This window comes from Streptomyces sp. NPDC060002 (assembly GCF_042737245.1).
GTDB lineage: Bacteria > Actinomycetota > Actinomycetes > Streptomycetales > Streptomycetaceae > Streptomyces.
Genome location: NZ_JBHWUW010000023.1, coordinates 1 through 57671, shown reverse-complemented (window position 1 = coordinate 57671; position 57671 = coordinate 1). Strand labels below are relative to the sequence as shown.

Here is a 57671-nt window from a genome sequence, read left to right as displayed (position 1 = left end):
TCAACCTCACCTATGAGAACGGCCGTCTCACACGCGCGGCGACCCGTGGCGACGGCCGCACGGGCGAGGACATCACGCCCAACGTGCGCACCATCGCGGAGATCCCCGACCGCCTCACCGGCGACGGGGTCCCGACCCTGGTGGAGATCCGGGGCGAGGTCTACTTCCCGATGGAGAAGTTCGAGGAGCTGAACGCCCGGCTGGTCGAGGCGGGCGACAAGCCCTTCGCCAACCCGCGCAACGCGGCGGCCGGGTCACTGCGCCAGAAGGACCCGCGCGTCACCGCCTCCCGCCCGCTGCACATGGTCGTGCACGGCATCGGCGCGCTGGAGGGCTACGAGGGCCTCGCCCGCCTGTCCGAGGCCTACGACCTCCTCAAGACCTGGGGCCTGCCCACCTCCCCGCACAACAAGGTGGTCGGCGACCTCGACGGCGTACGGACGTTCATCGCGTACTACGGCGAGAACCGGCACTCGGTGGAGCACGAGATCGACGGCGTGGTCGTCAAGCTCGACGAGATCCGCCTCCAGGGGCGGCTCGGCTCCACGGCCCGTGCCCCCCGGTGGGCGATCGCCTACAAGTACGCGCCGGAGGAGGTCAACACCAAGCTCGTCAACATCCGCGTGGGTGTCGGCCGTACCGGCCGCGTGACGCCGTACGCCCAGGTCGAGCCGGTCACGGTGGCGGGCTCCGAGGTCGAGTTCGCCACCCTGCACAACCAGGAGGTGGTCAAGGCCAAGGGCGTGCTGATCGGCGACACCGTGGTGCTGCGCAAGGCCGGTGACGTGATCCCGGAGATCCTCGGCCCGGTCGCCGACCTGCGCGACGGCAGCGAGCGCGAGTTCGTGATGCCGGCCGAGTGCCCGGCGTGCGGTGCGGCGCTGCGGCCGATGAAGGAGGGGGACATCGACCTGCGCTGCCCCAACGCCCGTGCCTGCCCGGCCCAGTTGCGCGAGCGGGTGTTCTACCTGGCCGGTCGCAAGGCGCTGGACATCGAGCAGTTCGGTTACGTCGCCGCGGCCGCCCTCACCAATCCGCTGGAGCCGGCCGACCCCCCGCTGCGGGACGAGGGCGACCTCTTCGACCTCACCATCGACCGGCTGCTGCCCATCAAGGCGTACGTCCTCGACCAGGACAGCGGGCTGCCCAAGCGGGACCCGAAGACGGGTGAGGAGAAGATCGCCACGGTCTTCGCCAACCAGCAGGGCGAGCCGAAGAAGAACGCGCTCGCCATGCTGGAGAACATCGCCGCCGCCAAGGAGCGTCCGCTGGCGCGCATGCTCACCGGGCTGTCGATCCGTCACGTCGGACCGGTCGCGGCCGAGGCGCTGGCCCGCGAGTTCCGCTCGATCGAGCGGATCGAGCAGGCGTCGGAGGAGGAGCTGGCGGCCACCGACGGGGTGGGCGCCATCATCGCGGCCTCGCTCAAGGAGTGGTTCGCCGAGGACTGGCACCAGGAGATCCTGCGCAAGTGGAGGGCCGCCGGCGTCCGCATGGAGGAGGAGGGCTCCGGGGAGGACGAAGGACCGCGTCCTCTCGAAGGGCTGACGGTCGTCGTCACCGGCACCCTGGAGCACTTCACCCGGGACGGCGCCAAGGACGCCCTGCAGAACCAAGGGGCGAAGGTGACCGGTTCGGTTTCGAAGAAGACATCTTTCGTCGTTGTGGGTGACAATCCCGGATCCAAGTACGACAAGGCGATGCAACTGAAGGTGCCGGTTCTGAACGAGGACGGCTTCACCGTCCTGCTGGAACAGGGTCCCGAGGCGGCGGCCGAAGTGGCCCTTCCGGCCGAGGAGTAGCGACGAGCTGCGGTTGAAGGTCACCCGATCGGCGCATACCAGATGCATACGGGTGGCCGGGGCGCATTCGGGCAACCGTCGACGACCGCTGCCCGTGGAAGCCTTCTGCGGCCTACTGTTGAGGCGTGCGCCTGCCGTGCCCAGCCGCGGTCGGGGCATCCCCGTGCTCCTGGTGAGCGGGGGGAAGGGTCTCCAACGCGGCGCCGCCCGGGGTTGTCGGGCAACGGGTCGCGTGGCGTGGGCACCGCAGGCTGTGAGAGGGACGGGAATGGAACCGACCGAGAGCGCCGCCCCGGACGAACGGCTGCGCCGGCGCCGGGTCGCCGGCGTCTGGTGGGGGAACTGGTGGACGGCGCGCTCCGGGCGACCTCCGGGCGCGGAGGCCTATGTGCCGCACACCGCGCCGTACGCGACGCCGCATTCCGCTCCCGGCCTCCGCGTCGCCTCCGCCCCGCATCCGGGGCTGTCCGACCCCGAGGCCGACCGGCACCTGTCCTGGCCCGCGCTGCCCGCCTCGGTCACCTCCGCGGCCGCCTTCGCCCTCGGCGCCGGCTTCTACCGCGCCTTCACCGGCCACCACGCGCTCTTCCCGTCCGGCACGGCCGGCTGGGCCCTGGCCGTACTGGCCGGCGTCATCGTCGGCCACCTGGTCCTGCTCGGCCGCGCCCGCTGGTGGGGCGGCACCGGCTCCGGCGCCGCCCTCACCCTCGCCGTCCTGCTGCTGTACGGCTGGGTGGCATCCGGACTGGTCAGCCTCACCGTCGTCGTCCTGGTCGGCATAGCCCGGCGCCACCGCTGGCGGCAGGGCATCCTGCACGGCGCGGTGGACATCCTCGGCATCGGCGCGGGCGCGCTGCTGCTGGCCGCCTGCGGCCGGATACCGTCCGTGGAGCACCCCTGGACCCCCGACAGCTGGACGGTCTACACCGGCCCCCAGGTGGTCCTGGTGGCCGTCGCCTACCTCGCCGTCACCCGTGTCCTGCTCTGGTACCTGCACGCCCCGCGCTCCGGCGGACTGCCCACCGTCGCCCGCACGGCCCTGGTCAGACAGGGCCTGGTCGCGGTCGCCCTGCTGGGCATCGCGCCGCTGGTCTGCGTGGTGGCCGTGGCCAAGCCGATCCTGCTGCCGCTGTTCGCCATCCCGCTCATCGCCCTCGACTCCACCCTGTGGATGGCCCGCGCCCGCGCCGAGGAGCAACTGCGCGACCCGCTGACCGGGCTGCCCAACCGCCAGTGGCTGCTGGAGCGCATCTGGACCGCCCTGGACGACGCGGAGCGCATCGGCGCCCGGGCCGCCCTGATGCTGATCGACCTGGACCGATTCCGCTCGGTCAACGACACCCTCGGTCATCTCGCCGGTGACCGGCTGCTGCTCCAGATAGCCGAGCGGCTGAAGCTCGCCATGCCGCGCGGGGCGGAGGTCGCGCGGCTCGGCGGGGACGAGTTCGCCGTCTTACTGCCCGTCGCGGACTCCACGACCTCGGCGTCACGGGTCGCCCGCGGGCTGGTCTCCGACCTCAGCTCGCCGCTCGACCTCGACGGGCTCACCCTCGTCCTGGAGGCCAGCGCGGGCGTCGCGGTCTACCCCGACCACGCCCTCGACGCGGAGGGCATGCTGCGCCGGGCCGACGTGGCGATGTACCAGGCCAAGCGGGACCGTACGGGCGTGGAGGTGTACGAGTCCAAGCGCGACTCCAACACCCCCGACCGGCTCGGACTGCTGGGCGACCTGCGGCGGGCGCTCGACGCCCACGAGGTCGAACTGCACTACCAGCCGAAGGTCCGCTTCGACGGGCAGGTGGCGGGGCTGGAGGCGCTGGTCCGCTGGGTGCACCCGGAGCGCGGGAGGGTACCGCCGGACGAGTTCATAGCGATCGCCGAGTCGTCCGGGCTGATGCCCCATCTGACGGAGTACGTGCTGGAGACGGCGCTCGGCCAGGTCGCCAAGTGGCGGGCCCAGGGGCTGTACGTGCCGGTCGCGGTCAACGTCTCCCCCCGCGACGTGCACACGCCGGGCTTCGCGGGCTCCGTCGCGGCCCGGCTGGCCCGGCACGGAGTGCCCGCGGGAGCGCTCCAACTGGAGATAACGGAACACGTGCTGCTGGAGGACCCGCAGCGGGCCGCCGACACCCTCAACGCGCTGACCGGGCACGGCGTGAAGATGTCGCTGGACGACTTCGGAACGGGCTACTCCTCCCTGGTGCACCTGCGCCGGCTCCCCGTGAGCGAGCTGAAGATCGACCGCTCCTTCGTGGCCCGGCTGGCCGTCGACACCGAGGACGCGGAGATAGTGCGCTGCACGGTCGACCTCGCGCACTCGCTGGGGCTGCTGGTGGTCGCCGAGGGAGTCGAGGACGACGAGACCTGGGAGCGCCTGCGCGACCTGGGCTGCGACGCGGTGCAGGGCTGGCTGGTGGCCGCGGCGATGCCCCCGGAGGAGACGACGGCCTGGCTGCGGGCCCGCGGCTCACGCGGCTGGCAGCGCCCCGCGGCGGCCCTTCCGGCGGCGGCGTCGGACGAGTAGCCCGCCCGCCGGTGCAGCGCGTTTCACGGGTATGGGGCCCCGCCCCATAGGATTGGGCCCAAACCACACACTCACTCCACCCCAGAGGAACGCTGCATGCCTGGCATCACGCGCGAGGAGGTCGCCCACCTCGCCCGGCTGGCGCGTCTGGAGCTGAAGCCCGAAGAGCTCGAACACTTCGCGGGACAGCTGGACGACATCATCGGCGCGGTCGCCCGCGTCAGCGAGGTCGCCGACCAAGACGTACCGCCGACCTCGCACCCGCTCCCGCTGACGAACGTCATGCGGGCGGACGAGGTCCGTCCGTCGCTCACCCCCGAGCAGGCGCTCTCCGGCGCCCCGGCCCAGGAGCAGCAGCGTTTCAAGGTGCCGCAGATCCTGGGGGAGGACTAACCGCCATGACGGACAACGTCAACATCATCAAGCTCACGGCCGCCGAGACCGCCGTGAAGATCGCCTCCGGCGAGCTCACGGCCGTCCAGGTCACCGAGGCGCACCTGGCGCGCATCGAGGCCGTCGACGAGAAGGTCCACGCCTTCCTGCACGTCGACCGTGCGGGCGCGCTGGCCCAGGCCCGCGCCGTGGACGAGAAGCGGGAGCGGGGCGAGAAGCTCGGCCCGCTGGCCGGCGTCCCGCTCGCGCTCAAGGACATCTTCACCACCGAGGGCATCCCGACGACCGTCGGTTCGAAGATCCTCGAGGGCTGGATCCCGCCGTACGACGCGACGCTCACCAAGCGGCTGAAGGCCGCCGACGTCGTCATCCTCGGCAAGACCAACATGGACGAGTTCGCCATGGGGTCGAGCACCGAGAACAGCGCCTACGGGCCGACCGGCAACCCCTGGGACCTCACCAAGATCCCCGGCGGTTCCGGCGGCGGCTCCTCCGCCGCGCTCGCCTCCTTCCAGGCGCCCCTGGCCATCGGCACCGACACCGGCGGCTCCATCCGCCAGCCGGCCTCCGTCACCGGCACGGTCGGCGTGAAGCCGACGTACGGCGCGGTCTCGCGGTACGGCATGGTCGCCTTCTCGTCCTCCCTCGACCAGGGCGGCCCCTGCGCCCGTACGGTCCTGGACGCGGCGCTGCTGCACGAGGTCATCGCCGGGCACGACCCGCTGGACTCCACGTCCATCGACGCGCCCGTCCCGCCGGTCGTCGAGGCCGCCCGCAACGGCAGCGTCGAAGGCATGCGGGTCGGCGTCGTGAAGCAGTTCCGCGGCGAGGGCTACCAGGCCGGCGTCATCCAGCGGTTCGACGAGTCCGTCGCCCTGCTGAAGGAGCTGGGCGCCGAGATCGTCGAGCTGGACTGCCCGTCGTTCGACCTCGCGCTGTCGGCGTACTACCTGATCGCCCCCTCCGAGTGCTCCAGCAACCTGGCGCGCTTCGACGGCCTGCGCTACGGCCGGCGGACCGGCGACGACGGCAGCCACTCGGCCGAGGAGGTCACCTCCCTCACCCGTGAGGCGGGCTTCGGCCCGGAGGTCAAGCGCCGCATCATGCTCGGCACGTACGCCCTGAGCTCCGGCTACTACGACGCCTACTACGGCTCCGCCCAGAAGGTCCGCACGCTCATCACGCGGGACTTCGAGAAGGCCTTCGAGCAGGTCGACGTGATCGTGTCGCCCACGACGCCGACCACCGCCTTCGCGATCGGCGAGCGTGCCGACGACCCGATGGCGATGTACCTGGCCGACCTGTGCACCATCCCGACCAACCTCGCGGGCAACGCGGCCATGTCGCTGCCCTGCGGGCTCGCCCCGGAGGACAACCTCCCGGTCGGTCTGCAGATCATCGCCCCGGCGCTGAAGGACGACCGGCTGTACAAGGTCGGCGCCGCCGTCGAGGCCGCCTTCGTGGAAAGGTGGGGTCACCCGCTTCTCGAGGAGGCTCCGTCGCTGTGAGCGCACTGAACAAGGCCAAGGGCTTCAAGAAGTCCAAGTCCGGTACGTACCTGTCCATCGCCGGGACCGCGTTCGGCGCGTTCGGCGTCGCCAAGCGGCTGAAGAAGGCCCGCACCGAGAAGGACACCCTGGTCCTGATCGACGCCACCGTGTCCGCCGTCGCCATCGTCACCGGCCTCGCCATCCTCTACCGCGAGCTGAAGCGGCTGGGCGACGACGACGTCCTGCTGGGCTGAGAGGGAAGTTTCACCGTGACCACCACGACCGACCTTGTGTCGTACGAGGACGCGCTGGCGTCGTACGACCCCGTCATGGGCCTCGAGGTCCACGTCGAACTCGGCACCAAGACGAAGATGTTCTGCGGGTGTTCGACCGAGCTGGGCGCCGAGCCCAACTCGCAGACCTGTCCCACCTGCCTCGGCATGCCCGGCGCGCTTCCGGTCGTCAACGCGATCGGCATCGAGTCGGCGATCAAGATCGGTCTCGCGCTGAACTGCGAGATCGCCGAGTGGTGCCGCTTCGCCCGGAAGAACTACTTCTATCCGGACATGCCGAAGAACTTCCAGACCTCCCAGTACGACGAGCCGATCGCCTTCGACGGCTACCTCGACGTACAGCTGGAGGACGGCGAGACCTTCCGGGTGCAGATCGAGCGCGCCCACATGGAGGAGGACACCGGCAAGTCGCTGCACGTCGGTGGCGCCACCGGCCGTATCCACGGCGCGTCCCACTCCCTGCTCGACTACAACCGCGCCGGCATCCCGCTCATCGAGATCGTCACCAAGCCGATCGAGGGAGCCGGCGAGCGCGCCCCCGAGGTCGCGCGGGCGTACGTCCGTGAGCTGCGCGAGCTCATCAAGGCGCTCGGTGTCTCCGAGGCCCGCATGGAGCAGGGCCAGATGCGCTGCGACGTGAACCTGTCGCTGCGCCCGCACGGCCGCGAGAAGTTCGGCACCCGGTCCGAGACGAAGAACGTGAACTCGCTGCGGTCCGTGGAGCGCGCGGCCCGCTTCGAGATCCAGCGGCACGCCGCCGTGCTGAACGGCGGCGGCACGATCATCCAGGAGACCCGTCACTTCCACGAGGACACCGGGTCGACGACCTCGGGCCGCGTGAAGGAGGAGGCCGAGGACTACCGGTACTTCCCGGAGCCCGACCTGGTGCCGATCGCCCCGTCCCGCGCGTGGGTCGAGGAGATCCGGGGCGGTCTGCCGGAGCTGCCGCTGGTCCGCCGCAACCGGCTGGTCGCCGAGTGGGGCATCTCCGCCACCGACATGCAGTCGATCCTCAACGCCGGTGCGCTGGACCTGATCATCGCCTCCATCGAGGCCGGCTCCGACGCGGCCTCCGCCCGTAAGTGGTGGATGGGCGAACTGGCCCGCAGCGCCAACGAGTCGGGCGTCCCGCTGGACGAGCTGGCGATCACGCCGGAGCAGGTCGCCCGGGTCACCGAGCTGGTGAACAAGGGCGATCTGAACGACAAGCTGGCCCGTCAGGTCATCGAGGGCGTCCTCGCGGGCGAGGGCACCCCGGACCAAGTCGTCGACAAGCGCGGTCTGAAGGTCGTCTCCGACGAGGGCGCGCTCACCACCGCCGTCGAGGAGGCCATCGCCGGCAACCCGGGCATCGCCGACAAGATCCGCGGCGGCAAGGTGGCCGCGGCCGGCGCTCTGGTCGGCGCGGTGATGAAGGCCACGCGCGGACAGGCCGACGCGGCCCGCGTCAAGGAGCTGATCCTGGAGAAGCTGGGCGTCAGCGAGGGCTGAGCCCGCCGCTCTCCTCGCGCCCAGGGGGAATGCGCCGCACCGGCGCATTCCCCCTGGGCGTCTCTCTTCTCAGCTCGACGCGCTACGCTCGCCCGCCATGAGGGCACGAACCGACTCCGACACACAGGACGACATACACGACGGCCCGCAGGCCGGAACGAACGTCACCGCCGAAGCCGCCGACGCCGCCGAAGCCGCCGAAGCCGCCGACGCGGCCGACGCGGCCGACCCGGACGACGACACGGACGGCGACACGGACGAGGAACACGGCACCGAGGACGACGCCCGGCGGGCCCGCTGGACGGCGATCGGCACCGGAGCGCTGCTCACCCTCGCCGGACTCGCCGCATCCCTCATGCGCCTCACCGGCTCCGCCCCCGCCTTCGTCCCGGCGGCCTACGCCCTCGGCGCCGCGGTCTGCGCCCTCGCCGCCCTCCTGGGATCCCGCGGCCGTACCCGGCGCGCGCTGTGGCTGCTGATCGCCGGGGTGATGGTGATGGCGATCGGCGACCAGGCCGACTGACACGTGCCCGACGTGGCCTGACACAGCGGCCGTTATTGTCCTGTGATCCGCCTCCCACTCCTGTGAAAAGCCCCACGAACGCGACAAACGATCAACTTCGCCTGTAAGAGTGGCTCCACATCGCTCATACGTTCTTTGCGGGCTGTTCAGGTCAGGCGCGACGGTTCCCGGTCAAAGATCCACAATTCACCCTCCGGGAGCACGTCAAGTGGCAGTCCTCGCACACTGGTGTGTTCGCAACCGCCTCACGGCGGTACTGATCTGGCTGCTCGCTCTCGGCGGCACCGCGACCGCCGCGCTCGCCGTCGGCTCCGCGTACTCCGACGACTACGAGGTCCCCGGCACCGAGTCCGACCGCGCCACCCGGCTGCTCACGGAGGGCTTCCCGGACCTCGGCGGCGACAGCGACACCGTCGTCTGGCACGCCGCCTCGGGCTCCGTCCGCGCCGCCGACGTCGAACAGGCCGTGAACCGCGCGCTGGAGGAGATCGCCGAGCTGCCCGGCGTGGCCTTTGTCGCCGGCCCCTACGACGACCCGGGCACGGCGCGGATCAGCAAGGACGGGCACACGGCGTACGCCACCGTCACCTTCGAGGACCGCGCCGAGGACGTCGACGAGGACGAGGCGCGGGCCGTCGTCGACGCCGCCGAAGCCGCCGAGAGCGACGGCCTCCAGGTGGAGCTGGGCGGCTCCGCGATCGGCCTCACCGAGTCCTCCGGCGGACATCTCGCCGAGATCGTCGGCGTGGTCGTCGCCGCGGTCGTGCTGTTCCTCGCCTTCGGCTCGCTCGCCGCCTCGGCCCTGCCCATCGCCACCGCCCTGGTCGGCGTCGGCACCGCGTACGCGGGCATCGTGCTCCTCGGACACGCCATGTCCGTCGCCGACTTCGCGCCCATGCTCGGCCTGCTCATCGGGCTCGGCGTCGGCATCGACTACGCGCTGTTCATCGTGACCAGACACCGGCGCGGACTGAAGCGGGGGCTCACGGTCCCCGAGGCCGCAGCGAGTGCCGTCGCCACCACCGGACGCGCGGTCGTCTTCGCGGGCGCCACGGTGTGCATAGCCCTGCTCGGCATGCTGATCCTGCGGCTGAGCTTCCTGAGCGGCGTGGCGGTCGCCGCCTCCCTGACCGTGGTCCTCACGGTCGCCGCCTCCGTGACACTGCTGCCCGCCCTGCTGTCCTTCATCGGGATGCGCGCCCTCAGCCGCCGCGAACGCCGCAGGCTCGCCGAACACGGACCCCGGCCGGAGCTGCCGACCGGGCTCGCCGCCCGCTGGTCGGCGTTCGTGGAGCGCCACCCCAAGCTGCTCGGCGCGTTCGCGCTCGTCGTCATCACCGCCCTCGCCCTGCCCACCTTCTCCCTCCGCCTGGGCACCTCCGATCAGGGCAACGGCCCCGAATCGGCCACCACCCGGCAGGCCTACGACCTCCTCGCCGAGGGTTTCGGCGCCGGTGTGAACGGTCCGCTGACGCTGGTGACCCGCGTCGAGGGCGCCGCGGACCGGCTCGCCCTCGACAACCTCGACACCGTCCTGCGCGGCACCGAGGGCGTGGCCTCGGTGACACCGGTGACCTTCGGCTCCGGCGGCCGCACCGCGTACCTCACCGTCGTCCCCGGGTCCGCCCCGCAGTCGCAACGCACCAGCGAGCTCGTCGACCGGCTGCGCACCGAGGTGCTGCCCCGCGCCGAGACCGGCACCTCCCTCGACGTGCACGTCGGCGGGGTGACGGCCGGCTACGACGATTTCGCGGACGTCATCGTCGGCAAGCTCCCGCTGTTCGTCGGCGTCGTCATCGGCCTGGGCTGTCTGCTGCTCCTGCTCGCGTTCAGGTCCGTCGGCATACCGCTCAAGGCCGCCGTGATGAACGTGGCCGCCGTCGCCGCCGCGTTCGGGATCGTCGTGGCCGTGTTCCAGTGGGGCTGGGGCAGCGAGCTGCTGGGGCTCGGCCGCGCGGGGCCCGTCGAGCCCTTCCTTCCCGTGATCATGGTGTCGGTGCTGTTCGGCCTCTCCATGGACTACCAGGTCTTCCTGGTCAGCCGGATGTACGAGGAGTGGCTGGAGACCGGCGACAACCGGCGCGCCGTCCGCGTGGGCCTCGCCGAGACCAGCCGGGTGATCAACTCCGCCGCGGTCATCATGATCTCGGTCTTCCTCGCCTTCGTGCTCAGCGGCGACCGGGTGATCGCCATGTTCGGCATCGCCCTCGCCGCCGCCGTCGCCCTGGACGCCTTCGTGCTCCGGACGCTGCTGGTACCCGCCCTCATGCACCTGCTCGGCAGCGCCAACTGGTGGCTGCCCCGCCGGCTCGACCGGCACCTGCCGCGGATCAGCATCGAGCCGCCCGAGTGCCGTGCCGCCCATGAGAGGCTCACCGAGGCAGTGCAGGCACTGGAGAAGGAGCGGCGGCCGGATGTACGCGATATCGCTGGGTGACGACGGGGCCGAACTGCGCCCGCTGGAGCCCTGGCACGCCGAGGAGTTCCTGGCGCATCTCGAGCGGGGCAGGGAGTTCATCAACCAGTACGTCCCCTTCGGCTCGAAGGCCACCGACGTGACCACCGCGCGGGAGGCGCTCCAGAGGTACGCCGACATGCGCGCCGCCGACACCGGCTCGCTGCACGGCCTGTGGCTGGACGGCACGCTCGTGGGCGGCGTGCTCTTCCTGAACTTCGACGCCGAGGCCGCGAACTGCGAGGTCGGCTGCTGGCTGGAACCCGCCGGTACCGGACGCGGTCTGGTCACCCGGGCCATGCGGGTGCTGATCGACTTCGCGGTGGAGCGGCGCGGGATCCAACGGGTCGAATGGGTCGCCTCCGCGGGCAACACCCCCAGCCTGGACGTGGCCCGGCGGCTGGGAATGACCCGCGACGGCGTCCGCCGGCAGTCCTACCCCTATCGTGGGGTGCGGCACGACCTCGAGGTGTGGTCCGTGCTCGCCCAGGAGTGGCGCGACGCACGCGCGCGCGGCGCTCACAACGATCATTAAGGGACCTCTCAGAGAGCGTCCGTACGGTGCGAGGTATGGGAACCAAGACTGTGGACGAGGCCGGCACGGAATCCGGTACCGAGGCGAAGCGCGACGAGGAGAAGGTGGACGTCACGAAGACCGAGGCGCCGGACGAAGCGACCGGGACGAAGGCGGAGGACGCCACCGCCGTCGACGCGGACGATGCCGACGACACGCAGGACGGTGACGAGGTCCTCGCCGAGGAGGGCGCCGACCAGGCGGCCGGTTCCACCGGCGTCGGCCAGGGCGCCGGAGCCGTCGTCTCCGCCGCGCTCGGCTTCGTGTCGCTCACCGGCGGCTGGATCGGCACCGTCGCCGCCGCCCGCGAGACGCTGGTCGGGCAGCTCCAGACCTCGTCGAGCGCCGGCGTGGCCACCCAGATCAAGGAGGTCTACGGCGACGCCTGGCAGACCACCGCGCTGTGGGCCGGCCTGTTCGCGCTGGTCGCGCTGATCGTCGGTGTGGTCGTCCTGGCTCTGCCCGCCTTCGGCGCCCCCGGCAGGTCGCAGGCCCCCTGGATCAAGTCCGTCTCCTGGGCCGGCGTCGCGCTCGGCGTCATCGGCCTGCTGCTGGCCGTGCTCAAGTACACCGACGCCCTGCTCGGACTGCCGTCCGCGAGCTGAGTACCCGCAGGCCACGAGGGGTCTTAGACGACCGTGAGTCACTCACGGGACGTCCTAAGGCCCCTCAGTCGCGTCTAAGGCGCCGTCCGCCGCCGAAGATGCGGAACTCTCCCGATGTGGCGGACCCCCCTGGGAGACGAAGGTTGAGGCATCGCGAAGAGCGAAGCCGGAACAACACCTCTCAGGGGACACACCATGTACGAGTACGAGCTTCAGCAGGCCCGTTCCGCCGATCTGCGCAGCCGGGCCGAGCACGAGCGACTGGCCCGCGAGGCCGTCCGCAGCCGTCGCGCCGCCCGCCGCGAGGCCGCCGAACGCGCCGCCGCCGAGCGGGCGGACGGCGGCGCCGGGAGCGAGTCGCATCCCCATCTCCTGCGACGGCTCCGGTTCGCCCGGCCGGCGTGAACGCGGGGGCGGGGGAGGGCGGCCGCACGGGGGTCGGCCGCCCTCCCGCCGGGACCCCGGCGATATCCGCTGGGCCGTCGTCGCACCAGCGTGCGATGCTCGCCCCCGTGGAGACCAGGTCCGTCAGCCCCGTATTCGTCGGTCGCGCCGACGAGTTGCACACCCTGAACGGCGCGCTCTCCCGTGCCGCCGCGGGAGAGCCACAGGCGCTGCTCATCGGCGGTGAGGCCGGGGTCGGCAAGACCCGGCTCGTCGAGGAGTTCGCCGCGGCCGCCCACCGCGGGGGCGCCGTCGTCGCGCTCGGCGGCTGTGTCGAGATCGGCGCCGACGGACTGCCGTTCGCCCCGTTCTCCACCGCACTGCGCGCCCTGCGCCGAGCCCTGCCGGACGAACTGGCCGCCGCCGCGGCCGGCCAGGAGGGGGAACTCGCCCGGCTGCTGCCCGAACTGCGGGAGACCACACCCGGACGGGGTCACGACGAGGAGGGCATGGCCCGCCTCTTCGAACTCACCGCCCGCCTCCTGGAGCGCGTCGCCGCCGAACGTACGGTCGTGGTCGCCCTGGAGGACCTGCACTGGGCCGACGCCTCCACCCGCCACCTGCTGTCCTATCTGCTGCGCACCCTGCGCACCGGCCGGCTCGTCGTCCTCGCCACCTACCGCGCCGACGACATCCACCGCCGCCATCCGCTGCGCCCCCTGCTCGCCGAACTCGACCGGCTGCGTACCGTCCAGCGCCTCGAACTCGCCCGCTTCACCCGCGACGAGGTCTGCCGCCAGATCGCCGGCATCCTCGCCGCCGAACCCGACCCCGCCCAGGTCGACGACATCTTCGAACGCTCCGACGGCAACGCCTTCTTCGTCGAGGAACTCGCCGTGGCAGCCCACGAAGGCTGCTGCACCCGCCTCACCGACACCCTGCGCGACCTGCTGCTCGTCCGCGTCGAGGCGCTGTCCGACAGCGCCCAGAAGGTCGCCCGGATCATCGCCGAGGGCGGCTCCACCGTCGAGTACCGGCTGCTCGACGCCGTCGCCAGGCTCGCCGAGGACGACCTCATCGAGGCGCTGCGCGCCACCGTCGGCGCCAACATCCTGCTCACCACCCCCGACGGCGACGGCTACCGCTTCCGCCACTCCCTGGTCCGCGAGGCGGTGAGCGACGACCTGCTCCCCGGCGAACGCGCCCGCCTCAACCGCCGCTACGCCGAGGCACTCCAGGCCGACCCGGCCCTCGTCCCCGCCGACGAGCGCGTCATGCGGCTGGCCAGCTACTGGTACCGCGCGCACGACCCGGCGAAGGCCCTCCCCGCAGTCCTGGACGCCTCCGTCGAGGCCCGCTGCCGACGCGCCTACAGCGAGCAACTGCGGCTGCTGGAACGGGCGATGGAACTGTGGGAGACGGCGCCCGAGGACATCCGGGCCGCTCTGCGCCCCGTCGACTACACGGAGGCCTATCCCCCCTGCGGCTGCGATCCGGCCACCACACCGCTGCGCTACCTCGACCTGATGGCCGAGGCCGCCGTCGCCGGCCGCTACTGCGGGGAACGCGAACGCGCACTGAAGATCACCAAGCGGGCGCTGCGCCTGCTGGAGGACGAGGACGACCCCCTGCGCTCCGCCTGGTTCTGGGTGCAGCGCTCCCGGCTGACACACTCGCTGGGCCGGGGCAGCGGCCGCGAGGAGCTGGCCACCGCGCAGGACCTCCTGCGCGGTCTGCCGCCCAACGAGGTGCACGCCGAGGTGCTCACCCACATCGCCTGCTGGTCCCTGGTCCACGCTCCCGGCCCCGACGCCTACGGGGCTGCCGAGCGGGCTGTGGAGTACGCCCGCCTGGTCGGCTCCCGCGAGCTCGAGCTCGACGCCCGCCAGGTCCTCGGCGTCCTCATGGTCGACGCCGGCCACATCGAGACGGGACTCGCGGAACTGTACGAGGTCAGGGAACAGGCCCTCGCCGAAGGCACCCCCTCCGTCGCACTGAACGCCTACGTCAACCTCCCCTCCGAACTGGAGGGGATCGGCCGCTCCCGGGAGGCCGTCCCGATCCTGGAGGAGGGCCTCGCCTTCGCCGAGCGGCACGGGCCGCCCGACTCCGAGGCGTGGGTGTGGGGCAACCTCGCCGAGTCCCTCCTCTCCCTGGGCCGCTGGGACGAGGCCGCCCGGGCCTGCGCCGCCGCCGGACGGGTGAGCCAGGGCGTGGCGGTCCGAGGCTTCCACGCCACCCTCGTCGCCGAACTCGCCCTGGCCCGCGGCCACCTCGCCGAGGCCGGCCGTCAACTGGCCGCGGCACAGGGTTTTTTCGGCTCCCATGAACACGCCCCCCAGAACCACCTCCCCCTCACCCGCCTCGCCATCGGACTCGCCGCGGCCCAGGGCCGCCCCCTGGACGCCCGCGCCCACTTCGCGCGCGCCCTCGACCGCGACTTCCAGCCCGGTACCCAGCGCTACGCCTGGCCGCTGCTGCTCGCCGCGGCCTCCGCCGAGGGCGACGCCCGCGCGCTGCCCGCGGCCGACCCCGGCCGCGCCGACCTCCTCGACCGCGTCCGGGCGGCCGCCAAGAGGCTCGCCACGATCGCCCCCGTCTGGCAGGCCCACGAACGCTGGGTCCGCGCCGAACTCCTGCGCGCCGAGGGCCGGACCGACCCGGAGGACTGGTCCGAGGTGGTGGCCGCCTTCGAGTGCCTGGAACGGCCCTACGACCTCGCCCGCACCCGGCACCGCCTGGCCGAGGCGCTCCTGTCCGTCGGCGGGGACGACGAACGCGACCGGGCAGCCGAGCTGCTGCGCCTCGTCCACGCGGTCGCCGCCCACCTCGGCGCCCGTCCCCTCACCGAGGCCGTCACTCTTCTCGGCCGGCGCGCCCGCCTGACCCTGACCCCCGCCGGCCCGCCGGACACCCCGGCCGCCCCCACCGACCCCCTGACGGCGCTGGGCCTGACCAACCGGGAGCGCGACGTCCTGCGCCTGGTCTCGGCCGGCCGCACCAACCGCCAGATCGCCGAGGTGCTCTTCATCTCCCCGAAGACGGCGAGCGTCCATGTCTCGAACATCCTGTCCAAGCTCGACGTCTCCGGCCGCGGCGAGGCGGCGGCGGTGGCCCACCGGCTGGGGCTGTTCCCGCCGACGGCCGAAGAACGGCTGATCGCGCGATAATGGGGCAAGCCATCAGGGAGGAGCCGTACAGGCCACCGAACGTGACCCGGCCCGGTATGGGAGAACGATGTTCAACGCATTCGAGGACCTCTTCGCGCCGGGCCGCAAGCACACCCGGGACGAGCAGAACCGGCTGGAACTGACCAGGGAGGACGTCGGCGACGGTGACCCAGGTCGCGGGCCGATAGACCTCGCGTCCGGAAAGGTCGTGGTGCGGCCGACCGAGCCGGTGGAGGAGGCGGACGCGGAGGCGCGGGACGAGTGACGCCGTCGCTCAGCTGACCCGCAGCTCCAAAATCCGGTCGTCTCCCTTCTCCGGGTCGCCCCGGCCGTCCGTGTTGCTGGTCGTGACCCAGAGCTTGTCGCCGCCCGCCGACACCACGGTGCGCAGCCGGCCGTACTCGCCCTGGAGGAAGGCCTGCGGATCCGCCGAGGCCGCCGTGCCCTTCAGCGGGACCCGCCACAGGCGCTGCCCCTTCAGCCCCGCCATCCAGACCGAGCCCTCGGCGTAGGCGATGCCGCTGGGCGAGGCGTCGTCGGTGTGCCACTGGGCTGTCGGGTTCCGGAACTTCGTGTCCTCGGACTTCCCCTCGGCCGTCGGCCAGCCGTAGTCGGCGCCCGGCACGATCGCGTTCAGTTCGTCCCAGGTGTCCTGGCCGAACTCCGCGGCGAACAGGCGCTGCTTGGAATCCCAGGCCAGCCCCTGCACATTGCGGTGCCCGTACGAGTACACCGGGGAGTCGGGGAACGGGTTGCCGGGGGCCGGTTCGCCCTCCGGGGTCAGCCGGAGGATCTTGCCGCCGAGGGACTTCTTGTCCTGGGCCAGGCCCCGGTCGCCGCTCTCGCCGGTGCCGACGTAGAGCAGCCGGTCGGGACCGAAGGCGATCCGGCCACCGTTGTGGATCATGCCCTTGGGGATGCCCTTGAAGACGGTGTCGGGCGCCCCCAGCCGGTCGCCTGCGGGCCGCGCGGGGTCGTAGAGCATCCGGACGACGCGGTTGTCCGAGGCCGAGGTGAAGTACGCGTAGACCATGTGGTCCGCCGCGTAGTCGGGGGAGAGGGCGAGGCCCAGCAGGCCGCCCTCGCCGGCCGCCGAGACCCCCGGCACCTCGCCCAGCTCGGTCTTCCCGCCCGTCTCCGTGTCCACCCGGGTGATCGTGCCCTCGTCGCGTGAGGCGACCAGGAGGCCGCCCTCGGGGAGGGGCGCCAGGCCCCAGGGCGTGTTCAGGCCCTCGGCGACCGTGCGCACCACCTTGACCGTGCCCTTCGCGGGCGGGGTCTCCTCGGCGGACGGGGGGGCCTGGGCCGCCGTACGACTCGGGGACGCACTGGCGGAGGCGCCCGGGGCCCCTCCGATGCCGGAGGAGCAGCCGGCCGTCACCAGCAGAGCACTCGCGGCCAACACGGCTGAAACAGCTCGACGTTGCACGATCACGGTCCCTTCGACACGGCGGTTCCTGCGGCGGGCTTCACCTGTCCTACGCGGTTCAGGCCTCACGGGTTCCCGATCCCGGCCATCACGACCCGAAAGCGGTGCTACTCCCACGATCCCTGGGCCCCGGGCAGCTCCGCCACCTCCGTCAGATCCTGTGGCGTCAGACGCAGGCCGGCCGCCGCCGCGTTCTCCGTCACCCAGCGTTCCCGCTTGGCGCCCGGGACCGGGATCACGTGCCGGCCCTGTCCCAGCACCCAGGCCACGGCCACCTGCGCCGCCGTCACGGTCCCGCCGTGCCGGGCGGCCACCCGGCGCAGACCGGCGACGATCGGCTGGTTCGCGGCCATCATCTCGGCGGTGAAGCGGGGGTGCCGGGCGCGCATGTCGTCCCGTTCGAAGCCCTGGCCGGGGGTGAGCGTGCCGGTGAGGAAGCCGTTGCCGAGCGGCATCGCCGCCAGGAAGCCCACGCCGCGCGAGTCGCACCAGGGCAGCAGGGTGTCCAGCGCCTCGGGCGACCACACCGACAGCTCCGCCTCCACGGCGCTCACCGGGAAGACCTGCTGGACGCGCCGCAACTGCCGAATCGTTCCGTCGTAGAGGCCGCCCGATCGGCGACCACCCCGGGCCCCCACCGCGCACAGCCCCAGCGCCCGCACCTTCCCCGCCCGGACGAGCTCGGCCATCGCGCCCCAGGTCTCCTCGACCGGCACCTCGGGATCGGCCCGGTGCAGCTGGTAGAGGTCGATGACGTCCGTCTGGAGGCGCCGCAGCGAGGCGTCGCAGGCCCGCTTCACATACCCGGGACGGCCGTTGGCCACGATGTGCTGCTCACCGACGAGCAGACCGACCTTCGTCGACACGAACGCGTCCTCGCGCCGCTCCTTCAGCACCCGCCCCACCAGCAGCTCGTTGGTGAACGGGCCGTACATGTCGGCGGTGTCCAGCAGGGACGAACCCGCGTCCAGTGCCCGGTGCACCGCCCGGAGCGACTCGTCGCCCCGCTGCCGCGAGCCGCTGTACGCCCAGCTCATCGGCATGCACCCGAGACCGACGGCTCCCACCTCGAGCGCCCCCGCGCCGATCGTCCTGCGCTCCACCTGCCCGTGACCCTCCCTCTCCCGAGCCCCCAACCTAACCTCTGCACGCGCGCGTACCTGACATAGCCTCCTGACCATGAGCGCTGACGTCTGGCTTCCCATCCCCCCGGAAGAGATCGAGGGACTCCCCAAGGGACCGAACTACCGCTTCTGGAACGGTGAGGAGGACTACCCGGCGGACCCGGCCGACTGCGTCTTCTACGTCGTCCCCTACATGAAGCCCGCAGGCCTCGGGCAGCGACCGCTGCCCGCGATGACCTCACTGGAGGTCGTCCAGACCCTGTCCGCCGGCATCGACCACGTGGTGCCGGCCCTCGCGTCACTGCGGCCGGGCGTGCGGCTCTGCAACGCGCGGGGAGTGCACGAGGCGAGCACGGCGGAACTCACGCTCACCCTGATCCTCGCCTCGCTGCGCGGGATCCCCGACTTCGTCCGGGCCCAGGACCGGGGGGAGTGGCTCGGCGGGTTCCGGCCCGCGCTCGCCGACAAGAACGTGCTCATCGTCGGATACGGCTCCATCGGCTCCGCGATCGAGGACCGGCTCGTGCCCTTCGAGGTGGCGCGGGTGGCGCGCGTCGCGCGCTCCTGGCGCACGACGGCGCGCGGTCCCGTGCATCCGATCGCCGAACTTCCCGCCCTGCTCCCCGACGCGGACGTCGTGATCCTCTGCACACCCCTGAACGAGAGCACCCTCGGGCTGGTCGACGCCGGGTTCCTGGCCCGGATGAAGGACGGCGCGCTGCTCGTGAACGTGGCCCGCGGCGGGGTCGTCGACACCAAGTCCCTGCTCACCGAAGTGGAGAGCGGCCGCCTCACCGCGGCGCTGGACGTGACCGACCCCGAGCCCCTGCCCCCCGGCCACCCGTTGTGGAGCGCGCCCGGCGTCCTCGTCAGCCCGCACGTCGGCGGGCCCACCTCCGCCTTCCTGCCCCGGGCCGTGCGCCTGCTGGTGGACCAGTTGGGCCGCTTCGTGAACCGGGAGCCACTGCGCAACGTGATCCTCACTACGGGCACGGCGAACGGATCGTGACGGCCGGGGCGCTCCCATAGGCCGGTTCCAGCACCCTCCGCAGTCCTCCGGACGCGTTCCGTACCTCTTCCGGGCGCATATGCCGATGATCGTCACGCAGCGTAGAGGAACTATGTCCCTGAGTGACGGGACTGGTGTATCGTCCCGACAGGGGCTACGCCGCGCACGTTCGGCGTCAGGGATGGACATTTCAGACTTGCGAGGGGGGCGACGGGCGATGCACGGCCTATGGACGAACGATCCGACGCGGCGGAACCGCCGGCGGCGACCCTGGCGCTCCACCACGCGCCGACACGGTCACGGCACTCACCCCGGCCATCACCGCCACAGGTGCGGCGGTCACGGGAAGCACGCGCCACCGGCGGCCCGGGACCCGAGGGATCCGGGAGTGACGCGGACCGGGAGGACCCGGTGAGTCCGCCGCCGACCTCCACGCCCGTCCTCGACGGAGCGCTGCGGACACAGCCTTCGACGGGGACGCCACGCACCGCGACGCCGCCCACCCGCGGCCCCGGGACGAACCTGGTCCACCAACTGCTGCTCGCCCTCCTGTGCGGGGGATACGCCGTCGGTTCCGCGCTCGGCTGGGGCTCGGACCGACTCGCGCTGATCATGGGCGACTTCGGACTGGCCGCGGCGGCGGGCACCGCGGCCGTGTCCTGCTTCCTCTACGCGCGCAGCCGCCGGGTCCGGTTTCGACCCGCCTGGCTGCTGTTCTCGATCTCCTCGGCGATGGCGGCCCTCGGCAACCTGATCTGGGGGTGGTACGAGGTGGTCCTCGGACGGCCCGTGCCCAGCCCCAGCTTCGCCGACCTGTTCTTCCTGTGCTTCGCGCCCCCCGCCATCGTGGGGCTGCTCGTGCTCGCCGCCCGGCCCATGACGAAGGCGGGCTGGGTCTGCCTGGCCCTGGACGCCTGGCTGATCGCCGGCTCACTGCTCACCCTCTCCTGGAGCCTCGCGCTGGCCCAGGCGGCGAAGTTCGACGGGCCGAGCGTGGCGCACGCCGCGCTGTCGCTCGCGTACCCGCTGCTCGACATCGCCCTGGTGAGCATGGTGCTGGTGCTGCACTTCCGGCGCACGGCGGTGAACCGCACGGCGGTCAACACGGCCGTCGGCGCGCTCGCGCTGACCGTCATGTGCGACGCCCTGTTCACCTCGCCGCTGCTGCACAACAACTACCGCTCGGGCCAGCTCCTCGACGCGGGCTGGTTCGCGGGCTCGCTGCTCCTGGCGTACGCGCCCTGGGCCGCCTCCCGCCGGCAGCGGTCGGCCGCGGATGAGGGGCACACGCGTGTGGTGCACGAACACGTACCGGGTCAGCACCCCACCGGGCGCCCCCACGGGCCGTCGCGCACGGCGGCCGCAGCGTCCGCGCAGACGTCCGCGCCCACGCCCGCACAGCGGCCCGACCAGGCGCCTCCCCAGGGGGGCGATCCCAGTCGGTATCCGGCCACCCGGCCCATCACCGGCTCCCTCGCCGCCCTCACGCCCTATCTCGCCGCCGCCGTCTGCACCCTGGGGATCCTCTACAACGTCCTCAGCGGCCGCAGCGTCGACCGCGTGGTGCTGCTGACCGGCGGCGCGGTCGTGCTCGCCCTCGTGGTGCGGCAGGCGATCATGCTGCTCGACAACATCACCCTCACCCAGGAACTGGCCCAGCAGGAGAACCACTTCCGCTCCCTGGTGCAGGGCTCCAGCGACGTCATCATGATCGCCGCGCCCAGCGGCGTCCTGCGCTACGTCTCCCCGGCCGCCGCCGGGGTCTACGGCCGGCCCGCCGAGGCCCTGGTGGGCACCGAACTGGCCGACCTCATCCACCCGGAGGACCTGGGATGCGTGGTGCACGAGGTGCGCCGCTTCCTCGCCGCCGTCCCCTCGGAGGAACCCACCACCCGCATCGAGTGCCGCTTCCGCTCCGGCGATGGGGGCACCTCCCGGCCGGAGGCTGGGGGAGAAGCCGGGAGTGGGGGAGGCTGGCTCAACGTCGAGTCGACCGTCAACCGCCATCACGGCGGCCTGATCTTCAACAGCCGGGACGTGACCGAGCGGGTGCGGCTCCAGGCACAGCTCCAGCACAACGCCGAACACGACCCGCTCACCGACCTGCCCAACCGCGCGCTGTTCACCCGGCGCGTCCAGCAGGCACTGTCCGGCCGCCGCAGCACCGACCGGGGCCCCGCCCTGCGCAACACGGCGGTCCTCTTCATCGACCTCGACGGTTTCAAGGCCGTCAACGACACGATCGGCCACGCGGCCGGCGACGAACTGCTGGTCCAGGCCGCCCGCAGGCTCCGGGACGCGGTCCGCAAGGGAGACACCGCCTCCCGGCTGGGCGGCGACGAGTTCGCGGCGCTGATCGTCGGCGACGGCACCCGCGACCGTGCCGCCCGGGAGCGCCACATAGTGGAACTCGCCGACCGCCTCAGGCTCACGCTGTCGCAGCCGTACCTCATCGACGGCAACGAGGTCCGTGTCGCCGCCTCCATCGGCGTCGCCTTCGCCGAAGCCGGTCTGGGCGCCGGTGAGCTGCTGCGCAACGCCGACCTCGCCATGTACCGCGCCAAGGCGGGCGGCAAGGGCCGGGTCGAGTTGTACAAGCCGCAGATGCAGCAGGACGTCGTACGCAAGGCGGAGCTGGCCACACGGCTGCGTGCCGCGCTGCACGACGGCGAGTTCGCGCTGCTGCACCAGCCCGTGGTGCGGCTGGAGGACGGCCGGATCTCGTCGGTCGCCGCGCAGGCCCGCTGGCGCTCCTCCCAGGGGGTGCTCTTCACGCCCGCCGAGTTCCTGCGGGTCGCGGAGGACAGCGACAAGACGGCCGAGCTGGGGCGCTGGATGCTGGAGGAGGCCGTCGAACAGGCCGCCGACCGGGCCGCCGGCGGGCTCACCCTGCCGGTGGTCGTGCGGGTGGGCGCCCGACGGCTGCTGGACCGGTCGATGCCGCTGGGCTCCGTGGAGGCGCTGCTGACGCGGCACGGACTGCCGTCGGGATCTCTGGTGGTCGAGCTGTCCGACACCGACCCTAGGGTGCCGCTGGACGAGCTGGAGCGCCGCCTGGGGGCGTTGCGGCGTCTCGGCGTGCGGATCGCCCTGGACGGCTTCGGCAGCGGCTACGCGGCCCTCACGGCGCTGCGGCGGCTCCCCGTCGACGTACTCAGGCTCGACCGTTCGCTGGTCGAGGGGGTCGTCGAGTCCGCAAGACTGCACAAGATCACCAGCGGTCTGCTGCGGATCGCCACCGACCTCGGGCTCCAGTCCGTCGCCGAGGGCGTGGATCTGCCCGAGCAGGTGGTCGCCCTGCGCGCGATGGGCTGTACGCACGGCCAGGGCATGGCCTTCTCCGGGCCGCTCGACGAGTACCGGCTGCGCCGGGCCCTCGCGACCGGCCGCTATCCGGTGCCGCACGGGCCGGCCGAGCCCGCGTTCGCGGGCGGCGGCGCGGGGGTGTACACCGGTGGTGTCCACGCCGGTGGCATGGCCGGCGGTGTCACGGCCGTCCTGGGGAGCGGAAGTGCCCTTCGCTCACATAATGAGACTCCCGTCCCACCCACTTGACAGTCGGTGCGCGCCGGGGGGAGGGTCAATGCCATGCGCACCCGAATTCTCGTACTTGGAAAGCGCGTCGGCTGAAGCTGGTGACGCTCCGGACGGACCCGGAACTCCCAGCGACCCACACCGGCGCGCTCCCCTCGCTTGCCTTTTGGCACGAGGGGTTTTTTGTTGCACAAAACCCGCCGCGGCACTCGTGCCGCAGCCCTGAAGAACCCTCAGTAAGACCTTCAGTAAAACCCTCAGCATCGAGAAGAGAATGCCGATGACCGAGCAGGCCACCGGGGCCCATCCGCAGCCGCGGCCCCGATCCGGAGGACAGCACTCCGCGACCGTCGAGCACGTGACGGGTGCGCAGTCCCTCATCCGTTCTCTCGAGGAGGTCGGCGCCGACACGGTATTCGGCATTCCCGGCGGCGCGATCCTTCCCGCCTACGACCCGATGATGGACTCGACGAGGGTCCGCCACGTCCTGGTCCGGCACGAGCAGGGCGCGGGGCACGCGGCCACCGGCTACGCGCAGGCCACCGGCCGGGTCGGCGTCTGCATGGCCACCTCGGGCCCGGGCGCCACCAACCTGGTGACCCCGATCGCCGACGCCCACATGGACTCGGTGCCGCTCGTGGCGATCACCGGGCAGGTGGCGTCGAAGGCGATCGGTACGGACGCCTTCCAGGAGGCGGACATCGTCGGCATCACCATGCCGATCACCAAGCACAATTTCCTGGTCACCAAGGCCGAGGACATTCCGCGGGTCATCGCGCAGGCGTTCCACATCGCCTCCACCGGCAGGCCCGGCCCGGTCCTGGTCGACATCGCCAAGGACGCCCTCCAGGCGAAGACCACGTTCTCCTGGCCGCCGGTCATGGACCTGCCCGGCTACCGCCCGGTGACCAAGCCGCACGCCAAGCAGATCCGCGAGGCGGCCAAGCTGATCACCGCCGCCAAGCGGCCGATCCTGTACGTGGGCGGCGGTGTCCTCAAGGCCGGCGCCACCGCCGAGCTGAAGGTCCTCGCGGAGCTGACGGGCGCGCCCGTCACCACCACGCTGATGGCGCTGGGCGCGTTCCCCGACAGTCACCCGCTGCACCTCGGCATGCCGGGCATGCACGGCTCGGTGGCCGCCGTCACCGGTCTGCAGAAGGCCGACCTGATCGTCGCGCTCGGCGCCCGTTTCGACGACCGCGTCACCGGCAAGCTCGACAGCTTCGCCCCCTACGCCAAGATCGTGCACGCGGACATCGACCCGGCGGAGATCGGCAAGAACCGCGCCGCCGACGTGCCGATCGTCGGTGACGCGCGTGAGGTCATCGCCGATCTGGTCCAGGCGGTCCAGAAGGAGCACAGCGAGGGCCAGCAGGGCGACTACACCGCCTGGTGGAAGGACCTGAGCCGCTGGCGCGAGACCTACCCGCTCGGTTACGACCAGCCCGCCGACGGTTCGCTCTCCCCGCAGCAGGTCATCGAGCGCATCGGACAGCTCGCCCCCGAGGGCACGATCTTCGCTGCGGGCGTCGGCCAGCACCAGATGTGGGCCGCGCACTTCGTCCAGTACGAGAAGCCCGCCACCTGGCTGAACTCCGGCGGCGCGGGCACGATGGGCTACGCGGTCCCGGCCGCGATGGGCGCCAAGGCGGGTGTCCCGGGCCGGACCGTCTGGGCCATCGACGGCGACGGCTGCTTCCAGATGACCAACCAGGAACTCACCACCTGCGCGCTGAACAACATCCCGATCAAGGTCGCCATCATCAACAACGGCGTCCTCGGGATGGTCCGCCAGTGGCAGACCCTCTTCTACAACCAGCGCTACTCCAACACCGTGCTGCACAGCGGCCCGCAGGCCACCGTGCCCGACGGCGACGCCACCGCGGGCAAGCAGCCCAGCGCCGGCACCCGGGTCCCCGACTTCGTGAAGCTGTCGGAGGCCATGGGCTGCTACGCGATCCGCTGCGAGTCCCCGGACGACCTCGACAGGGTCATCGCGGAGGCGAACTCCGTCAACGACCGTCCCGTCGTCGTCGACTTCATCGTCCACGAGGACGCGATGGTGTGGCCGATGGTCGCCGCCGGCACCTCCAACGACGAGATCCTGGCCGCCCGGGACGTCCGCCCCGACTTCGGCGACAACGAAGACGACTGAGCGAGAGAGACGTAAGAAGACATGTCCAAGCACACGCTCTCCGTCCTGGTGGAGAACAAGCCGGGCATCCTGGCCCGGATCGCCGCCCTGTTCTCCCGCCGGGGCTTCAACATCGACTCGCTCGCCGTCGGCGTCACCGAGCACGCCGACATCTCCCGGATCACTATCGTGGTGAGTGTCGACGCCCTGCCGCTGGAGCAGGTCACCAAGCAGCTCAACAAGCTCGTCGAGGTGCTGAAGATCGTCGAGCTGGAGCCGGGACAGGCCGTTCACCGCGAACTCGTTCTGGTGAAGGTGCGCGCCGACAACGAGACGCGCTCGCAGATCGTCGAGATCGTCCAGCTGTTCCGGGCCAAGACCGTCGACGTCTCCCCGGAGGCCGTGACCATCGAGGCCACCGGCAGCAACGACAAGCTGTCCGCCATGCTCAAGATGCTGGAGCCGTACGGCATCAAGGAGCTGGTCCAGTCCGGCACGATCGCCATCGGCCGCGGCGCCCGTTCGATCACGGACCGATCGCTGCGCGCTCTCGACCGGTCGGCGTAAGTACATAACCGGTCTTCGTGCGAACGGATCCGGGCGGCCGGTGATCACCGATCGCCCGTATACCGAGACCCCGAGACTTCCCTTCCGCCCGCCGTCATACGGTGGTACGCAACACCCGCACCCAAGGAGAGAACCCAAAGTGGCCGAGCTGTTCTACGACGCCGACGCCGACCTGTCCATCATCCAGGGCCGCAAGGTCGCGGTCATCGGATACGGCAGCCAGGGCCACGCCCACGCCCTGTCGCTCCGTGACTCCGGTGTCGACGTCCGGGTCGGTCTGCACGAGGGCTCCAAGTCCAAGGCCAAGGCCGAGGAGCAGGGCCTGCGCGTGGTGACCCCGGCCGAGGCCGCCGCCGAGGCCGACGTCATCATGATCCTCATCCCGGACCCGATCCAGGCCCAGGTCTACGAGGAGTCCATCGCCCCGAACCTGAAGGATGGCGACGCGCTGTTCTTCGCCCACGGCTTCAACGTGCGCTTCGGCTTCATCAAGGCCCCGGCCGGTGTCGACGTCGCCCTGGTCGCCCCGAAGGGCCCGGGTCACCTGGTGCGCCGCCAGTACGAGGAGGGCCGCGGCGTCCCCGCGATCGCCGCCGTCGAGCAGGACGCGACCGGCAACGCCTTCGCGCTGGCCCTGTCGTACGCCAAGGGCATCGGCGGCACCCGCGCCGGCGTCATCAAGACGACCTTCACCGAGGAGACCGAGACCGACCTGTTCGGTGAGCAGGCCGTCCTCTGCGGTGGCACCTCCGCGCTGGTCAAGGCGGGCTTCGAGACCCTGGTCGAGGCCGGTTACCAGCCGGAGATCGCCTACTTCGAGTGCCTGCACGAGCTGAAGCTGATCGTGGACCTCATGTACGAGGGCGGCCTGGAGAAGATGCGCTGGAGCGTCTCCGAGACCGCCGAGTGGGGCGACTACATCACCGGCCCGCGGATCATCACCGAGACCACCAAGGCCGAGATGAAGCAGGTTCTCGCCGAGATCCAGGACGGCACCTTCGCCCAGAACTGGATGGACGAGTACCACGGCGGTCTGAAGAAGTACAACGAGTACAAGAACGCGGACTCCGAGCACCTGCTGGAGACCACCGGCAAGCAGCTGCGCAAGCTGATGAGCTGGGTGAACGAAGAGGCGTGAGGCCTCGGGACAGGGGGCCGGAGCAGATCGCTCCGGCCCCGTTGTCCATCCCGTCCCATCTCGGACGGGTGATCCTTCCGCGGAGGCGTGAGGCGGCCTCCGTCGCAGCACTACACTGCTGCACTACATACGCGTCAGGCCCACAGTGTCGTGCGTCTTCCACGCGGCTAGCCCCTCCTCCGCCTGCGGCCGTCGGGACGGCCGTCCGCACGCTCTGGACTTGTGAGGACTCACGTGAGCTCGAAACCTGTCGTACTCATCGCTGAAGAGCTGTCGCCCGCGACCGTGGACGCGCTCGGCCCGGACTTCGAGATCCGGCACGCCAACGGGGCGGACCGGGCCGAACTGCTCCCGGCCATCGCCGACGTCGACGCGATCCTGATCCGCTCGGCCACCAAGGTGGACGCCGAGGCGATCGCCGCCGCGAAGAAGCTGAAGGTCGTCGCACGAGCCGGCGTCGGCCTGGACAACGTCGACGTTCCCGCCGCCACCAAGGCCGGCGTGATGGTCGTCAACGCCCCCACCTCGAACATCGTGACCGCGGCCGAACTCGCCTGCGGTCTCCTGCTCGCCACCGCCCGCCACATTCCGCAGGCCAACGCCGCGCTGAAGAACGGCGAGTGGAAGCGCAGCAAGTACACGGGCGTGGAGCTGGCCGAGAAGACCCTCGGTGTCGTCGGCCTCGGCCGCATCGGTGCGCTCGTCGCGCAGCGCATGTCCGGATTCGGCATGAAGGTCGTCGCGTACGACCCCTACATCCAGCCCGCGCGCGCCGCGCAGATGGGCGTGAAGGTCCTGTCGCTGGACGAGCTGCTCGAGGTCTCCGACTTCATCACCGTCCACCTGCCCAAGACCCCCGAGACGGTCGGTCTGATCGGCGACGAGGCGCTGCGCAAGGTCAAGCCGAGCGTGCGCATCGTCAACGCCGCGCGGGGCGGCATCGTCGACGAGGAGGCGCTGTACTCGGCGCTGAAGGAGGGCCGCGTCGCCGGCGCCGGCCTCGACGTGTACGCGAAGGAGCCCTGCACGGACTCCCCGCTCTTCGAGTTCGACCAGGTCGTGGCCACCCCGCACCTCGGCGCCTCGACCGACGAGGCCCAGGAGAAGGCCGGTATCGCGGTCGCGCGTTCGGTGCGGCTGGCCCTCGCGGGTGAGCTGGTGCCGGACGCGGTGAACGTCCAGGGCGGTGTCATCGCCGAGGACGTCAAGCCCGGTCTGCCCCTCGCCGAGCGCCTCGGCCGGATCTTCACCGCGCTCGCCGGTGAGGTCGCGGTCCGCCTCGACGTCGAGGTGTACGGCGAGATCACCCAGCACGACGTGAAGGTGCTGGAGCTGTCCGCTCTCAAGGGCGTCTTCGAGGACGTCGTCGACGAGACCGTCAGTTACGTCAACGCCCCGCTGTTCGCGCAGGAGCGCGGCGTCGAGGTGCGGCTGACCACCAGTTCCGAGTCGGCCGACCACCGTAACGTCGTCACCGTGCGCGGCACGCTCTCGGATGGCGAGGAGGTGTCGGTCTCCGGCACGCTGGCCGGTCCGAAGCACCTTCAGAAGATCGTCGCGGTCGGTGAGTACGACGTCGACCTCGCCCTCGCCGATCACATGGTCGTCCTCAAGTACGAGGACCGTCCGGGTGTCGTCGGCACCGTGGGCCGGGTCTTCGGCGAGGCGGGGATCAACATCGCCGGTATGCAGGTCGCCCGCGCGGCCGTGGGTGGCGAGGCGCTGGCCGTTCTGACGGTCGACGACACGGTGCCCGCCGGGGTGCTGGCGGAGGTCGCCGAGGAGATCGGCGCGACGTCGGCTCGTGCGGTGAACCTCGTCTGAGGGTGACGCACCTACTGGGGGCTGCCGCCCCCAGGCCCCCGCTTCGGCCCTGACGGGGCCTTGTCCTCAAACGCCGGACGGGCTGACGACTCAGCCCGTCCGGCGTTCTGTGTGCGCTGTCACTTGTTCTCGACGCGGATCCTCCGCAGCGTCACCGAGGCCGCTGCGGCCGCTCCGGCGAGGAGTACCGCTCCGGCGACCGCCGCGCCCTGCATCCCGCTGGTGAACGCCTCGCGTGCCGTCGTCGCCAGGGCGTCTCCCGTGCGCCCCGGGAGCCGACCTGCCACCGCGAGGGCGCCGCCGAGGGTCTCGCGGGCCTCCGCCGGGGCCGTGGCCGGGATGTCGTGGCGGTAGATCGCCGTGCCGATGGAGCCGAGGACGGCCATGCCGAGGGCGCCGCCGAACTCGGTGCCGGTCTCCAGCAGGGCGGACGCGGAGCCCGCGCGTTCGACCGGGGCCGCGCTCATCGCCAGGTCCGTCATCTGGGACAGGACCATGACGATCCCGCAGGCCAGGACCGCGCAGGCGGTCAGCACGAGCCACATCGAGTCCGTACCGGCGAGGGCCAGCAGCGCGTAGCCGCTCGCCCCGATCACGAAGCCGGCCGTCACGACGTAGGCGCGGTTGACGCCCTTCTGGACCAGCGAGGTCGCGACCGGGGCCGCCACGCCGATCGGCACCGAGGGGAGCAGGGCCCACAGGGCCGCCTCCAGCGCGCTCTTGCCGAGCACCGACTGGAGGTACTGGGTGGTGAAGAACGCCGAGCCCAGCATGCCGAAGGCGGAGACCAGGTTGAGGGCGAGGGCGGGGGTGAAGCCGTGGCCGCGGAACAGGGCCGGGGAGATCATCGGTGAGGCCGCGGTGCGTTGGCGGTGGACGAAGAGGGCCGCGAAGAGCAGACCGACGGTGACCGAGACGACGTACTCCGCGTGCCAGCCGTCGGACGGGATCTCCTTCAGGCCGTAGATCACGGGCAGTACGGCGGCCATCGACAGGGGGACGCTCGGCCAGTCGAAGCGGCCGGGGGCGGGGTCGCGGGACTCCGGCAGCAGGACCGGGCCGAGGACGAACAGCAGGAGCATCGCGGGCAGGTTGACCAGGAAGACCGAGCCCCACCAGAAGTACTGGACCAGCAGGCCGCTCATCACCGAGCCGAGCGCGATGCCGCCCGTCATCACCGCGGACCACAGGCCGATCGCCTTCGCGCGCTGGGCCGGGTCGGTGAACATCGTGCGGATCAGGGCCATCGTCGAGGGCATCAGGGTCGCGCCGCCGATCCCGAGGACCGCGCGGGCCGCGATCAGGGTCTCGGCGCTGTTCGCGTACGCCGCGATCAGTGAGGCGGCACCGAAGGCGGCGGCGCCGATCAGCAGCAGCCTGCGGCGGCCGATGCGGTCGCCGAGCGAGCCCATCGTCATCAGCAGGCCCGCCAGGACGAAGGCGTAGATGTCGAAGATCCACAGCTGCTGGGTGCCGGTCGGCTGCAGGTCCGCGCTGATCGCCGGGATCGCGAAGTAGAGGACGGAGACGTCCATGGAGACCAGCAGCAGCGGAAGCATCAGTACGCCCAGCGCGGTCCATTCACGGCGGCCGGCACGGCCTGCCGGGGCTGCGGGGGTGCCCACCGATTCCGTCGGGTTCGTCGGGTCCTTCGGGTTCGTGTGCGTCGAGTTGGTCATGACGGTGACTGTACGAGCGTATTAAACGCTTGTCTAGAACGAATGTATAAGTCAGACGTCTAGGACGGTTGTATGGATCGGGGGTAGGGTGGCGGACATGGGACACCGTGAGGATCTGCTCGAAGGCGCCAAGCGCTGCCTGCTGGAGAAGGGGTTCCTGCGTACGACCGCGCGGGACATCGTCAAGGAGTCGGGGACCAACCTGGCGTCCATCGGCTACCACTACGGGTCGAAGGACGCGCTGCTGGTGCGGGCGTACGTCTCGCTGATCGAGGGCGCCGGCGACGAGTTCGACCCCGGATGGGGCGCGGGGGACGAGATGACGGCGGCCGCCGGATCGCTGGAGCGCTTCCAGGAGGTGTGGGCGAGCATCATCGGCTCGGTGCCGCGGACGCGGGCCATCTGGCTGCTGAGCTTCGAACTCATCGTCCAGGGTGACCGGCTCCCCGAGGTGCGCAAGCTGCTGGCCGAGGCGCAGGAGGAGGGCCGGTCGGGGATCGTGCCCATGTTCAACGGCATCCCGGAGGACGAGCTCGACAAGGAGACCGTCGACACGGAGGGCCGCTTCTACCAGACCCTCCTCAACGGGCTCATGGTCCAGTGGCTCTTCGACCCGGACTCGGCGACCGACGCGGCACAGCTCACCGAGGGACTGCGCCGGGTGATCACGGGCACCACGAAGAGCTGACCCGCCCGGACCGGCCCGGGGAGGCGCCTAGGGCAGCCGGGCCGCCTTCAGGGTCATGTGCAGGAGCAGGCGGTCTTCGCCGTCGTCCAGGTCCAGGCCGGTCAGCTGTTCCACCCGGGACAGCCGGTAGTAGAGGGTCTGCCGGTGGATTCCCAACTCGGCTGCCGTGCGGCCCGCTTGGCCCGCGCAGTCGAGGTACACCTCGGCCGTGCGGGCGAGTTCGTGATGGGCGGGGGCCGACAGGGTCCGTACGGCGGGATCCTGGGCGGTCCCCCGGGGCAGCGAGGTCAGCAGGCGGTAGGGGCCGATGGACGCCCATCGGGCGACCGGGCCGAGGCCGGGCTCCGCCAGCGCCGCCCGCGCCGACGCCGACGCCTCCTGCCAGGCGGCGCCCAGTTCCGCGAGGCCGGCCCGCCCGGCGGCCACTCCCGCGGCGGACTCTCCCGCCCGCTCGAGGAGCCGGGCCGCCGCCGACGTCGCCGGGGTGAGGGTGTCCGTGGAGCGCAGGCGGACCAGCAGGGCCAGGGACTGGGACTCTGTGCCCCACGGGACCGTGCACAGCGCCGTCGCCCCCGGCAGCGTGCGCAGCGAGGGCGCGTCGTCCGGGTCGGCGGACGGCCAGGGCGTCACGCACACCACGGTGTGCGGGCCGTCCGCGCGGGCGCCGAGCGCGGTGCGCAGCTCGGCCACCGCCATGTCCCGCTGCCAGTCGGGCTGCGCGGTGAGCACCGCCCGCAGCTCCCGGGTGAGGTCCGCGCCGTGCTGGGCCTCGTCGGCGAGCAGGGCGCCGATCCGGACGGTCACCTCCATCGCGGCCGCCAGCTGGGCGTCCGAGGGCCCGGGGTCGTCGTCGAGCAGCCAGACATAGCCGAGGACGACCCCTCGGTGCCGTACGGGGAGGCAGACGCGCCCCCGGTACACCCCGGCCTCCGGGGTCGGCGGGATCCGGACCGGTCCGGTCGCACGGGTGATGCCGAAGCCCTCGAACCAGGTGCGGACGGCGGCAGTGGAGCGCCGGGTCAGGATCGAGCGGGTACGCACCGGATCCAGCGCCGACGCGTCGAGCTCGCCCTCGCTGTCGTAGGCGCCGAAGGCGAGCAGTTCGAAATCCCGGTTCTCCAGGGTCGCGGGAGCGCCGAGCAGCTCGGAGATCTCGTCGACGAGCTCCTGGTGGTCACCCTGGTAATCGGCTGTCACCCGGGCATTCTCCCGCATGCCCCCGCCCCCTTCATACATCTGTCTGAGATCGGCGGCACGGATGCGTGACAGCTGTCGATGGCCCACGATCGGAGGGATCCTTAGGTTTCACGGTGGTTCTCCGTGCCGTTCCCCGATCGTCGGGCATCGGCCTCGTATGGGTTGGTATGTGGAGGTGCCCCGTGCTGGGTCCCGTGATTCTCGCCGCTTCGCGCAGCGACCGGATGCGACGCCTGATCTCGGCGGCCCCGGTGACGAAGCAGGTCGTGGACCGCTTCATCCCGGGTGAGACGGTCGACGACATCGTCCCGATCGTCGAGGAGCTCACCGCCGGGGGGCTGGAGCTGACGATGGACGTCGTCGGTGAGGACATCACCACCCCCGAGCAGGCCGCCGCCGCCCGGGACGCCTACCTGGCGCTGATCGACCGGCTCGCGGAGCTGGAGCTCGGCGAGCGGGTCGAGATGTCCGTCAAGCTGTCGATGTTCGGCCAGGCCCTCCCGTCGCCCGCCGCCGCCCTGACCGAAGGGCCCTCCGGGCCCGCCCCCGCATTCCGGGGCGGCCATGAGCTGGCCCTCGCCAATGTGCGCCCGGTCGTCGAGGCCGCCGCCGCCATCGGCACCACCGTCACCCTGGACGCCGAGGACCACACCACCCTCGACTCGATGTTCGCCATCCACGAGGAGTTGCGCAAGGACTTCCCGCAGACCGGCTGTGTCATCCAGGCCTATCTCTTCCGCACCGAGGCCGACGCCCGCCGGCTCGCCGCGAGCGGCAGCCGGGTCCGGCTCGTGAAGGGCGCCTACAAGGAGCCCGCCGAGGTCGCCTACCAGCAGAAGCACGAGATCGACAAGGCGTACGTGCGGATCCTGCGCACCCTGATGGAGGGCGAGGGGTACCCCATGATCGGGTCCCACGACCCCCGCCTCATCTCCATCGCGCAGGAGCTCGCCCGCAGGGCCGGGCGCAAGCTGGACGAGTACGAGTTCCAGATGCTCTACGGCATCCGGAGCGACGAGCACCTGCGGCTGGCCGCCGAGGGTCACCGCATGCGCGTCTACACCGCCTACGGCACCGACTGGTACGGCTACTTCATGCGCCGGCTCGCCGAGAAGCCGGCCAACCTGCGGTTCTTCGCCCGCAGCATGCTCACCCGGGGCTGAACGATGAGGCAGGCGCAGTGGCTTCTCCGCCGGGGGTCCGGGGGTCGTCTCCCGGGAAGGCACAGTATGCGCCGCCTCGCCGAGAAGCCGGCCAACCTGCGGTTCTTCGTCCGGTCGATGATTAGCAAGGGCTGAGCCCGCACACCCCGATCGAAACACCCGCTCAGAAGGAGTAACGGAAGACATGGACGCGGTAACCCAGGTCCCCACCCCCGTCAACGAGCCGGTGCACGGCTACGCCCCCGGTTCGCCGGAGCGTGCCCGGCTGGAGGCCAAGCTCAAGGAACTGGCCGACAACCCGATCGACCTGCCCTGCACCATCGGCGGCGAGCGGCGGATGGGCGGCGGCGAGCGGTTCGACGTCGTGCAGCCGCACAACCACAAGGCCCGCCTCGGCACCTACGCCGACGCCACGCAGCAGGACGCGCAGGACGCCGTCGACGCGGCCCTCGCCGCCGCGCCCGCCTGGCGTGCGATGTCCTTCGACGACCGCGCCGCGATCATCCTGCGCGCCGCCGAACTGCTCGCCGGCCCCTGGCGCGAGACGCTCGCCGCCTCCACCATGCTCGGCCAGTCGAAGACCGCCCAGCAGGCGGAGATCGACTGTCCCTGTGAACTGGTCGACTTCTGGCGCTTCAACGTCGCCTACGCCCGCCAGATCCTGGCCGAGCAGCCCCCGGCGAACTCCCCGGGCGTCTGGAACCGCCTCGACCACCGGCCGCTCGAGGGCTTCGTCTACGCGATCACGCCGTTCAACTTCACCGCCATCGCGGGCAACCTGCCCACCGCGCCCGCGCTGATGGGCAACGTGGTCGTGTGGAAGCCGTCCCCGACACAGACCCACGCCGCCGTGCTGCTCATGCGGCTGCTGGAGGAGGCCGGTCTGCCCAAGGGCGTCATCAACCTGGTCACCGGCGACGGTGTCGAGGTCTCGAAGGTGGCCTTGGCGCACCGCGACCTCGCGGGCATCCACTTCACCGGCTCGACGAAGACCTTCCAGTACCTGTGGAAGACGGTCGGCGCCAACATCGAGAAGTACCGCTCCTACCCGCGTCTGGTCGGCGAGACCGGCGGCAAGGACTTCGTCGTCGCCCACCCGAGCGCGGACCGCGCGGTGCTGAAGACGGCGCTCACCCGGGGCGCCTTCGAGTACCAGGGCCAGAAGTGCAGCGCGACCTCCCGGGCCTACATCCCGGCGTCGATCTGGAACTCCGGCTTCAAGGAGGAGTTCGCGGCCGAGGTCGACTACCTCACGATGGGTGACGTCACCGACCTCTCCAACTTCGTCGGCGCCGTCATCGACGAGCGTTCCTTCGCCAAGAACAAGGCGGCGATCGACCGCGCGAAGGCGGACCCGGCCTGCACGATCGTCGCGGGCGGCTCCTACGACGACTCGGTCGGCTACTTCGTCCGCCCGACCGTCGTCGAGTGCACCGACCCGGAGAACGAGGTCTTCACGACCGAGTACTTCGGCCCGTTCCTCGCCGTGCACGTGTACGACGACAGCTCCGCCGAGGCGTACGACGAGATGCTGACACAGATGGAGTCGGTGTCGGACTACGCGCTGACCGGCTCGGTCATCTCGGGCGACCGCGCGGCCGCCGCGTACACGATGGAGAAGCTGCGCTACGCGGCCGGCAACTTCTACATCAACGACAAGTCGACCGGCGCCGTCGTCGGCCAGCAGCCCTTCGGCGGCGGTCGCGCCTCCGGCACCAACGACAAGGCCGGCGCCCCGCAGAACCTGATGCGCTGGACCCTGACCCGTGCCATCAAGGAGACGCTGGTCGCGCCGACCGACTACCCGTACCCGCACATGGGCTGACAGCACCGTCGTACGACGGGGGAGGGGCCGGGCGGACTGCCCGGCCCCTCCCCCGTTCTCCCGTCAGCGGGTGAGGCTGCGTCCGAGGAAGTCCCGGACCAGCGCCGCGATCTGGCCCGCGTGCGTCTCCAGGGCGAAGTGTCCGGTGGGCAGCAGATGCACCTCCGCCCGGGGCAGGTCGCGGCGGAACGCGAGCGCGCCGGCCGGGACGAAGATCTCGTCACCGGCGCCCCAGACCGCCAGCAGCGGGACCTGGCTGGTGCGGAAGTACTCCTGGAAGGCCGGGTAGAGGGCGAAGTTGGAGCCGTAGTCGGAGATCAGGTCGAGCTGGATCCCCGGCTGACCGGGCCGGGCCATGAGGGCCGCGTCGTGCTCGTAGGCGTCGGGGCTCACAAGCTCCTGCCACTCCGGCGGAACCCCGTGCAGGTACTGCCACCTGATCCCCTCCGGGCTGCTGATCTCCCGCACCGGCGCCTCGGTCTTCGGGGTCCGCTCCGCGATCAGCGCCAGCACCGGCGCCCAGGCCTGTGCCCCGAGCCCCTCCTCGTAGGCGTTGCCGTTCTGCGTGATGATCGCGGTCACCCGGCCGGGATGGGCGAGGGCGAGGCGCAGGCCGATGGGGGAGCCGTAGTCCTGGATGTAGAGCGCGAACTCCTTCAGGCCGAGCCGCTCGGTGAACTCCCCGGTGACGGCGGCCAGTTCGTCGAAGGTGTACCGGAAGTCCGCGGGCGCCGCCGACCGGCCGAAGCCGAGGTGGTCGGGGGCGATGACGCGATGGCTGTCGGCGAGCAGCGGGATCAGGTCGCGGAACATGTGGGAGCTGCTCGGGAAGCCGTGCAGGAGCAGCAGGACCGGTGCGTCGGCCGGGCCCGCCTCCCGGTAGTACACCTCGTGGCCGCGGACGGTGGTGGTGCGGTGACGGACCTGGCGGTGGGCGTGGAGGGTCATGGCATGAGTGCACCATGCGGACACCTAACCGGTCAAGGAACTTTTAAGGGTTAGACGAGCGGCGTACCAGGATCTTCCCCGTGTTCCCGCCGCGCAGCATCAGCAGGAACGCCTCCACGATCCGCTCGAACCCGTCCACCACCGTCTCGTCCAGCGCCAGTGCCCCGCTCAGCAGATGCGGTACGGCGAACTCGTACAGCTCCTCCTGTACGTCCCGGTGGTCGCGCACCAGGAAGCCCTCCATGCGCAGGCTCTTCTCCACCACGTCGGCGTGGTCGAACACCACCGGCGTGGCACCGGGCGTGTTGTACTGCCCGACCGTGCCGACGCGCACCACCCGCCCCCGTTCCCGCAGCGCGCCGATCGCCGCCCCGAGGTGTTCGCCGCCCACGTTGTCGACGAAGACGTCGATGCCGGTGGGGGCGGCCTTCGTCAGGAGGTCGGCGACCGGGCCGTCGTGATAGTCGAAGGCCGCGTCGTAGCCGACCTGCCGGGTCAGGTACCGCACCTTCTCCGCCGTGCCCGCGCTGCCGATCAGCCGGCCGGCGCCGAGCAGCCGCGCGAAGCGTCCCGTCGCCGTGCCGACCCCGCCCGCCGCCGCGGAGACGAACAGGTCCTCGCCCTCGCGCAGCCGGGCGATGCGGGTGAGGCCGACGTACGCCGTCAGGCCCGTACCGCCGAGGAGGCTCAAGTGCGCCGAGAGCGGCACCCCTTCGTACCTCGGGAGCCGTCTGACCTCCTCCGGGCGGACCACCGCGTGGGTGCGCCAGCCCTGCCGGTGGAAGACGATCTCGCCCTCGGGGAGGGCCACCGGATCGCGGGTGGCGATGATCCGGCCGAGCGAGCGTCCCTCCAGCGGGGCGTTCAACTCGAAGTCGCCGTCCATCATTTCGCGGTGGTAGGGGTCGACCGACCAGTAGAGGTTCTCCACCAGGGCCGTCCCCGGGGCCGGTTCGGGGACCGGGGACTCGGCGAAGCGGAAGTGGCCGGGGGTGGGGAAGCCGGTCGGGCGGGCGGTCTGCTGCACGGTGAGTGCGGTGCTGGTCATGGGAGGGGACCGTAGGCAGGAATGCGGGCGGTGGGCAGAGGGTTGCGTTCATGGAACGGGCCGATCCATGAGTCGCCCTCATAGCAGCAGGTGGGAGCCCCGCGTGAGCGCAGTCGATCTTGCGCCGCAGGAGTTGCGGACTCTGGTGGCCGTCGCGGACGAAGGGGGTTTCTCGGCCGCCGCCGTCCGGCTCGGGACCACCCAGTCGGCCGTCTCGCACGCGGTGCGGGGCATCGAGGGCAAGGTGGGGGTCGTCCTGTTCGAGCGCGGGCGGTACGGCGCCCGGCCCACCGCGGCCGGCACCCGCGCGGTCGCGCACGCCCGACGCGTCCTGCGGATGCTCCAGGCGCTGGTCGCCGAGACGCGGGGCGTCGGAACGGGCCAGGTCGACGGGCCGTTGCGGATCGCGGCCTTCCGCAGTGCGGCCCTGTATCTGCTGCCGCCCGTCCTGGAGCGGCTGGCCGCACGGCACCCGGGGATCGAGGCGACCGTGACCGTCGTACGGGAGGTGGGTCCGGGGACGGCCGGCGCGGTGGCCGAGGGGCGGGCCGACCTCGGGATCGCCACCTTCGGCACCAGCGCGCCGATCCCGCCGGGGCTGGTGGGGGACGTGCTGCTGGAGGAGCCGTACGCGCTGGTGCACCCGGCGGGTCACCCCGCCCCGCGCTCCCTCCCGCTCGTCGACTGGACGGAGAACTGCTCGTCCTACACGCGCGCGTGGTGGGCCGCGCAGGACTGGATCCCCGCCGCGACCGTCCGCGCCGAGGACGACGGGGCGGTGCTGTCGATGGTGAGCAGCGGCCTGGGGATGGCGATCATGCCCGCGCTCTCCCTCACCCGGACACCCCCCGGGACGGAGATCACCGGCCTCGGCCCGGAGCGTCCCACCCGTCAGGTCGGCTATGTCACGACCCCGGAACTGGCCGCGACCGCGGCCGTCCGGGCACTCGTACGGGAGTTGAGGTCATCCACGAAACCGCAGGTCGGCATCGGGTGACCCGGGTCGCCGTCTCAGATAGTAGGAAGTCCGAGTAATCGTAGAGACAGGCGCGTGCTCCTCCCTTAGCTTTGTAGGAGCCGAACGTCTCGCTCGACCAAGCGAATGGCGGTCGTGAGCCGGGCCCCGTGCAGGCAATCCCTGCGGCCCGCTCCCCGTCCCTTGGGGGCACCCCCCGCCCATTAGGCAGAGGGGGAGTCTCGTAACCCCCTTCCGCACTCCCTGGAATTCGAAGGAGTCGATTTCCCATGGCCGAGACGACCGTCCGCCGCCGAGTCCGTCACATCTCCCGTACGACCGAGTCCGACCGGAAGAACGCGGCCGCGGCGCTTCAGCGCGCCCTCGACCGCCGTGACAACGGTGGCGAGACCGGCCACTGAGCCGAGCCGCCCCGCAGTCCGGGAGCCGCCCCCGCACGGGGTGTGGCGCGGGCCCGAACGGGACTTCGGGCCCCGCGTCGCACCCCGACTCCGCACGACTCCTCAGGTCCGCGGCGTCACCTCCGCACCGCGCCTTCCCTGTCCGTATGGCGGACGGTTCATGTCATCCCATGGGACGAGGGGTACGGTTCCGGTATGTCTCGCAGCCTCAATCTCGCAGTGATTCCCGGTGACGGCATCGGCCAGGAGGTCGTGGCCGAAGGTCTCAAGGTCCTCTCCGCCGTCCTCCCGCAGGATGTGAAGCTGGAGACCGAGGAGTACGACTTCGGCGCCCGGCGCTACCACGCCACCGGTGAGACCCTCACCGACGCGGACGCCGAGGCGCTCAAGCGGCACGACGCCATCCTGCTCGGCGCGATCGGCGACCCGAGCGTCCCCTCCGGTGTCCTGGAGCGGGGTTTCCTGCTCAAGCTGCGGTTCCTCTTCGACCACCACGTCAACCTGCGCCCGTCGAAGCTCCTCCCGGGTGTCGCCACCCCGCTGGCCGGCCAGCCGGAGATCGACTTCATCGTGGTCCGCGAGGGCACCGAGGGTCCGTACACCGGCAACGGCGGCACGATCCGCAAGGGCACCCCGCACGAGGTCGCCACCGAGGTCTCCGTGAACACGGCCTTCGGTGTCGAGCGCGTGGTCCGGGACGCCTTCGCCCGCGCCCAGGCCCGTCCCCGCAAGAAGCTCACGCTGGTCCACAAGAACAACGTGCTGGCCTTCGCCGGTCACCTCTGGACGAACGTCTTCAACCAGGTGGCCGAGGAGTTCCCCGACGTCACCACTGACTACATCCACGTGGACGCCGCGACGATCTACCTCGTCACGGACCCCGCCCGTTTCGACGTCATCGTCACCGACAACCTCTTCGGCGACATCATCACCGACCTGGCCGCGGCCGTCTCCGGCGGTATCGGCGTCGCCGCGAGCGGGAACATCAACCCGTCCGGCGAGTTCCCGTCCATGTTCGAGCCCGTGCACGGCTCGGCCCCGGACATCGCGGGCCAGGGCAAGGCCGACCCCACCGCCACGGTCCTGTCCGTCGCCCTGCTCCTGCGCCACCTCGGCTACGAGGCCGAGGCGGTCCGCATCGAGGACGCCGTCTCCGTCGACCTGGAGGAGCGCGGCTCGCTGCCCGCGCGCAGCACCTCCGAGATCGGTGACGCGCTCTCCGTACGAGTAGCCGGCTGACCCCGCGCTGCGCGAAACCTTTCGAAGCCGCCGGGTCGCATCCGCACCCGGCGGCTTCCGCATGTCCCCCGCCGGGTGCCACCATCGACCCCGGGTCGCATTCACGCCGTTTTGGACGTCGTCCGCCGCTTGCGATAATCGAACGCGGAGCCGCGGTATGAGGCAATGCTCGGACGTCCTAGCACCGGCAACTGGCCGTACGGGCGTGAGCGCGGCCCGTCACTACAAACCGGTGCTGCATCTTCCGGGGACAACCCCCGGACCCCCGGCCGAAAGACGCGGGGTGGCCCAGACGCTCGCCAGGAAGCGAAGGACATCTACTCATGACGACGCCCACGATCGAGCTCAAGCCCTCCGCCAGCCCGACCTCCGCCGCCGAGCGGCAGGCGATCCTGGCGAACCCCGGGTTCGGCCGCCACTTCACCGACCACATGGTGACGATCAAGTGGACCGAGGGCCGCGGCTGGCACGACGGTCAGCTCGTCCCGTACGCGCCGATCCCCCTGGACCCGGCCACCATGGTCCTGCACTACGCGCAGGAGATCTTCGAGGGGCTGAAGGCGTACCGCCGTCCCGACGGCTCGGTCGCCACCTTCCGCCCGGACCAGAACGCCAAGCGCTTCCAGCGCTCGGCCCGCCGCCTGGCCATGCCCGAGCTGCCGGTCGAGACGTTCGTCGAGGCGTGCGACGCGCTGATCGGCCAGGACAAGGACTGGGTGCCCGCGCACGGCGGGGAGGAGTCCCTCTACCTGCGGCCCTTCATGATCGCGACCGAGGTCGGCCTGGGTGTGAAGCCGGCCAACGAGTACCTGTTCCTCGTCATCGCCTCGCCGGCCGGCGCCTACTTCCCGGGTGGCGTCAAGCCCGTCTCCATCTGGGTCTCCGAGGAGCACGTGCGCGCCGTCCCCGGTGGCATGGGCGACGCCAAGACGGGTGGCAACTACGCCGCCTCCCTGCTCGCCCAGGCCGAGGCCGCCGCCCAGGGCTGCGCCCAGGTCTGCTACCTCGACGCGGTCGAGCGCAAGTGGGTCGAGGAACTCGGCGGCATGAACCTGTACTTCGTGTACGACGACAAGATCATCACGCCGTCGCTGACGGGCTCCATCCTCGAGGGCGTCACCCGTGACAGCCTCCTCACCGTCGCCCGCGACCTCGGGTACCAGGCCGAGGAGGGCCGGGTCTCGGTCGAGCAGTGGCAGCGCGACTCCGAGAGCGGCGCCCTCAAGGAGGTCTTCGCCTGCGGCACCGCCGCCGTGATCACCCCGGTCGGCACGGTCAAGCGCACCGGCGGCGAGTGGCAGCAGTCCGGCGACGAGCCCGGCGAGGTCACCCTCGAGCTCCGCCAGGCCCTGCTGGACATCCAGCGCGGCACGGCCGAGGACAAGCACGGCTGGATGCACGAGCTGGGCTAGTCGCCCCGTGCCCGTCAGGGCCGCCTCGTCAGGGCCACCTCGTCCGGGGTGGCCCTGTGGCGTTCTCGGGGTTCTCCCGTGTTTGAGCAGTGCTCAAAAGTTACGTGCGATGTCTTCTGATCATTGAGGAGAACATTTAGAGTACTGCTCAAAGAAAGGGAGAGTGACGTGCGACTCACCCCCACGGAACGGGACCGCCTTCTGCTCTTCGGCGCGGCCGAGCTCGCCCGGGCGAGAAGGGCCCGCGGGCTGCGGCTCAACGTGCCGGAAGCCACCGCGCTCATCGCGGACACCGTCTGCGAGGCCGCCCGGGACGGCGCCCGGCTCGCCGAGGCCATCGCGCGCGCCCGGTCGGTCCTCGGCCCGGACGACGTGCTGCCGGGCGTCGCGGACATCGTCACCGAGGTGCATGTCGAGGCCGTCTTCGACGACGGCTCGCGCCTCGCGGTCGTCGGCGACCCGATCACCGGGGGCACGCTCGGGGACCGGGCGCCGGGGGCCCTGCTGCCGGGGCCCGAGCACGCCGAGCCCGAGGCGGCCGTACGGCTGACGGTCACGAACACGGCGACCGTGCCCGTCTCCGTCACCTCCCACTTCCACTTCTTCGAGGCCAACCCGCGGCTCGACTTCGTACGCGAGAAGGCCTACGGCATGCGGCTCGCCGTCCCCGCCGGCTCCTCCGTGCGCTTCGGGCCGGGGGAGAGCGGCGAGGTCGGGCTCGTGCCGATCGGCGGCGACCGGGTCGCGATCGGCTTCGCCGGTCTGGTCGACGGGGCGCTCGACGCGCCGGGAGCGAAGGACGAGGCCCTGCGCCGGGCCGCCGCCTGCGGATATCGGGGAGCGGAAGCGGGAGGGACCCGATGAACCCCTACGAGTACGCCGCCACCCACGGCCCCCGGGCCGGCGACCGCGTCCGGCTCGGCGACTCGGGGCTGGTCGTCCGCGTCGAGTCGGACTCCCAGCGGCACGGCGACGAGTTCCTCGCCGGCTTCGGCAAGACCGCCCGGGACGGACTGCACCTCAAGGCCGCCGCCGTCCGCGAGACCTGTGACGTCGTGATCAGCAACGTCGTCGTGATCGACGCCGTGCAGGGGATCCGGAAGGTGTCGATCGGCATCCGCGAGGGCCGGATCCACGCGATCGGGCGGGCCGGGAACCCCGACACCCTCGACGGGGTCGACGTCGTCGTCGGCACGGGCACGTCCATCGTGTCCGGCGAGGGGCTGATCGCCACCGCCGGCGCCGTCGACACCCATGTCCACCTGCTGTCGCCGCGGATCATGGAGGCCTCGCTGGCCTCCGGGGTGACCACGGTCATCGGGCAGGAGTTCGGGCCCGTGTGGGGCGTGGGCGTCAACTCGCCCTGGGCGCTGCGGCACGCGTTCAGCGCGTTCGACGCCTGGCCGGTCAACATCGGCTTCCTCGGCCGGGGCTCGTCGTCGTCCGCCGCGCCCCTGGTGGAAGCCCTCGCCGAAGGCGGCGCCTCGGGTTTCAAGGTGCACGAGGACATGGGCGCCCACACCCGGGCGCTGGACACGGCGTTGCGGGTCGCCGAGGAGCACGACGTCCAGGTCGCCCTGCACAGCGACGGGTTGAACGAGTGCCTGTCGGTCGAGGACACCCTGCGGGTGCTGGAGGGCCGGACCATCCACGCCTTCCACATCGAGGGCTGCGGCGGCGGGCACGTGCCGAACGTGCTGAAGATGGCGGGCGTCGCCAACGTCATCGGCTCCTCCACCAACCCCACCCTCCCCTTCGGCCGGGACGCCGTCGCCGAGCACTACGGCATGATCGTCGCCGTCCACGACCTGAAGACCGACCTGCCGGGCGACGCCGCCATGGCCCGCGACCGGATCCGCGCCGGCACCATGGGAGCCGAGGACGTGCTGCACGACCTGGGCGCGATCGGCATCACCTCGTCCGACGCCCAGGGCATGGGCCGGGCCGGCGAGACGGTCCGCCGTACGTTCGCCATGGCCGGGAAGATGAAGGCCGAGTTCGGCGCCCCGGACGACGACCACGACAACGAACGCGTGCTGCGCTACATCGCCAAGCTGACCGTCAACCCGGCCATCGCCCACGGCCTCGCGCACGAGGTCGGCTCCATCGAGGTCGGCAAGCTCGCCGACATCGTGCTGTGGCGCCCCGAGTACTTCGGTGCCAAGCCGCAGCTCGTGCTCAAGTCGGGCTTCCCGGCGTACGGCGTGGTCGGCGACCCGGGCGCGGCCACCGACACCTGCGAACCCCTGGTCCTCGGACCGCAGTTCGGGGCGTACGGGGCCACGCCCGCCGACATCTCGGTCGCCTTCGTCGCCCAGGCCGCCCTCGACCAGGGCGGTGACTCGATGCCGACCCGACGCCGCCGGGTCGCCGTCCGCGGCACCCGCGGCATCGGCCCCGCCGACCTGCGCCGCAACTCCCGTACCGGAGCGGTCGACGTCGACCAGCGCACCGGCCTGGTCACCCTCGACGGCGAGCCGCTGCGCTGCGAGCCGGCCGAGTCCGTCTCCCTCAACCGCCTGTACTTCCTCTGAGGACCGCTGATGTCTGCTGCCGCCGACGGCTTCCGCATGCCCGCCGAGTGGGCCCCGCACGAGCGCACCTGGATGGCGTGGCCGGGCCCCAACCCCACCTTCGACGACCCCGACGACCTGACCGCCTCCCGCGCCGCCTGGGCCTCGGTCGCCCGCGCGATCCGCCGCTTCGAGCCGGTGACGGTGGTGTGCGGCCCCGGACAGTCGGCGGACGCCCGTGCCCTCCTCGGTCCGGGCGTCGACACGGTCGAGCGCGATCTCGACGACGCCTGGATGCGGGACATCGGCCCCACCTTCCTGACCGGACCGAACGGTGAACTCGCCGCCGTCGACTGGACGTTCAACGGCTGGGGCGCCCAGGGCTGGGCCCGCTGGGAGCACGACGCGAAGATCGCCGCGTCTGTCTCGGACCTCGCGGGGGCGCGGACGTACGTCTCGAAGCTGGTCAACGAGGGCGGTGCGATCCATGTCGACGGCGAGGGGACGGTCCTGCTGACGGAGACGGTCCAACTCGGTCCGGAGCGCAATCCGGGGTGGACGCGGGAGCAGGTCGAGGCGGAGATCCACGCCATGCTCGGCACCCGCAAGGCGATCTGGCTGCCCCGCGGACTCACCGGCGACTACCCTCCCCACGGCTTCGGCACCCTCGGCCACGTCGACATCGTGGCCGCCTTCGCCCGCCCCGGAGTCGTCGTCGCCCACCACCAGCCCGACCCGGCGCACCCCGACCACGAGGTGACGAAAGAGGTCATCGGGCTGCTGAAGGCGCAGACCGACGCGCGCGGCCGCCGTCTGGAGGTGGTCGAGGTCGCCGCCCCGACCGTCCTGGAGGCCGACGGCCACTGGGCCGACTACTCGTACATCAACCACTACCTCTGCAACGGCGGCGTCGTGCTCTGCGGCTTCGACGATCCGCGCGACGAGCTCGCGGCGGGCGTCTTTCGCCGCCTGTTCCCGGAGCGCGCGGTCACGCTGGTGGACGCCCGTACGATCTTCTCCGGCGGCGGTGGCATCCACTGCGTCACCCAGCAGCAGCCGAGGGTCTGAGATCCGAGAGACTCCGGGAATCCGAGATATCCGAGATATCCGAGAACAGGGGAGCCGGGAAATGGCCGGAGCGGCACGGGCGCGCAGGAACGCGCCGCCCCGCGAGGACGTCCTCGCCGCCGCCATGGAGATGATCGCCGAGGGCGGTCTGGAGAAGCTCACCATGGCGGGGCTCGGCCGCGAGGTCGGGATGAGCAGCGGCCATCTCCTCTACTACTTCCACTCCAAGGACGAACTCCTGCTGCGCACCCTGGAGTGGAGCGAGGGCCGGCTCGGCGCCGAGCGCGCCCGGCTGCTGGCCCGCGCCGCACCCGCCCGCGAGCGCCTCGACGCCTATGTCGACCTGTACGTCCCCGACGGCCACCGCGACCCACACTGGACGCTCTGGCTGGAGGTCTGGAACCGCTCGCAGAACGCCGCCCTCGACGCGGACGCCCGGGACCGCCAGGCGGCCATCGAGGGCGCCTGGCACCGCGACCTGGTCGCCCTGCTGGCGGAGGGGGTGTCGCGGGGCGAGTTCCGGCGCGTGGACCCCGACCGGTTCGCGGCCCGGCTGCGCGCCCTCCTCGACGGCTTCTCCATCCATGTGGCCATCGGGCTACGGGGCACCGGCCGGGAACAGGTGCTCGGGCACGTCCGGGAGTTTCTGGCCGAGAGCCTTCTCGCGGATGCGTGAGAAGGCGGATGCGTGAGAACGCGCTGCTCGCATCCTGAGACACCCGGTGAGCAAACGGGCGGTATGTGCCAGACTGCCGCCGTGCTCTCGTCCGCCACGATTATTGGCAGCAGGCGCGCCGGTCCGCAGTGACCGCTCCGTACGACCAGGTACGAGCGGCCATCGTCGTCCTCGACCCGCGCGCAGACCTCTCGCACCCGCGAGGGGTTTTTCGCTTTTCTGGCCCACCCGCAGCCGGGAGCGAGAGCGCGAGGGACCATGGGGGGATGGTGGAGCCGGTCATTCCGGTAACGACCGAGATCCGACACAGGAGCCTTCAGACCATGACCGCAACCAGCGAACTCGACGACTCTTTCCACGTCTTCGACACCACCCTGCGCGACGGCGCGCAGCGTGAGGGCATCAATCTCACCGTCGCCGACAAGCTGGCCATCGCCCGGCACCTGGACGACTTCGGAGTGGGCTTCATCGAGGGCGGCTGGCCCGGCGCCAACCCGCGCGACACCGAGTTCTTCGCCCGCGCCCAGGAGGAGATCGACTTCAAGCACGCCCAGCTGGTCGCCTTCGGCGCCACCCGCCGGGCGGGCGCGAAGGCCGCCGAGGACCCGCAGGTCAGGGCGCTGCTGGAGTCGGGGGCAGGGGTGATCACACTGGTCGCGAAGTCCCACGACCGGCATGTCGAGCTGGCCCTGCGCACGACACTGGACGAGAACCTGGCGATGGTCAGCGACACGGTGTCCTTCCTGAAGGAGCAGGGCCGCCGGGTCTTCGTCGACTGTGAGCACTTCTTCGACGGCTACCGCGCCAACCCGGAGTACGCCAAGGCGGTCGTCCGGGCCGCCGCCGAGGCCGGCGCGGACGTGGTCGTCCTCTGCGACACCAACGGCGGCATGCTCCCGGCGCAGATCCAGGCGGTCGTCGCCACGGTCCTCGCCGACACCGGCGCCCGCCTCGGCATCCACACCCAGGACGACACCGGCTGCGCGGTGGCGAACACCCTGGCCGCGGTGGACGCGGGCGCGACGCACGTCCAGTGCACGGCGAACGGCTACGGCGAGCGGGTCGGCAACGCGAACCTGTTCCCGGTGGTCGCGGCCCTGGAGCTGAAGTACGGCAAGAAGGTCCTGCCCGAGGGCCGGCTGCGGGAGATGACCCGCATCTCGCACGCGATCGCCGAGGTCGTCAACCTGACGCCGTCCACGCATCAGCCGTACGTGGGAGTCTCGGCCTTCGCCCACAAGGCCGGCCTGCACGCCTCGGCCATCAAGGTCGACCCGGACCTCTACCAGCACATCGACCCCGAGCAGGTCGGCAACACCATGCGGATGCTGGTGTCGGACATGGCCGGACGGGCGTCGGTCGAGCTCAAGGGCAAGGAGCTCGGCGTCGACCTGGGCGGTGACCGTGAAGTGGTCGGCCGGGTCGTGGAGCGGGTCAAGGAGCGCGAGCTCAAGGGCTACACCTACGAGGCGGCGGACGCCTCCTTCGAGCTGCTGCTGCGGGCCGAGGTCGAGGGCAGGCCGCTGAAGTACTTCGAGGTCGAGTCCTGGCGGGCCATCGTCGAGGACCGCCCCGACGGCACCCACGCCAACGAGGCCACGGTCAAGCTGTGGGCCAAGGGCGAGCGCATCGTCGCGACGGCGGAGGGCAACGGCCCGGTCAACGCCCTGGACCGCGCTTTGCGCGTGGCCCTGGAGAAGATCTACCCCCAGCTGGCCAAGCTCGACCTGGTCGACTACAAGGTCCGCATCCTGGAGGGCGTCCACGGCACCCAGTCCACCACCCGCGTCCTGATCTCCACGACGGACGGCACGGGCGAGTGGTCCACGGTGGGCGTCGGGGAGAACGTGATCGCCGCCTCCTGGCAGGCCCTGGAGGACGCCTACACGTACGGGCTGCTGCGGGCCAAGGTGGAGCCCGCCGAGTAGGCGGCGCTCGGCAGGAGTCCTCGGCGAGCCCTTCGCACTCGCCGAGGATCCCCGCACGGCCGGCGGCGGGGCGCCCGTCCTGGCTGTAATGCCCAGGGACGTTGGTCAACCTGGTGATGGGTGGTTTGCCTCCGGTTGCGGTGTATCACGCTCAGCGCCGGGTTCAGCTCCCGGGCCCGCCGGGTCAGCGGCACCACGTCCGCCAGATCGTGGGCGAGGGAGAACTCCGACAGGTCCGGGTCGCTCCGGCCGGCCGGCACGTCGTCGTAGGTGTAGCCGAAGCGCGCGAGATCCGAGCCGCCCCATCGGATTGCGCAGGAACGACAGGCCGATGCCCTCGGTCGGCGAGAACAGCTTGCGCAGGGTCGCCTCCCGGGTCGCCGCGGACAGTGCCCCGCTGCTGTTCATCAGCCGGGCCGCGGTGTCGGTGAAGGACGCGCCGCCGCCGGTGAAGGTCTGGTACCCGGTGTTCTCGTCCACGGTGATGTTCTCGCCGCTGCCGCCGCTGCCCGTCTGGAAGGCGAAGGGGGCTGGGCCTGCAGACCGCGGACCACGTGCCGCCCGCCGGCGTCGTCCGTGGTGGTGAGCCAGGCCGTGACCTGCTCGCCGGCCGCGTGCGCGGGCGCGGCCGCCGCGGTGATCCCGGCGGAGGTGAGCAGCCCGGCGAGGAGCAGCCGGAGGACGCGAGTGGATCTCCTCATGGAGCGCCGCCCTCCTGGAGGTGGGGGTGGGGAGGCGTGTCGAGGCGTGAGTAAATGACGGCTTCCGGGACGCGTCAAGGGGTCGCGCCTTCATCTGTCGAACGGACAACGTCCCTGATCCGGACGGGTGTTGCGGCCGTACCAGTTCTGGCGTGAAGTCTTGACGGCGCAACAGCCCACCAGTTAACTCACGGCGTGATCTAAGTCATGAGTGGACCACGAGAGTAGAGGGACGTCGCATGCGAAGAACCGCCCTGCTCGCCTCCGCCACCCTGCTGGCCGCACTGCTCCCGATGACCACCGCCGCCGGCGCGTCCGGCGCCGACGACCCCGGCCCCGCACCCGTACCGGTCGACCGCTTCGAGGGCGAGGTCCCCTTCGCGAGCCCGCCCGCCGAGGGCCTCTTCACCTGGGGCAGCGACACCGACGACCCGCCCGCCCTCCGGCTGACCGCCCGCGAGGACGCCCCCGAGGGCGACCAGGTCCTCACCGGCGGCTACGACATCAGCGGTTACGGCGGCTTCACCCACGACTTCGCCTTCGCTGAGCCCGCCCACGACTGGTCCGCCCACCGGGGCATCCGGTTCTGGTGGGAGGGCCGCGACAACGGCAGGAAGATCGCCTTCGAGCTCAAGGACGGCGGGGCGAACGGAGAGGCGTCCGAGCTCTGGACGACCTCCTTCACCGACGACTGGACCGGCTGGAAACAGGTGGAGATCCCCTTCACCGACTTCACCTACCGCACGGACTACCAGCCCGTCGGCGGCATCGACCAGGTCCTCGGCCTCACCGAGACCTGGGGATACGCCCTCACCCTCCCCGTCGGCGTCAAGGGCGACTTCGCCATGGACGGCGTGGAGCTGTACGGCAAGGCCGACCAGTCGCTGCGCGCCGCCGTCACCACCGACGCGGCCGTCCACCCGGTCCGGGAGGGCGGGGCGGCCGCCGTCACGCTCACCGTCGCCACCACCGGCGCCGCTCCCCTCGAGGAGCCCGTCACCGTCGGCTACGAGACCGCGGCGACCGGCACCGCCGAGCCCGGCAAGGACTACACCCCGGTCACCGGCACCGTCACCTTCCCGGCGGGCACCCCCTCCGGCGCCACCAGCACGGTCACCGTCCGCACGCTCAAGGACCGGCAGGCCGAGTCCGCCGAGACCGTCCCGCTCCGGCTGACCGTCACCGGCGCCAAGCCTCCGTCCGAGACCCCGCAGGTCGTGGTCGACGCGCACGGACTGCCGTATCTGAACGCCAGGCTGCCGGTGAAGAAGCGTGTCGCCGACCTCCTGTCGCGGATGAGCCTCGCGGAGAAGGCCGGCCAGATGACCCAGGCGGAGCGCGGCGCGATCACCGCTCCCGGTGACATCGCCGCGTACGACCTGGGCTCGCTGCTCTCCGGCGGCGGCTCGACCCCGACGCCCAACACCCCCGAGGCGTGGGCGAAGATGATCGACGCGTTCCAGCTCCGGGCGCAGGCGACGCGCTACCAGATCCCGCTGATCTACGGCATCGACGCCGTGCACGGCCACAACAACCTGGCCGGCGCGACCGTCATGCCGCACAACATCGGCATCGGGGCTGCCAGGGACCCCGGGCTCGCCGAGCGGACCGGCGCGGTGACCGCCGCCGAGGTCCGGGCCACCGGGATCCCCTGGGACTTCGCGCCCTGCCTGTGCGTCACCCGCGACGAACGCTGGGGCCGCTCATACGAGGCGTACGGCGAGGACCCGGCGCTGGTCCAGGCCATGGAGACGGTCATCCAGGGTCTCCAGGGCCGGGCGAGCGGCGCGGACCTGAAGGACGACGACAAGGTCCTCGCCACCGCCAAGCACTTCGTCGGCGACGGCGGCACCGCGTACGGCTCCTCCACGACCGGCACGTACACCGTCGACCAGGGCGTCACCAAGGTCACCCGGCAGGAACTGGAAGCCGTCCACCTGGCGCCCTTCCGGACGGCCGTCGACCGCGGGGTCGCCACCGTCATGCCGTCCTACTCCTCGCTCGACATCGCGGGCGACGGCCAGGGGCCGGTGAAGATGCACGCCCGCGCCGACCTGCTGAACGGCGTGCTGAAAGGCCGTATGGGCTTCGACGGGTTCGTCATCAGCGACTGGGCGGCCATCGACCAGCTCCCGGGCGACTACGCCTCCGACGTCCGTACGTCGGTCAACGCGGGCCTCGACATGATCATGGTTCCGTACGCGTACAAGGACTTCCACGCCACGCTGCTCGACGAGGTCGAGGCCGGCCGTGTCAGCGAGCGGCGGATCGACGACGCCGTGTCGCGCATCCTCACGCAGAAGTTCAGGCTGGGCCTCTTCGAGAAGCCGTACGCCGACACCAGCGGCGCGTCCGCCATCGGCTCAGCCGGGCACCGGGCCGTCGCGCGCCAGGCGGCCGCCGAGTCACAGGTGCTGCTGAAGAACTCCGGTGGCGTGCTGCCGCTGAGGAAGAACCAGAAGGTGTACGTCGCCGGCTCCAACGCCGACGACATCGGCAACCAGACCGGCGGCTGGACCATCACCTGGCAGGGCGCCTCCGGCGACATCACCCAGGGCACGACGATCCTGGAGGGGATGGAGAAGGCCGGCGGCGATGTCACCTACTCCAAGGACGCGTCGGCGTCGACGGACGGATACGACGTGGGTGTCGTGGTCGTCGGCGAGACCCCGTACGCCGAGGGCGTCGGCGACGTCGGCAACGGCAACGACCTGGAGCTGACCGCCGCCGACCGGGCGGCGGTGGACAGGGTGTGCGCCGCGATGAAGTGCGCGGTGCTGATCGTCTCCGGGCGGCCTCAGCTGATCGGCGACCGCCTCGGCGACATCGACGCGCTGGTCGCCTCCTGGCTGCCGGGCACGGAGGGCGACGGCGTGGCCGACGTCCTGTACGGCAGGCGGCCCTTCACCGGACAGCTTCCGGTGACCTGGCCGAAGTCCCAGGCCCAGCTGCCGATCAACGTCGGCGACGCGGCGTACGACCCGCAGTACCCCTACGGCTGGGGTCTGACGACGCTGAGCCACCTGCCGCAGGGGGGCGTGGCGACCCTGAAGGGGCTGGCGGTCGCGGCCGCGGTGGCCGAACGGGCCGGTGCCGACGAGGCGGGACGGACGCTGGTCGGGAAGGCCCGGCTCATCGTCCAGCAGAAGGTGGGCCAGGCCGTCACGGCGGCGGTCGCGAAGCCCTTCGCCGACGCGGACCACCTGCTGCTCACCGGCCGGTACGGAAAGGCGGTGGAACTGCTGACGGCCGCGTACCGGGCGGCGTCCTGGCCGCCGCATTCCCGGCTGTCCGAATAGGCCGCTTTCGATGGCTTTCCGGTAGCTTCGAAGTATGAAGGTCGTCCTGTCGGCCCGAAGCTCCGCCGGAGCGCTGATCGCACTGGCGCTCGCCGTCCTGACCGCTCTGGCGGTCCTGACGGCGGGCGCTCCGCGTGCCTCTGCGGCCACCGGCGTCTCGACGATCGCCGCGGCCCTGCGCGAGAGCCCGGTCTACGTCGATCCGGCGGCGAGCGCCCAGCTGTCCCAGGCGGAGGCGCACGCGCTCCAGCAGCAGATCGAGGGCGCCGACAAGCCCCTGTTCATCGCCGTCCTGCCCGCCGGCTACCCCACGGCGGACCTCTTCACGGACCTGCGCACCGCCACCGGCGTGACCGGCCTGTACGCGATCCGGCTGGGCGACCGCTTCGACGCCCGCGCCGACTCCTCGGTCCTCTCCCGCACGGCCGTCCGCAACCTGGTCGCCAGTGTCCAGGACCAGGGCGACGCCAAGACCCAGCTGACCGACTTCTCCGACCGCGCCCTGGCCAACATGGGCGGTTCGGCCCCCGACAGCTGGAGCTCCTCGGGCGGCGGCGACGGGATCTCGTCCACCGCGCTGATCACGGCCGGTGTGGTGCTGGTGGCGGGCGGGGCGGGCGCCTACACCCTCGTACGGCGCAACCGCCGACGGCACGACGCGGAGCAGCGGGCGGCCCTCGACCGGCTGCGGGTCGTCGTCGACGAGGACATCACGGCCTTCGGCGAGGAGCTCGACCGCCTGGACTTCCACCCGTCGGAGCCCGGCGCCGACGACGCGATGCGCGCCGACTACGAAAGCGCCCTGGACGCCTACGAGCAGGCGAAGTCGGTCATGGCGGCCGCGACGAGACCCGAGGACGTCCGCTCCGTCACCCAGGCTCTCGAGGACGGCCGTTTCTCCCTCGCCCGGCTGGCCGCCCGCCGTGCGGGCCGGCCGCTGCCCGAACGCCGGCCGCCGTGCTTCTTCGACCCCCGACACGGCCCCTCGGCCACGGACGCCACCTGGACGCCGCCCGGCGGGGCCACCCGCGAGGTCCCGGTCTGCGCGGCGGACGCGACCCGCCTGGCCGACGGCCGCGACCCGGTGATCCGCGAGGTCGACAGCGACTACGGCCGCCGCCCGTACTGGGAGGCCGGTCCCGCCTACGGCCCCTGGGCGGGCGGCTACTTCGGCGGCGGCATCCTGCCCGGCCTCCTCGTCGGCACGATGCTCGGCGGCATCATGGCCGCCCCGTCCTACGCCTCCGACTACGGCACCGGCTACGGCGACTTCGGCGGGGGTTACGAGGGCGGCGACGTCTCCGGCGCCGACTTCGACCCCGGCGACTTCGGTGGCTTCGGCGGCGGGGGAGGGGACTTCGGCGGGGGTGGCGGGGGCGACTTCGGCGGCGGGTTCTGAAGGCCGGCCCGGTCCGGTGGTTCAGCGTCCGGTGGCCGCGCCGGGTTCAGGGCGGTACCTCGCACGCCACGGGCCCGGCGCGCGACGGCGCCGGGCCCGTGGACGTCGTACGACGCGCTCCCGTTCGGTTCACGGGAGCGGTGTGCGTCAGAGCGAGGCCGCCGCCGAGGCGATGGCCGAGGCGAAGGTGGAGACCTCGGAGTACACGCCGGGGGCGTTGGCCCGGGCGCAGCCGATGCCCCAGCTCACGATGCCGACCTGGATCCAGGCGTTGGCGGAGTCCCGGCGGAACATCGGGCCGCCCGAGTCGCCCTGGCAGGTGTCGGTGCCGCCGGCCGCGTATCCGGCGCAGATCTCGTCACTGGCGACGAGGCCGCTGTAGCCGCTGTACGCACGACAGGTCGCGTCGCTCACGAACGGCACGGTGGCCTTGAGCAGATAGCGCTGCTGGGCGCCGCCCTCACTGGCCGAGCCCCATCCGGCGATGGTGAAGGTGCCGGTGTTGTACTGCGTGGTGGTGGCGATCTTCAGGGTGGACTGGGTGGTGATGGGCGAGGCGAGCTTGATGAGCGCCCAGTCCTTGCCGTTGCCGTTGTAGCCGGGGGCCCGGTACACGTAGGTCGACTTGACCTGGACCCGGCCGGTGGTGGACTGGAGGTCCACGACGCCCGCGGTGGCGGTGATGCTGGTGTTGGCGCCGGTCCCGCTGACGCAGTGCGCGGCGGTGAGCACGATCTGCTGGGTGTAGAGCGCTCCGCCGCAGCCCATGGAGAGCCGGACCATGAACGGGAACTCGCCCTGCGCGGCACGGGTTCCGCCGACGACGGGGGAGGGGGCGGCCTGTGCGGACGAGAGGGGCTGAAGGCTGGCGATCGCGAGGGCGGCCGCGCCGACGGCGGCGAATCTCTTGAACGCCGTGAGGAGCTTCTTCAAGGTGCTGCCTTCCGTGGGGGGGTTGGCTTGACGTGGGCATGTCAACGCAAGTTGCGCACCGCAAAGAAATGTCCATGCGCTGGCATGGTCAGGTCAAATCTGTTGCTGGATTATGAGAACTCCGCAAGCCCTCACACAAGGGGGCTGATTCAGCCACTTCCGCCCGCCGACGGCCCACTCGCCCGCCGACGGCCCACTCGCCCAGCGGTGGCCCACTCGCCCGCTTGCGTCCTCGCCCGCCCGCTTGCGTCCTCGCCCGGCGCGCCCGCGGCCCCACCCGTCCGACCGGCGGCCGCGCTCGCCGGGGCGCAGCCGGCCGCCAGTACGCCATTGAGCCGATGTCAGTCCTGGACCGCCGCCTTCGCGAAGCCGAGCAGCCCCTCGAAGTCGATCGCCCCCGGATCCCCGTGCGTGTTCTCCGGCACGTGCATGTGCCCGCACACCCCCTTGAACGCGTTCCACCGCTCGCCGCCCATCCGCTGACCGCCCCCGTTCCCGGCGGACTTCGGGTACGCGGGCCAGAGCGCCGGTCCGCGCAGCGGGACGCGGTGGTGGATGTGCATCCACGCCAGGTACTCGGCGACGGCGCGCAGCGCCCACTCCGGCGCCATCGGCCAGTAGATGTGGGCCTGGTCGCGGGCCTTCCACTTGGCGTGCGTGTCGGGGTCGCAGGTGCCGACGAGCTCCGCCTGGCAGACGTTCAGCGTGTTCGTCTCGACGCCGCCGCGCTTGTTGACCAGCGCGCGTGCGGAGACGTCGATCTCGAAGTGCTGGTACCACTTCAGTTTCCTGGCGGCGAGGTCCGGCACCGCCGTCAGGTTGGGCGCGGCCGAGCCGCCCTGGTAGTCGGGGAGCGAACGCCCCTCGGTGGTGTGCAGGACGACGACGTTGACCTCCATGCGGTCACCGCCGAAGTCGTCCTGGTACCAGTGGTCTCGGTTCGCGCCGGGGTAGTGCTGGGGTCCGGTCCTGGTGCTCATGTGTCGCGACTGTGACACGGAACACGCGAAGGGGTCGGCAGCTCTTCGCTTCCGACCCCTGTTCGCCGTTTTCCACCGTATTCGGCCGAGCGCTTACGCGTTCTTGATCGCCGAGATGTCGAAGTTCAGCTTGATCTTGTCGGAGACCAGGACGCCGCCCGTCTCCAGTGCCGCGTTCCAGGTCAGGCCCCAGTCCGAGCGCAGGATCTCGGCCTTTCCCTCGAAGCCGATGCGCTCGTTGCCGAACGGGTCCTTGGCGGCGCCGTTGAACTCCAGGTCGATGCTGAGCGGCTTGGTGACGCCGAGGATGGTCAGGTCGCCGGTGATCCGGTAGTCCTCGCCGCCCAGCGCCTCCGTCGAGGTGGAGCGGAAGGTCATCGCCGGGAACTCGTCGGTCTTGAAGAAGTCGGCGCTCTTCAGGTGGCCGTCACGGTCGGCGGATCCGGTGTCGATGCTGTCCATCGTGACGTCGATGGAGGCGCTGGACTTCGACGGCTCGGTGCCGTCCAGGTGCAGCGAGCCGGTGAAGTCGTTGAACTTGCCCTTGACGTTCGTGACCATCGCGTGGCGGGCGACGAAGCCGAACGTCGAGTGGGCGGGGTCGATCGTGTAGTCGCCGGTCAGGGCGGCGAGCTCGGGGCTCACCGTGGCGTCGGCGACGGCGGTGGCGGTCTCGTCGGTGTTCTTGCGGCCGAAGATGCCCATGACGTGCTCCTTGGGGACGGGAAGATCGAGGATGTTTAATCTTCAACGAGGTCAACAAGAATGACCGTAGACCTATTCCGTTCAATGTTCAACATCTTCGGCCGCCGGTGTCGGCCCCACTGGAATCCGGCGCGCGCGAACGGCCGTCCGGACGCTCCGTTTCACTCCGGGGAGGGCATGTGCACGTCGGGAATGTGAGGCGGGTCTCAGCCCCGGGCTTTGTGTGACTCCTACAAGCCGCAGCCCCTCTGAGCAGTCGGAACGGCTGCATGTCCGCCCGGTTCTGTTCAGGGGTACCAGGAAAACGCGCCGGAGACTGTACGGAGTCGACGTCCCTCTTTCCTTGGTGGGCTTCGTAAGGTCACTACATGACCGTTTTGGAAGAGACGACGGGCGAGCCGACCGCGGTGCCTTCGGAACCCACGGATGCGCGCGGCCGCGTGGCCGAGCTGCACGAGATCCGTGCCCAGGCGCTGGCCGGCCCGAGCGAGAAGGCGACCCAGGCGCAGCACGCCAAGGGCAAGCTGACCGCCCGGGAGCGGATCGAGCTGCTCCTCGACCCGGGTTCCTTCCAGGAGGTCGAGCAGCTGCGCCGGCACCGGGCGACCGGGTTCGGCCTGGAGGCCAGGAAGCCGTTCACCGACGGTGTGATCACCGGCTGGGGCACGGTGGAGGGCCGTACGGTCTTCGTCTACGCCCACGACTTCCGTATCTTCGGCGGCGCGCTGGGCGAGGCCCACGCCACGAAGATCCACAAGATCATGGACATGGCCATCGCGGCCGGTGCCCCGCTGGTCTCGCTCAACGACGGCGCCGGCGCCCGTATCCAGGAGGGCGTCTCCGCCCTCGCCGGCTACGGCGGCATCTTCCAGCGCAACACCAGGGCGAGCGGGGTGATCCCGCAGATCTCGGTCATGCTGGGCCCCTGCGCGGGCGGCGCGGCCTACAGCCCCGCCCTCACCGACTTCGTCTTCATGGTCCGCGAGACCTCGCAGATGTTCATCACCGGGCCGGACGTGGTCAAGGCCGTCACCGGCGAGGAGATCAGCCAGAACGGCCTCGGCGGCGCCGACGTGCACGCCGAGACCTCCGGCGTCTGCCACTTCGCGTACGACGACGAGGAGACCTGCATCGCGGAGGTCCGCTACCTCCTCTCGCTGCTCCCGCAGAACAACCGTGAGAACCCCCCGCGCGCCGAGTCCACCGACCCGGCCGACCGCCGCGGCGACGTCCTGCTCGACCTGGTCCCGGCGGACGGCAACCGTCCGTACGACATGACCAAGGTCATCGAGGAGATCGTCGACGACGGCGAGTACGTGGAGATCCACGAGCGCTGGGCCCGCAACATCATCTGCGCGATGGCCCGGCTCGACGGCCAGGTCGTCGGCATCGTGGCCAACCAGCCGCAGGCCCTCGCCGGTGTGCTGGACATCGAGGCGTCGGAAAAAGCTGCGCGCTTTGTCCAGATGTGTGACGCTTTCAATATCCCGATCGTCACCTTCCTGGACGTCCCTGGATTCCTCCCGGGCGTCGACCAGGAGCACGGCGGAATCATCCGGCACGGAGCGAAGCTGCTCTACGCCTACTGCAACGCGACCGTGCCGCGGATCTCACTGATCCTGCGCAAGGCCTACGGAGGTGCCTACATCGTCATGGACAGCCAGTCCATCGGCGCCGACCTCACCTACGCCTGGCCGACGAACGAGATCGCCGTGATGGGCGCCGAAGGTGCCGCCAACGTCATCTTCCGGCGTCAGATCGCCGAGGCCGAGGACCCCGAGGCCATGCGTGCCCGCATGGTCAAGGAGTACAAGTCCGAGCTGATGCACCCGTACTACGCGGCGGAACGCGGACTGGTCGACGACGTCATCGACCCCGCCGAGACCCGTGAGGTCCTCATCAAGTCGCTGGCCATGCTCCAGTCGAAGCACGCGGACCTGCCCTCGCGCAAGCACGGCAACCCCCCGCAGTAACCCCGGCAGATCCCACGGGTAACCCACTGGATCCCCTGCGGAAACCTCACCCACGGAGACTTGCACCCATGAACGCTCCCGACATCCGCGTCGAGAAGGGCCACGCCGAGCCCGAGGAAGTCGCCGCCATCACGGCGGTCCTCCTGGCCCGCGCGGCCGCCCAGCCGTCCCCGACCGAGACCCGCCGAGGCCGCCCCAAGGCCGGCTGGCGCCGCCTGGAGCGCGAGGGCGGCTTCCGCGCCCCGCACAGCTGGCACTGACCCGCGTACGTCGCGCAAGGGCCCCTCTCGTCCGAGAGGGGCCCTTGCGTCTGCGGTCGTCCCACACCACCGGCCCGGCGCAACGGCGAAGGCCCCCTCCGGCTTCAGTTCAAGAGGTCGTTGCAACACCCCGTTCGTAGGGAGTTGCAGTGGACTTCGAGATCCGGGAGGACCGGAGGCCGCAGGGCCCCCGGAAG

At 71.3% G+C, this 57671-nt stretch carries 44 protein-coding genes and 1 pseudogene (1 of these 45 running past the window's edge); 35 read left to right on the top strand and 10 right to left on the bottom strand.

What is annotated here, in order from left to right; translation table 11 throughout:
* The 13 genes from ligA to ACFWBD_RS21115 form a co-directional block, all read left to right on the top strand.
* Window positions 1–1802, top strand: partial view of an NAD-dependent DNA ligase LigA gene (gene ligA, locus ACFWBD_RS21175; RefSeq protein WP_385668743.1) — the 3' portion only. It extends 391 nt beyond the left edge of the window; 1802 of the gene's 2193 nt are visible here — the last part of the coding sequence; its start codon lies off the left edge, out of view; its stop codon occupies window positions 1800–1802.
* A gap of 268 nt (window positions 1803–2070) precedes the next feature.
* A complete protein-coding gene (locus tag ACFWBD_RS21170; RefSeq protein WP_385668740.1) occupies window positions 2071–4326 on the top strand; it encodes a putative bifunctional diguanylate cyclase/phosphodiesterase in 2256 nt (751 codons plus the stop codon).
* A 96-nt stretch (window positions 4327–4422) separates the two neighbouring features.
* The gene (gatC, locus tag ACFWBD_RS21165) at window positions 4423–4719 is read left to right on the top strand and encodes an Asp-tRNA(Asn)/Glu-tRNA(Gln) amidotransferase subunit GatC (RefSeq protein ID WP_007384860.1); all 297 of its coding nucleotides are present in this window, start codon (window positions 4423–4425) and stop codon (window positions 4717–4719) included.
* A 5-nt stretch (window positions 4720–4724) separates the two neighbouring features.
* Window positions 4725–6227 (top strand): Asp-tRNA(Asn)/Glu-tRNA(Gln) amidotransferase subunit GatA, encoded by a 1503-nt coding sequence (gatA, locus tag ACFWBD_RS21160; protein WP_385668737.1) that lies wholly within the window; start codon window positions 4725–4727, stop codon window positions 6225–6227.
* Entirely contained in the window at window positions 6224–6463 is a 240-nt protein-coding gene (locus tag ACFWBD_RS21155; protein ID WP_385569869.1) for a hypothetical protein, read from the top strand. Before gatA ends, ACFWBD_RS21155 begins: the two co-directional genes overlap by 4 nt.
* Before the next feature lie 15 nt (window positions 6464–6478).
* A complete protein-coding gene (gene gatB / locus ACFWBD_RS21150; RefSeq protein ID WP_385668734.1) occupies window positions 6479–7993 on the top strand; it encodes an Asp-tRNA(Asn)/Glu-tRNA(Gln) amidotransferase subunit GatB in 1515 nt (504 codons plus the stop codon).
* A 97-nt stretch (window positions 7994–8090) separates the two neighbouring features.
* Window positions 8091–8516, top strand: a complete 426-nt coding sequence (locus ACFWBD_RS21145; protein ID WP_385668731.1) for a hypothetical protein — start codon at window positions 8091–8093, stop codon at window positions 8514–8516.
* A gap of 208 nt (window positions 8517–8724) precedes the next feature.
* A complete protein-coding gene (locus tag ACFWBD_RS21140) occupies window positions 8725–10953 on the top strand; it encodes an MMPL family transporter (protein ID WP_385668728.1) in 2229 nt (742 codons plus the stop codon).
* On the top strand, window positions 10931–11506 hold the full coding sequence (locus ACFWBD_RS21135) for a GNAT family N-acetyltransferase (RefSeq protein WP_385668725.1): 576 nt from the start codon (window positions 10931–10933) through the stop codon (window positions 11504–11506). Before ACFWBD_RS21140 ends, ACFWBD_RS21135 begins: the two co-directional genes overlap by 23 nt.
* A gap of 35 nt (window positions 11507–11541) precedes the next feature.
* Entirely contained in the window at window positions 11542–12150 is a 609-nt protein-coding gene (locus ACFWBD_RS21130) for a hypothetical protein (RefSeq protein ID WP_385668722.1), read from the top strand.
* A 195-nt stretch (window positions 12151–12345) separates the two neighbouring features.
* Window positions 12346–12555, top strand: coding sequence for a hypothetical protein (locus tag ACFWBD_RS21125; RefSeq protein ID WP_385668719.1), 210 nt, complete (start codon window positions 12346–12348; stop codon window positions 12553–12555).
* A 95-nt stretch (window positions 12556–12650) separates the two neighbouring features.
* Window positions 12651–15704 carry an AAA family ATPase gene (locus tag ACFWBD_RS21120; RefSeq protein ID WP_385668716.1) on the top strand — a complete coding sequence of 1018 codons (3054 nt, stop codon included), beginning with the start codon at window positions 12651–12653 and terminating at the stop codon, window positions 15702–15704.
* Between the two features lie 67 nt (window positions 15705–15771).
* A complete protein-coding gene (locus ACFWBD_RS21115; protein WP_385668712.1) occupies window positions 15772–15969 on the top strand; it encodes a DUF6191 domain-containing protein in 198 nt (65 codons plus the stop codon).
* A gap of 9 nt (window positions 15970–15978) precedes the next feature.
* Here the strand turns inward: ACFWBD_RS21115 and ACFWBD_RS21110 are convergent, their stop codons facing one another.
* Complete coding sequence (locus ACFWBD_RS21110; RefSeq protein ID WP_385668709.1) at window positions 15979–17139, bottom strand: PQQ-dependent sugar dehydrogenase; 1161 nt, start codon at window positions 17137–17139, stop codon at window positions 15979–15981.
* 101 nt (window positions 17140–17240) lie between these two features.
* Window positions 17241–18236 carry an aldo/keto reductase gene (locus ACFWBD_RS21105; RefSeq protein ID WP_385668706.1) on the bottom strand — a complete coding sequence of 332 codons (996 nt, stop codon included), beginning with the start codon at window positions 18234–18236 and terminating at the stop codon, window positions 17241–17243.
* A gap of 76 nt (window positions 18237–18312) precedes the next feature.
* Here ACFWBD_RS21105 and ACFWBD_RS21100 point away from each other — a divergent pair, with 76 nt between their 5' ends.
* From ACFWBD_RS21100 to serA, 6 genes are all read left to right on the top strand, one after another.
* A complete protein-coding gene (locus tag ACFWBD_RS21100) occupies window positions 18313–19266 on the top strand; it encodes a 2-hydroxyacid dehydrogenase (protein WP_385668703.1) in 954 nt (317 codons plus the stop codon).
* 411 nt (window positions 19267–19677) lie between these two features.
* Window positions 19678–22821 (top strand): putative bifunctional diguanylate cyclase/phosphodiesterase, encoded by a 3144-nt coding sequence (locus ACFWBD_RS21095; RefSeq protein ID WP_385668700.1) that lies wholly within the window; start codon window positions 19678–19680, stop codon window positions 22819–22821.
* Window positions 22822–23080: 259 nt separating this feature from the next.
* Window positions 23081–24955 (top strand): acetolactate synthase large subunit, encoded by a 1875-nt coding sequence (locus tag ACFWBD_RS21090; protein WP_385668697.1) that lies wholly within the window; start codon window positions 23081–23083, stop codon window positions 24953–24955.
* Window positions 24956–24976: 21 nt separating this feature from the next.
* Window positions 24977–25501 carry an acetolactate synthase small subunit gene (gene ilvN / locus ACFWBD_RS21085; protein ID WP_020131429.1) on the top strand — a complete coding sequence of 175 codons (525 nt, stop codon included), beginning with the start codon at window positions 24977–24979 and terminating at the stop codon, window positions 25499–25501.
* Between the two features lie 139 nt (window positions 25502–25640).
* Complete coding sequence (ilvC, locus tag ACFWBD_RS21080) at window positions 25641–26639, top strand: ketol-acid reductoisomerase (RefSeq protein WP_385668694.1); 999 nt, start codon at window positions 25641–25643, stop codon at window positions 26637–26639.
* A 234-nt stretch (window positions 26640–26873) separates the two neighbouring features.
* Entirely contained in the window at window positions 26874–28463 is a 1590-nt protein-coding gene (serA, locus tag ACFWBD_RS21075; protein ID WP_385668691.1) for a phosphoglycerate dehydrogenase, read from the top strand.
* A 119-nt stretch (window positions 28464–28582) separates the two neighbouring features.
* On the opposite strand, the gene ACFWBD_RS21070 is transcribed toward serA, so the two are convergent.
* Complete coding sequence (locus ACFWBD_RS21070) at window positions 28583–30142, bottom strand: MFS transporter (protein WP_385668688.1); 1560 nt, start codon at window positions 30140–30142, stop codon at window positions 28583–28585.
* A gap of 97 nt (window positions 30143–30239) precedes the next feature.
* Between ACFWBD_RS21070 and ACFWBD_RS21065 the strand changes: the two genes are divergently transcribed.
* The gene (locus ACFWBD_RS21065; protein ID WP_385668685.1) at window positions 30240–30830 is read left to right on the top strand and encodes a TetR/AcrR family transcriptional regulator; all 591 of its coding nucleotides are present in this window, start codon (window positions 30240–30242) and stop codon (window positions 30828–30830) included.
* 27 nt (window positions 30831–30857) lie between these two features.
* On the opposite strand, the gene ACFWBD_RS21060 is transcribed toward ACFWBD_RS21065, so the two are convergent.
* A complete protein-coding gene (locus ACFWBD_RS21060; RefSeq protein ID WP_385668682.1) occupies window positions 30858–32045 on the bottom strand; it encodes a PucR family transcriptional regulator in 1188 nt (395 codons plus the stop codon).
* Between the two features lie 164 nt (window positions 32046–32209).
* Here ACFWBD_RS21060 and ACFWBD_RS21055 point away from each other — a divergent pair, with 164 nt between their 5' ends.
* Together ACFWBD_RS21055 and pruA are read left to right on the top strand one after the other, a co-directional pair.
* A complete protein-coding gene (locus tag ACFWBD_RS21055; RefSeq protein ID WP_385668679.1) occupies window positions 32210–33190 on the top strand; it encodes a proline dehydrogenase family protein in 981 nt (326 codons plus the stop codon).
* A 184-nt stretch (window positions 33191–33374) separates the two neighbouring features.
* A complete protein-coding gene (pruA, locus tag ACFWBD_RS21050; protein WP_385668676.1) occupies window positions 33375–35015 on the top strand; it encodes an L-glutamate gamma-semialdehyde dehydrogenase in 1641 nt (546 codons plus the stop codon).
* A 63-nt stretch (window positions 35016–35078) separates the two neighbouring features.
* On the opposite strand, the gene ACFWBD_RS21045 is transcribed toward pruA, so the two are convergent.
* Together ACFWBD_RS21045 and ACFWBD_RS21040 are read right to left on the bottom strand one after the other, a co-directional pair.
* Window positions 35079–35963, bottom strand: a complete 885-nt coding sequence (locus tag ACFWBD_RS21045) for an alpha/beta fold hydrolase (RefSeq protein WP_385668672.1) — start codon at window positions 35961–35963, stop codon at window positions 35079–35081.
* 43 nt (window positions 35964–36006) lie between these two features.
* The gene (locus tag ACFWBD_RS21040) at window positions 36007–37011 is read right to left on the bottom strand and encodes an NADP-dependent oxidoreductase (RefSeq protein WP_385668669.1); all 1005 of its coding nucleotides are present in this window, start codon (window positions 37009–37011) and stop codon (window positions 36007–36009) included.
* Between the two features lie 103 nt (window positions 37012–37114).
* On the opposite strand from ACFWBD_RS21040, the gene ACFWBD_RS21035 reads away from it, so the two are divergent.
* The 9 genes from ACFWBD_RS21035 (at window position 37115) to cimA (ending at window position 47224) form a co-directional block, all read left to right on the top strand.
* Window positions 37115–38008, top strand: a complete 894-nt coding sequence (locus ACFWBD_RS21035; protein ID WP_385668666.1) for a LysR family transcriptional regulator — start codon at window positions 37115–37117, stop codon at window positions 38006–38008.
* A 248-nt stretch (window positions 38009–38256) separates the two neighbouring features.
* Window positions 38257–38388, top strand: coding sequence for a hypothetical protein (locus ACFWBD_RS21030; RefSeq protein WP_020131440.1), 132 nt, complete (start codon window positions 38257–38259; stop codon window positions 38386–38388).
* A gap of 195 nt (window positions 38389–38583) precedes the next feature.
* A complete protein-coding gene (locus tag ACFWBD_RS21025; RefSeq protein WP_385668662.1) occupies window positions 38584–39627 on the top strand; it encodes a 3-isopropylmalate dehydrogenase in 1044 nt (347 codons plus the stop codon).
* Window positions 39628–39950: 323 nt separating this feature from the next.
* The gene (locus ACFWBD_RS21020) at window positions 39951–41039 is read left to right on the top strand and encodes a branched-chain amino acid aminotransferase (protein WP_385668659.1); all 1089 of its coding nucleotides are present in this window, start codon (window positions 39951–39953) and stop codon (window positions 41037–41039) included.
* Between the two features lie 168 nt (window positions 41040–41207).
* On the top strand, window positions 41208–41903 hold the full coding sequence (gene ureA, locus ACFWBD_RS21015) for an urease subunit gamma (protein WP_385668656.1): 696 nt from the start codon (window positions 41208–41210) through the stop codon (window positions 41901–41903).
* Window positions 41900–43573, top strand: coding sequence for an urease subunit alpha (locus ACFWBD_RS21010; protein ID WP_385668653.1), 1674 nt, complete (start codon window positions 41900–41902; stop codon window positions 43571–43573). The genes ureA and ACFWBD_RS21010 overlap by 4 nt, the downstream gene beginning before the upstream one ends.
* 9 nt (window positions 43574–43582) lie before the next feature.
* Window positions 43583–44620 (top strand): agmatine/peptidylarginine deiminase, encoded by a 1038-nt coding sequence (locus ACFWBD_RS21005; RefSeq protein WP_385668650.1) that lies wholly within the window; start codon window positions 43583–43585, stop codon window positions 44618–44620.
* Between the two features lie 61 nt (window positions 44621–44681).
* On the top strand, window positions 44682–45296 hold the full coding sequence (locus tag ACFWBD_RS21000; RefSeq protein WP_385668647.1) for a TetR/AcrR family transcriptional regulator: 615 nt from the start codon (window positions 44682–44684) through the stop codon (window positions 45294–45296).
* A gap of 323 nt (window positions 45297–45619) precedes the next feature.
* Window positions 45620–47224, top strand: coding sequence for a citramalate synthase (gene cimA, locus ACFWBD_RS20995; RefSeq protein ID WP_385668644.1), 1605 nt, complete (start codon window positions 45620–45622; stop codon window positions 47222–47224).
* A 143-nt stretch (window positions 47225–47367) separates the two neighbouring features.
* Here cimA and ACFWBD_RS20990 read toward each other — a convergent pair.
* Window positions 47368–47925, bottom strand: a pseudogene (locus ACFWBD_RS20990) (glucosylceramidase); the annotation flags it as partial.
* A 239-nt stretch (window positions 47926–48164) separates the two neighbouring features.
* Between ACFWBD_RS20990 and ACFWBD_RS20985 the strand changes: the two are divergent.
* Both ACFWBD_RS20985 and ACFWBD_RS20980 read left to right on the top strand, forming a co-directional pair.
* Window positions 48165–51224 (top strand): glycoside hydrolase family 3 N-terminal domain-containing protein, encoded by a 3060-nt coding sequence (locus tag ACFWBD_RS20985; RefSeq protein WP_385668641.1) that lies wholly within the window; start codon window positions 48165–48167, stop codon window positions 51222–51224.
* A 34-nt stretch (window positions 51225–51258) separates the two neighbouring features.
* Window positions 51259–52623, top strand: a complete 1365-nt coding sequence (locus ACFWBD_RS20980) for a hypothetical protein (protein WP_385668638.1) — start codon at window positions 51259–51261, stop codon at window positions 52621–52623.
* A 147-nt stretch (window positions 52624–52770) separates the two neighbouring features.
* Here ACFWBD_RS20980 and ACFWBD_RS20975 read toward each other — a convergent pair whose 3' ends face one another.
* From ACFWBD_RS20975 to ACFWBD_RS20965, 3 genes are all read right to left on the bottom strand, one after another.
* Entirely contained in the window at window positions 52771–53556 is a 786-nt protein-coding gene (locus tag ACFWBD_RS20975) for a serine protease (RefSeq protein WP_351763584.1), read from the bottom strand.
* Window positions 53557–53897: 341 nt separating this feature from the next.
* Complete coding sequence (locus ACFWBD_RS20970) at window positions 53898–54536, bottom strand: hypothetical protein (protein ID WP_385668634.1); 639 nt, start codon at window positions 54534–54536, stop codon at window positions 53898–53900.
* A 93-nt stretch (window positions 54537–54629) separates the two neighbouring features.
* On the bottom strand, window positions 54630–55241 hold the full coding sequence (locus ACFWBD_RS20965; protein ID WP_385668631.1) for a YceI family protein: 612 nt from the start codon (window positions 55239–55241) through the stop codon (window positions 54630–54632).
* Between the two features lie 368 nt (window positions 55242–55609).
* On the opposite strand from ACFWBD_RS20965, the gene ACFWBD_RS20960 reads away from it, so the two are divergent.
* Window positions 55610–57214: an acyl-CoA carboxylase subunit beta gene (locus ACFWBD_RS20960; protein ID WP_385668628.1), complete on the top strand. Its 1605-nt coding sequence runs from the start codon at window positions 55610–55612 to the stop codon at window positions 57212–57214.
* Between the two features lie 68 nt (window positions 57215–57282).
* A complete protein-coding gene (locus ACFWBD_RS20955; protein WP_385668625.1) occupies window positions 57283–57474 on the top strand; it encodes an acyl-CoA carboxylase subunit epsilon in 192 nt (63 codons plus the stop codon).
* The last annotated feature ends 197 nt before the right edge of the window (window positions 57475–57671 follow it).

Coding starts and splice junctions, on each gene's coding strand:
- ACFWBD_RS21025 (WP_385668662.1), top strand. CDS start 38,584: ATGTCTCGCAGCCTCAATCTCGCAGTGATTCCCGGTGACGGCATCGGC.
- pruA (WP_385668676.1), top strand. CDS start 33,375: ATGGACGCGGTAACCCAGGTCCCCACCCCCGTCAACGAGCCGGTGCAC.
- ACFWBD_RS20965 (WP_385668631.1), bottom strand. CDS start 55,241: ATGGGCATCTTCGGCCGCAAGAACACCGACGAGACCGCCACCGCCGTC.
- ACFWBD_RS21145 (WP_385668731.1), top strand. CDS start 8,091: ATGAGGGCACGAACCGACTCCGACACACAGGACGACATACACGACGGC.
- ACFWBD_RS21100 (WP_385668703.1), top strand. CDS start 18,313: ATGAGCGCTGACGTCTGGCTTCCCATCCCCCCGGAAGAGATCGAGGGA.
- ACFWBD_RS21040 (WP_385668669.1), bottom strand. CDS start 37,011: ATGACCAGCACCGCACTCACCGTGCAGCAGACCGCCCGCCCGACCGGC.
- ACFWBD_RS21170 (WP_385668740.1), top strand. CDS start 2,071: ATGGAACCGACCGAGAGCGCCGCCCCGGACGAACGGCTGCGCCGGCGC.
- ACFWBD_RS21060 (WP_385668682.1), bottom strand. CDS start 32,045: ATGCGGGAGAATGCCCGGGTGACAGCCGATTACCAGGGTGACCACCAG.
- ACFWBD_RS20970 (WP_385668634.1), bottom strand. CDS start 54,536: ATGAGCACCAGGACCGGACCCCAGCACTACCCCGGCGCGAACCGAGAC.
- ACFWBD_RS21065 (WP_385668685.1), top strand. CDS start 30,240: ATGGGACACCGTGAGGATCTGCTCGAAGGCGCCAAGCGCTGCCTGCTG.
- ACFWBD_RS21135 (WP_385668725.1), top strand. CDS start 10,931: ATGTACGCGATATCGCTGGGTGACGACGGGGCCGAACTGCGCCCGCTG.
- ACFWBD_RS21090 (WP_385668697.1), top strand. CDS start 23,081: ATGACCGAGCAGGCCACCGGGGCCCATCCGCAGCCGCGGCCCCGATCC.
- ACFWBD_RS21030 (WP_020131440.1), top strand. CDS start 38,257: ATGGCCGAGACGACCGTCCGCCGCCGAGTCCGTCACATCTCCCGTACG.
- ACFWBD_RS21020 (WP_385668659.1), top strand. CDS start 39,951: ATGACGACGCCCACGATCGAGCTCAAGCCCTCCGCCAGCCCGACCTCC.
- ilvN (WP_020131429.1), top strand. CDS start 24,977: ATGTCCAAGCACACGCTCTCCGTCCTGGTGGAGAACAAGCCGGGCATC.
- ACFWBD_RS21115 (WP_385668712.1), top strand. CDS start 15,772: ATGTTCAACGCATTCGAGGACCTCTTCGCGCCGGGCCGCAAGCACACC.
- ACFWBD_RS21000 (WP_385668647.1), top strand. CDS start 44,682: ATGGCCGGAGCGGCACGGGCGCGCAGGAACGCGCCGCCCCGCGAGGAC.
- ACFWBD_RS21005 (WP_385668650.1), top strand. CDS start 43,583: ATGTCTGCTGCCGCCGACGGCTTCCGCATGCCCGCCGAGTGGGCCCCG.
- ACFWBD_RS21125 (WP_385668719.1), top strand. CDS start 12,346: ATGTACGAGTACGAGCTTCAGCAGGCCCGTTCCGCCGATCTGCGCAGC.
- gatC (WP_007384860.1), top strand. CDS start 4,423: ATGCCTGGCATCACGCGCGAGGAGGTCGCCCACCTCGCCCGGCTGGCG.
- ACFWBD_RS20980 (WP_385668638.1), top strand. CDS start 51,259: ATGAAGGTCGTCCTGTCGGCCCGAAGCTCCGCCGGAGCGCTGATCGCA.
- ACFWBD_RS21130 (WP_385668722.1), top strand. CDS start 11,542: ATGGGAACCAAGACTGTGGACGAGGCCGGCACGGAATCCGGTACCGAG.
- ACFWBD_RS21070 (WP_385668688.1), bottom strand. CDS start 30,142: ATGACCAACTCGACGCACACGAACCCGAAGGACCCGACGAACCCGACG.
- ACFWBD_RS21045 (WP_385668672.1), bottom strand. CDS start 35,963: ATGACCCTCCACGCCCACCGCCAGGTCCGTCACCGCACCACCACCGTC.
- ACFWBD_RS20960 (WP_385668628.1), top strand. CDS start 55,610: ATGACCGTTTTGGAAGAGACGACGGGCGAGCCGACCGCGGTGCCTTCG.
- gatA (WP_385668737.1), top strand. CDS start 4,725: ATGACGGACAACGTCAACATCATCAAGCTCACGGCCGCCGAGACCGCC.
- ACFWBD_RS20955 (WP_385668625.1), top strand. CDS start 57,283: ATGAACGCTCCCGACATCCGCGTCGAGAAGGGCCACGCCGAGCCCGAG.
- ACFWBD_RS21120 (WP_385668716.1), top strand. CDS start 12,651: ATGCTCGCCCCCGTGGAGACCAGGTCCGTCAGCCCCGTATTCGTCGGT.
- ACFWBD_RS20985 (WP_385668641.1), top strand. CDS start 48,165: ATGCGAAGAACCGCCCTGCTCGCCTCCGCCACCCTGCTGGCCGCACTG.
- cimA (WP_385668644.1), top strand. CDS start 45,620: ATGACCGCAACCAGCGAACTCGACGACTCTTTCCACGTCTTCGACACC.
- ACFWBD_RS21010 (WP_385668653.1), top strand. CDS start 41,900: ATGAACCCCTACGAGTACGCCGCCACCCACGGCCCCCGGGCCGGCGAC.